Origin of the sequence: Embleya sp. AB8, from assembly GCF_049739465.1 — a bacterium.
GTDB lineage: Bacteria > Actinomycetota > Actinomycetes > Streptomycetales > Streptomycetaceae > Embleya.
Genome location: NZ_JBMHHY010000007.1, coordinates 114,113 through 170,546, shown reverse-complemented (window position 1 = coordinate 170,546; position 56,434 = coordinate 114,113). Strand labels below are relative to the sequence as shown.

Annotated in this window: 54 protein-coding genes (1 of these 54 only partly in view); 35 read left to right on the top strand and 19 right to left on the bottom strand. The window is 71.5% G+C overall.

Features of this window, described 5'->3' with window-relative positions:
* Positions 1 to 323 precede the first annotated feature (323 nt).
* The 4 genes from ABIA38_RS12285 (at position 324) to ABIA38_RS12270 (ending at position 2,889) form a co-directional block, all read left to right on the top strand.
* Positions 324 to 722, top strand: coding sequence for a peptidase inhibitor family I36 protein (locus ABIA38_RS12285; RefSeq protein WP_424638582.1), 399 nt, complete (start codon positions 324 to 326; stop codon positions 720 to 722).
* Between the two features lie 226 nt (positions 723 to 948).
* A complete protein-coding gene (locus ABIA38_RS12280) occupies positions 949 to 1,083 on the top strand; it encodes a hypothetical protein (RefSeq protein ID WP_424638581.1) in 135 nt (44 codons plus the stop codon).
* 68 nt (positions 1,084 to 1,151) lie between these two features.
* Complete coding sequence (locus ABIA38_RS12275; protein WP_424638580.1) at positions 1,152 to 2,297, top strand: lanthionine synthetase C family protein; 1,146 nt, start codon at positions 1,152 to 1,154, stop codon at positions 2,295 to 2,297.
* 52 nt (positions 2,298 to 2,349) lie between these two features.
* Complete coding sequence (locus tag ABIA38_RS12270) at positions 2,350 to 2,889, top strand: DinB family protein (RefSeq protein WP_424638579.1); 540 nt, start codon at positions 2,350 to 2,352, stop codon at positions 2,887 to 2,889.
* Here ABIA38_RS12270 and ABIA38_RS12265 read toward each other — a convergent pair.
* From ABIA38_RS12265 to ABIA38_RS12255, 3 genes are all read right to left on the bottom strand, one after another.
* Positions 2,886 to 3,236: an NIPSNAP family protein gene (locus ABIA38_RS12265; RefSeq protein ID WP_424638578.1), complete on the bottom strand. Its 351-nt coding sequence runs from the start codon at positions 3,234 to 3,236 to the stop codon at positions 2,886 to 2,888. The two genes, ABIA38_RS12270 and ABIA38_RS12265, sit on opposite strands and share 4 nt — an antisense overlap.
* A 19-nt stretch (positions 3,237 to 3,255) precedes the next feature.
* Positions 3,256 to 3,813 (bottom strand): GNAT family N-acetyltransferase, encoded by a 558-nt coding sequence (locus ABIA38_RS12260; protein ID WP_424638577.1) that lies wholly within the window; start codon positions 3,811 to 3,813, stop codon positions 3,256 to 3,258.
* A gap of 167 nt (positions 3,814 to 3,980) precedes the next feature.
* Positions 3,981 to 4,187 (bottom strand): hypothetical protein, encoded by a 207-nt coding sequence (locus ABIA38_RS12255; RefSeq protein WP_424638576.1) that lies wholly within the window; start codon positions 4,185 to 4,187, stop codon positions 3,981 to 3,983.
* Between the two features lie 215 nt (positions 4,188 to 4,402).
* Between ABIA38_RS12255 and ABIA38_RS12250 the strand changes: the two genes are divergently transcribed.
* A complete protein-coding gene (locus ABIA38_RS12250) occupies positions 4,403 to 5,479 on the top strand; it encodes a LuxR C-terminal-related transcriptional regulator (RefSeq protein ID WP_424638575.1) in 1,077 nt (358 codons plus the stop codon).
* Between the two features lie 245 nt (positions 5,480 to 5,724).
* Complete coding sequence (locus tag ABIA38_RS12245; protein ID WP_424638574.1) at positions 5,725 to 7,761, top strand: GTP-binding protein; 2,037 nt, start codon at positions 5,725 to 5,727, stop codon at positions 7,759 to 7,761.
* Positions 7,762 to 7,828: 67 nt separating this feature from the next.
* Here the strand turns inward: ABIA38_RS12245 and ABIA38_RS12240 are convergent, their stop codons facing one another.
* Positions 7,829 to 8,842 carry a LacI family DNA-binding transcriptional regulator gene (locus tag ABIA38_RS12240; RefSeq protein ID WP_424638573.1) on the bottom strand — a complete coding sequence of 338 codons (1,014 nt, stop codon included), beginning with the start codon at positions 8,840 to 8,842 and terminating at the stop codon, positions 7,829 to 7,831.
* A 271-nt stretch (positions 8,843 to 9,113) separates the two neighbouring features.
* Here ABIA38_RS12240 and ABIA38_RS12235 point away from each other — a divergent pair, with 271 nt between their 5' ends.
* The 7 genes from ABIA38_RS12235 to ABIA38_RS12205 all read left to right on the top strand — a co-directional run bounded on the left by ABIA38_RS12235 (position 9,114) and on the right by ABIA38_RS12205 (position 18,436).
* Positions 9,114 to 10,856: a glycoside hydrolase family 13 protein gene (locus tag ABIA38_RS12235; RefSeq protein WP_424638572.1), complete on the top strand. Its 1,743-nt coding sequence runs from the start codon at positions 9,114 to 9,116 to the stop codon at positions 10,854 to 10,856.
* Positions 10,857 to 10,912: 56 nt separating this feature from the next.
* Entirely contained in the window at positions 10,913 to 12,292 is a 1,380-nt protein-coding gene (locus ABIA38_RS12230) for an alpha/beta hydrolase (protein WP_424638571.1), read from the top strand.
* Entirely contained in the window at positions 12,289 to 13,566 is a 1,278-nt protein-coding gene (locus ABIA38_RS12225) for a sugar ABC transporter substrate-binding protein (RefSeq protein ID WP_424638570.1), read from the top strand. The genes ABIA38_RS12230 and ABIA38_RS12225 overlap by 4 nt, the downstream gene beginning before the upstream one ends.
* A 26-nt stretch (positions 13,567 to 13,592) precedes the next feature.
* Positions 13,593 to 15,206: an ABC transporter permease subunit gene (locus ABIA38_RS12220; protein WP_424638569.1), complete on the top strand. Its 1,614-nt coding sequence runs from the start codon at positions 13,593 to 13,595 to the stop codon at positions 15,204 to 15,206.
* Positions 15,206 to 16,057, top strand: a complete 852-nt coding sequence (locus ABIA38_RS12215; RefSeq protein ID WP_424638568.1) for a sugar ABC transporter permease — start codon at positions 15,206 to 15,208, stop codon at positions 16,055 to 16,057. The genes ABIA38_RS12220 and ABIA38_RS12215 overlap by 1 nt, the downstream gene beginning before the upstream one ends.
* Positions 16,058 to 16,118: 61 nt before the next feature.
* Complete coding sequence (locus ABIA38_RS12210; protein WP_424638567.1) at positions 16,119 to 17,726, top strand: glycoside hydrolase family 13 protein; 1,608 nt, start codon at positions 16,119 to 16,121, stop codon at positions 17,724 to 17,726.
* Between the two features lie 101 nt (positions 17,727 to 17,827).
* On the top strand, positions 17,828 to 18,436 hold the full coding sequence (locus ABIA38_RS12205; RefSeq protein WP_424638566.1) for a hypothetical protein: 609 nt from the start codon (positions 17,828 to 17,830) through the stop codon (positions 18,434 to 18,436).
* Positions 18,437 to 18,530: 94 nt separating this feature from the next.
* Here the strand turns inward: ABIA38_RS12205 and ABIA38_RS12200 are convergent, their stop codons facing one another.
* Positions 18,531 to 19,913, bottom strand: a complete 1,383-nt coding sequence (locus tag ABIA38_RS12200) for a cytochrome P450 (RefSeq protein WP_424638565.1) — start codon at positions 19,911 to 19,913, stop codon at positions 18,531 to 18,533.
* 255 nt (positions 19,914 to 20,168) lie between these two features.
* On the opposite strand from ABIA38_RS12200, the gene ABIA38_RS12195 reads away from it, so the two are divergent.
* Entirely contained in the window at positions 20,169 to 21,461 is a 1,293-nt protein-coding gene (locus ABIA38_RS12195) for an alpha/beta hydrolase family protein (RefSeq protein WP_424638564.1), read from the top strand.
* A 36-nt stretch (positions 21,462 to 21,497) separates the two neighbouring features.
* Here the strand turns inward: ABIA38_RS12195 and ABIA38_RS12190 are convergent, their stop codons facing one another.
* Positions 21,498 to 21,845 carry an SHOCT domain-containing protein gene (locus ABIA38_RS12190; protein ID WP_424638563.1) on the bottom strand — a complete coding sequence of 116 codons (348 nt, stop codon included), beginning with the start codon at positions 21,843 to 21,845 and terminating at the stop codon, positions 21,498 to 21,500.
* A gap of 146 nt (positions 21,846 to 21,991) precedes the next feature.
* The gene (locus ABIA38_RS12185) at positions 21,992 to 22,318 is read right to left on the bottom strand and encodes a nuclear transport factor 2 family protein (protein WP_424638562.1); all 327 of its coding nucleotides are present in this window, start codon (positions 22,316 to 22,318) and stop codon (positions 21,992 to 21,994) included.
* 320 nt (positions 22,319 to 22,638) lie between these two features.
* Here ABIA38_RS12185 and ABIA38_RS12180 point away from each other — a divergent pair, with 320 nt between their 5' ends.
* From ABIA38_RS12180 to ABIA38_RS12165, 4 genes are all read left to right on the top strand, one after another.
* Positions 22,639 to 24,759 (top strand): hypothetical protein, encoded by a 2,121-nt coding sequence (locus ABIA38_RS12180; protein ID WP_424638561.1) that lies wholly within the window; start codon positions 22,639 to 22,641, stop codon positions 24,757 to 24,759.
* A complete protein-coding gene (locus tag ABIA38_RS12175; RefSeq protein WP_424638560.1) occupies positions 24,756 to 25,004 on the top strand; it encodes a hypothetical protein in 249 nt (82 codons plus the stop codon). Before ABIA38_RS12180 ends, ABIA38_RS12175 begins: the two co-directional genes overlap by 4 nt.
* 222 nt (positions 25,005 to 25,226) lie before the next feature.
* Positions 25,227 to 25,436 (top strand): hypothetical protein, encoded by a 210-nt coding sequence (locus ABIA38_RS12170; RefSeq protein WP_424638559.1) that lies wholly within the window; start codon positions 25,227 to 25,229, stop codon positions 25,434 to 25,436.
* 167 nt (positions 25,437 to 25,603) lie between these two features.
* Entirely contained in the window at positions 25,604 to 26,521 is a 918-nt protein-coding gene (locus tag ABIA38_RS12165; RefSeq protein ID WP_424638558.1) for a DsbA family protein, read from the top strand.
* 9 nt (positions 26,522 to 26,530) lie between these two features.
* Here ABIA38_RS12165 and ABIA38_RS12160 read toward each other — a convergent pair whose 3' ends face one another.
* Complete coding sequence (locus ABIA38_RS12160) at positions 26,531 to 28,165, bottom strand: class I adenylate-forming enzyme family protein (RefSeq protein ID WP_424638557.1); 1,635 nt, start codon at positions 28,163 to 28,165, stop codon at positions 26,531 to 26,533.
* A gap of 141 nt (positions 28,166 to 28,306) precedes the next feature.
* On the opposite strand from ABIA38_RS12160, the gene ABIA38_RS12155 reads away from it, so the two are divergent.
* Positions 28,307 to 28,717: a BlaI/MecI/CopY family transcriptional regulator gene (locus tag ABIA38_RS12155; RefSeq protein ID WP_424638556.1), complete on the top strand. Its 411-nt coding sequence runs from the start codon at positions 28,307 to 28,309 to the stop codon at positions 28,715 to 28,717.
* A 3-nt stretch (positions 28,718 to 28,720) separates the two neighbouring features.
* Positions 28,721 to 29,650, top strand: coding sequence for a M56 family metallopeptidase (locus tag ABIA38_RS12150; protein ID WP_424638555.1), 930 nt, complete (start codon positions 28,721 to 28,723; stop codon positions 29,648 to 29,650).
* 64 nt (positions 29,651 to 29,714) lie between these two features.
* On the opposite strand, the gene ABIA38_RS12145 is transcribed toward ABIA38_RS12150, so the two are convergent.
* Positions 29,715 to 30,731 (bottom strand): TIGR04222 domain-containing membrane protein, encoded by a 1,017-nt coding sequence (locus ABIA38_RS12145; RefSeq protein ID WP_424638554.1) that lies wholly within the window; start codon positions 30,729 to 30,731, stop codon positions 29,715 to 29,717.
* Between the two features lie 320 nt (positions 30,732 to 31,051).
* Here ABIA38_RS12145 and ABIA38_RS12140 point away from each other — a divergent pair, with 320 nt between their 5' ends.
* Positions 31,052 to 31,492, top strand: a complete 441-nt coding sequence (locus ABIA38_RS12140) for a hypothetical protein (protein WP_424638553.1) — start codon at positions 31,052 to 31,054, stop codon at positions 31,490 to 31,492.
* Between the two features lie 513 nt (positions 31,493 to 32,005).
* On the opposite strand, the gene wecB is transcribed toward ABIA38_RS12140, so the two are convergent.
* Both wecB and ABIA38_RS12130 read right to left on the bottom strand, forming a co-directional pair.
* Complete coding sequence (wecB, locus tag ABIA38_RS12135) at positions 32,006 to 33,145, bottom strand: non-hydrolyzing UDP-N-acetylglucosamine 2-epimerase (RefSeq protein WP_424638552.1); 1,140 nt, start codon at positions 33,143 to 33,145, stop codon at positions 32,006 to 32,008.
* A 66-nt stretch (positions 33,146 to 33,211) separates the two neighbouring features.
* A complete protein-coding gene (locus ABIA38_RS12130) occupies positions 33,212 to 34,624 on the bottom strand; it encodes a glycosyltransferase family 2 protein (RefSeq protein WP_424638551.1) in 1,413 nt (470 codons plus the stop codon).
* A 248-nt stretch (positions 34,625 to 34,872) separates the two neighbouring features.
* Here ABIA38_RS12130 and ABIA38_RS12125 point away from each other — a divergent pair, with 248 nt between their 5' ends.
* Complete coding sequence (locus ABIA38_RS12125; protein WP_424638550.1) at positions 34,873 to 36,195, top strand: glycosyltransferase 87 family protein; 1,323 nt, start codon at positions 34,873 to 34,875, stop codon at positions 36,193 to 36,195.
* A gap of 13 nt (positions 36,196 to 36,208) precedes the next feature.
* Here the strand turns inward: ABIA38_RS12125 and ABIA38_RS12120 are convergent, their stop codons facing one another.
* The gene (locus ABIA38_RS12120; RefSeq protein ID WP_424638549.1) at positions 36,209 to 37,249 is read right to left on the bottom strand and encodes a hypothetical protein; all 1,041 of its coding nucleotides are present in this window, start codon (positions 37,247 to 37,249) and stop codon (positions 36,209 to 36,211) included.
* Positions 37,250 to 37,342: 93 nt separating this feature from the next.
* Positions 37,343 to 38,440, bottom strand: a complete 1,098-nt coding sequence (locus ABIA38_RS12115) for an alpha/beta hydrolase (protein WP_424638548.1) — start codon at positions 38,438 to 38,440, stop codon at positions 37,343 to 37,345.
* A 188-nt stretch (positions 38,441 to 38,628) separates the two neighbouring features.
* Between ABIA38_RS12115 and ABIA38_RS12110 the strand changes: the two genes are divergently transcribed.
* Entirely contained in the window at positions 38,629 to 39,066 is a 438-nt protein-coding gene (locus tag ABIA38_RS12110; RefSeq protein ID WP_424638547.1) for a hypothetical protein, read from the top strand.
* Between the two features lie 409 nt (positions 39,067 to 39,475).
* Positions 39,476 to 40,924, top strand: coding sequence for an alpha/beta hydrolase (locus tag ABIA38_RS12105; RefSeq protein WP_424638546.1), 1,449 nt, complete (start codon positions 39,476 to 39,478; stop codon positions 40,922 to 40,924).
* A 65-nt stretch (positions 40,925 to 40,989) separates the two neighbouring features.
* Here the strand turns inward: ABIA38_RS12105 and ABIA38_RS12100 are convergent, their stop codons facing one another.
* A complete protein-coding gene (locus ABIA38_RS12100) occupies positions 40,990 to 41,184 on the bottom strand; it encodes a ferredoxin (RefSeq protein WP_424638728.1) in 195 nt (64 codons plus the stop codon).
* Positions 41,185 to 41,204: 20 nt separating this feature from the next.
* Positions 41,205 to 42,434: a cytochrome P450 gene (locus tag ABIA38_RS12095; RefSeq protein WP_424638545.1), complete on the bottom strand. Its 1,230-nt coding sequence runs from the start codon at positions 42,432 to 42,434 to the stop codon at positions 41,205 to 41,207.
* Positions 42,435 to 42,544: 110 nt separating this feature from the next.
* Between ABIA38_RS12095 and ABIA38_RS12090 the strand changes: the two genes are divergently transcribed.
* The 5 genes from ABIA38_RS12090 (at position 42,545) to ABIA38_RS12070 (ending at position 45,612) form a co-directional block, all read left to right on the top strand.
* The gene (locus ABIA38_RS12090; RefSeq protein ID WP_424638727.1) at positions 42,545 to 43,192 is read left to right on the top strand and encodes a TetR/AcrR family transcriptional regulator; all 648 of its coding nucleotides are present in this window, start codon (positions 42,545 to 42,547) and stop codon (positions 43,190 to 43,192) included.
* Between the two features lie 82 nt (positions 43,193 to 43,274).
* Positions 43,275 to 43,685, top strand: coding sequence for an SgcJ/EcaC family oxidoreductase (locus ABIA38_RS12085; RefSeq protein ID WP_424638544.1), 411 nt, complete (start codon positions 43,275 to 43,277; stop codon positions 43,683 to 43,685).
* Positions 43,686 to 43,832: 147 nt separating this feature from the next.
* Positions 43,833 to 44,246 carry a nuclear transport factor 2 family protein gene (locus ABIA38_RS12080; protein WP_424638543.1) on the top strand — a complete coding sequence of 138 codons (414 nt, stop codon included), beginning with the start codon at positions 43,833 to 43,835 and terminating at the stop codon, positions 44,244 to 44,246.
* Between the two features lie 56 nt (positions 44,247 to 44,302).
* Positions 44,303 to 44,686, top strand: coding sequence for a MerR family transcriptional regulator (locus ABIA38_RS12075; RefSeq protein ID WP_424638542.1), 384 nt, complete (start codon positions 44,303 to 44,305; stop codon positions 44,684 to 44,686).
* Between the two features lie 230 nt (positions 44,687 to 44,916).
* Positions 44,917 to 45,612 (top strand): CmcI family methyltransferase, encoded by a 696-nt coding sequence (locus ABIA38_RS12070; protein ID WP_424638541.1) that lies wholly within the window; start codon positions 44,917 to 44,919, stop codon positions 45,610 to 45,612.
* On the opposite strand, the gene ABIA38_RS12065 is transcribed toward ABIA38_RS12070, so the two are convergent.
* Together ABIA38_RS12065 and ABIA38_RS12060 are read right to left on the bottom strand one after the other, a co-directional pair.
* A complete protein-coding gene (locus ABIA38_RS12065) occupies positions 45,609 to 46,661 on the bottom strand; it encodes a cytochrome c oxidase assembly protein (RefSeq protein ID WP_424638540.1) in 1,053 nt (350 codons plus the stop codon). The two genes, ABIA38_RS12070 and ABIA38_RS12065, sit on opposite strands and share 4 nt — an antisense overlap.
* A 283-nt stretch (positions 46,662 to 46,944) precedes the next feature.
* A complete protein-coding gene (locus ABIA38_RS12060; protein ID WP_424638539.1) occupies positions 46,945 to 47,169 on the bottom strand; it encodes a hypothetical protein in 225 nt (74 codons plus the stop codon).
* 235 nt (positions 47,170 to 47,404) lie between these two features.
* Between ABIA38_RS12060 and ABIA38_RS12055 the strand changes: the two genes are divergently transcribed.
* Entirely contained in the window at positions 47,405 to 48,217 is an 813-nt protein-coding gene (locus ABIA38_RS12055; protein ID WP_424638538.1) for a helix-turn-helix transcriptional regulator, read from the top strand.
* A gap of 234 nt (positions 48,218 to 48,451) precedes the next feature.
* Here the strand turns inward: ABIA38_RS12055 and ABIA38_RS12050 are convergent, their stop codons facing one another.
* The gene (locus ABIA38_RS12050) at positions 48,452 to 48,706 is read right to left on the bottom strand and encodes a hypothetical protein (protein ID WP_424638537.1); all 255 of its coding nucleotides are present in this window, start codon (positions 48,704 to 48,706) and stop codon (positions 48,452 to 48,454) included.
* Between the two features lie 244 nt (positions 48,707 to 48,950).
* Here ABIA38_RS12050 and ABIA38_RS12045 point away from each other — a divergent pair, with 244 nt between their 5' ends.
* The 4 genes from ABIA38_RS12045 (at position 48,951) to ABIA38_RS12030 (ending at position 54,676) form a co-directional block, all read left to right on the top strand.
* Positions 48,951 to 49,727 carry a tryptophan 2,3-dioxygenase gene (locus tag ABIA38_RS12045; RefSeq protein WP_424638536.1) on the top strand — a complete coding sequence of 259 codons (777 nt, stop codon included), beginning with the start codon at positions 48,951 to 48,953 and terminating at the stop codon, positions 49,725 to 49,727.
* Positions 49,728 to 49,860: 133 nt separating this feature from the next.
* Complete coding sequence (locus ABIA38_RS12040) at positions 49,861 to 51,069, top strand: cytochrome P450 (protein WP_424638535.1); 1,209 nt, start codon at positions 49,861 to 49,863, stop codon at positions 51,067 to 51,069.
* Positions 51,070 to 51,214: 145 nt separating this feature from the next.
* Entirely contained in the window at positions 51,215 to 54,088 is a 2,874-nt protein-coding gene (locus ABIA38_RS12035) for a DnaB-like helicase C-terminal domain-containing protein (protein WP_424638534.1), read from the top strand.
* 6 nt (positions 54,089 to 54,094) lie between these two features.
* On the top strand, positions 54,095 to 54,676 hold the full coding sequence (locus tag ABIA38_RS12030) for a transcriptional regulator (protein ID WP_424638533.1): 582 nt from the start codon (positions 54,095 to 54,097) through the stop codon (positions 54,674 to 54,676).
* A 69-nt stretch (positions 54,677 to 54,745) separates the two neighbouring features.
* Here the strand turns inward: ABIA38_RS12030 and ABIA38_RS12025 are convergent, their stop codons facing one another.
* Positions 54,746 to 55,855: an FAD-dependent oxidoreductase gene (locus tag ABIA38_RS12025; protein WP_424638532.1), complete on the bottom strand. Its 1,110-nt coding sequence runs from the start codon at positions 55,853 to 55,855 to the stop codon at positions 54,746 to 54,748.
* Between the two features lie 67 nt (positions 55,856 to 55,922).
* On the opposite strand from ABIA38_RS12025, the gene ABIA38_RS12020 reads away from it, so the two are divergent.
* Positions 55,923 to 56,434: the 5' portion of a TetR/AcrR family transcriptional regulator gene (locus ABIA38_RS12020; RefSeq protein WP_424638531.1), read on the top strand. Its footprint extends 169 nt past the window's final position; the window shows 512 of its 681 coding nt (coding positions 1-512); its start codon is at positions 55,923 to 55,925; its stop codon lies off the right edge, out of view.

The following is a 56,434-nucleotide window of genomic DNA, read 5'->3' as shown; positions in this document are numbered from 1 at the left end:
CTGGTGAAGGCAAGGCTTGCCTAATATCTTTTGCCTGATATGTACATCTATTCGGCGATGCGGGGATGGACTTTTCTTGGATGGGGGATCGGTGCGGCGATCGGTTTCGGCCAGGGAGTGCTGTCCGAGATCGATCGGGGACTTCCGGTGGCTTCGCGGCGATTCGGCCGCAGGCCGGGCGGCAGGGCTGTTGGCGGACGGTAACGAGGCCGAAACAGAGCGTGCCGCAACTGTCTGTAAATGGGGTTTCACACACCGCTGTCGATACGGAAATCTGGCCTGCGTTGGCAGCCGCCAACCAATCACACGGTTAGGACACTCGCATGATCCGCATATTCGGGACCATCGCCGCCGCCACCACCTTGGTGGGCGCGGTCGCCTTCGCCCCGACGGCCCGGGCCGACGCCGCTCCCACGACGTCGTGCCCCACCGGCAACCTCTGTGTCTACAGCGGGCACAACCTGACCGGGGCGCGCACCGTGATCCCCGCGCAGCTCATCGAGGACCGCAGCGATGCCGGGTACACGATCGACCGGCCGGTCCTGTCGGTGGCCAACCGCACCGGGTTCGACGTGCTGCACGGCGTGAGTCGCCCGGTGGTCTGTATCCGGTTCCCCTGCTACCAGTACACGGTGAACGGGCGGATCGACGCCGGGCGCGACATCGCGTCGGCGGACACGGCGGGCCAGGCGCTCGTGGTGGGCAAGGACTTCGGCAAGTAGGCCGACGGTAGGAACAACAGGAGAGATCGTCGCCCCCGGTGCTCGATGCACCGGGGGCGGCTTTTGTTTGTCGGTGGGCCTTTGTTGCGCCATGCGTCCCGGAACGGCCTGACATATCAGTGGATTTCTCTGGTCTCATCCGGTGTGCCGGTGGCAGGCTGCGTTCGTGGCTGGTCGACCGGCCCGTCACCAGGCAGTACGTCAAGTCCGGACAGGGAGATGCGGCGTGGAGAGTTCTGTTCTCGAACTTCAGGAACTGCCGGAGACCGATGAACACCAGGGCCTCGAGCCGATGATGTGTTGCGACACCGGACACCACAGCTTCGAGCCGACCGATGTGTGCGTGGCGGCGCTCGACTGATCCGCCGATGACGGCTCCGTGCGAGCGGTTCGGCCGTTCGTACGGAGCCTTTGGCGTCGGGATCGGGGATGGGGGATCGGGGCGAGATGGTGGTGGACGCGGTCCCGACCGGGTGGATGCCGGTGGTGTCGGGCTCCGTCGCGACCGCGGCGTTGGCGCGGGTCGCGGTGCTGGCCGGGGAGCCTCGGGCCACGCCGCGTCGGGTGCGGTACGACCTGGGCGGCGGGGGCGCGGGGCTGGCCGTGGTGTGTCGGCAGCTGCACCGGTGGCGGCCGGGGCAGGGCTGGGATGCGATGGCGGAGCGCTGGCTGGCCGCGGCGGAGGCGGGTGCGGGCGTTGGTGTTGGTGTCTTGCGGTCGGGGGGCGTTGCGTCGGGGTTGTGGGGTGGTTCGGGTGGGCTCGAGTTCGCGGGGTGGGTGCTTGGGCGCGACTTCGACCCGGTGCCCCGAACGGAGGTCGGGCGTGGGTGGGACCGGGCGTCCGGAAGTGCGGGCGTGGGGCGCGAGTTCGACCTTGTGTACGGGCTCACCGGGGTGTGCACCAACCTGCTGTGTCGGGTCGCGGAGCCGGGGAGTCGGGAGGCGTTGCGGGCGGGGCTGGCCGTGCTGGTTCGGTCCGTCGGTGTTGGGGAGTGGCCTCAACCGGGTTTGGCGCACGGGGTGTCCGGGCCGTTGGCGCTGATGTCGCTGGCGTATCGCGCCGGCGTTCGGGTGCCGGGGCAGGCCGCCGCGATCGAGCGGGCCGGTGCGCGGTTGGTGGAGTGTTGTGTGGCGGACGACTGGGGGCCCAACTGGCCTGCCATCAACGGTGATTCGCGGATTGCGCACGGCTCGTGGTGTGTCGGTGCGGCGGGGATCGCTCGGGCGTTGTGGCTGGCGGGTGAGGCGCTGGGCGATGCCGACCTGCGGACGTCGGCCACCGACGCGCTCGCTGCGGTATTGGCCCGGCCGGCCCGGGAACGGCTGGTGGACAAGGCGCCGGGGCTGTGCCACGGACTGGCCGGACTGTTGCAGATCACGCTGCGCTTCGCGGTGGATACGGGCGACCCGGGTCTGCGCGGCGCGGCGACCCGGCTGACCGAGGAACTCCTGGACCGCCACCCGACCACCGCCGGCCCCGGTCTGCTCGACGGCGCGGCCGGGGTGATCCTCGCCCTGCTCGCCGCGACCACGAGCACGCCGCCGAGCTGGGACCGGGCGTTGCTGCTCGCGTAGCGGGGGCGCGCCTGTCGGGCGATGTCGGACCGGTTGTGGAGACTTTGTTGCCATGACTACATACGACAACCGGTCTCGAGTGCCGATCGCGGTGCCGACCGACCCCGAGATTCGCGCGCTGTCGGCTGCTTTGGAGGCACAGCGGCGGCATGTCCTCGCCATCCTCGACGGACTGGACGAACCGGCCCTGCGGCGGCCGGTGTTGCCGTCCGGGTGGAGCTGCCTGGGTGTGGTCCGGCATCTGGCACTGGACGTCGAGCGATTCTGGTTCGGCGCCGTGGTCACCGGGGACGCGGGCGTGATCGCGGGACTCGCGGAGATCGACGACGCCTGGCAGGTGGACCCGGACCGGTCGGCCGCCGAGGTGCTGGACCGGTATCGCACCGAGGTGGCTCTGGCGAACACGGTGATCACCGGCACGGCGGCCGACGTGCCCCTGGCCTGGTGGCCGCACGACCTCTTCGGCGAGCCGCACCTGCACAGTCTGCGCGAGGTGGTGCTGCATGTGATCACCGAGACCGCGTGCCATGCCGGCCACCTGGACGCGGCCCGCGAACTGATCGACGGGCGGCAGTGGTTGGTGCTGGGCTAGGACGCGTTCTGCGACACGTCCTGGGACGCGTTCCGGGACACGCCGCCGTCGAGGGGGCGCAGGAAGCGGCGTTCGTAGCGTTTGATGCAGCCGGTGCGGCGGGCCAGTTCGACCGCGGCCAGGCAGTCCGGGTCGGTCGCCGCGTCCGTACGGTACTGCTCGTAGGAGGCGAAGCCGGGGAACGAGAAGAGGGCGTAGGCGATGTCGCTGTCGCCCTCGCTGGGCATGAAGTAGCCGTGGTGGGTGCCGCCGAACCGGTTGACCAGCTCGATCCAGCGACGGCCGTACTCCTCGAAGTCGGCCAGTTTGTCCGCGTCGATCTCGTACTTCAGATGAATGGTGATCATTCGTACATGATGCCGGCGACTATTGTTCGGCACTCCGCCGCAGTGCCAGCAATTGGCCCGGCCAGTCCGGGAGCTCGGGGCGCTCGACGGTGAAGGGGGTGACGGGGGTGAAGCCGAGCGCCTGGTACTGGCGGATCAGCGCGCCGTCGCCGCCGGCGTAGCAGTCGACCCGGATCAGGTCGATCTCGCGGCGGGCGGCCTCCTGGCGGACGTCCTCGATCAGCGCGGCGCCGACGCCCGCGCCGACGAACCGTCGGTCGGTGACCAGGAGGTTGACGAACCATTCGGGCTCGTCGACGGTCGGGATGTAGGTGGAGGGGGTTGCCGAGGCGACGCAGGTGCCGGCCGGCTCGCCGTCGATCTCGGCCAGGCGAGCGTGCCCTTGGCGAAGGTAGTTCTCCACCCGCTGCACGGCCTCGGGGCGGGTGGACCACGGCTCGGTGCCCCATTGGCCGGCGCGGCCGTCGGCGGCCAGCCAGGCCACCGCGCGGTCGAGCATGGCGACGACGATCGGTACGGCCTCCGGGCCCACCGTCCGGATGTGCACGGTGCGCCGCCCGTTGTCTTCCGAGCCCATCGAGGTCCCCTCCCGCTGCCGCCATGATCGTCGTCCATCGGGATCCTCGCACCATACGGGTGGTCGGCGCGAGGGGGGTCGGACGGCGAGGTGCCCTGCGGATCCCGGTTCGGGGTGGGGACCCACAGGGCGGCTCGGCGGATTCGGTCAACCGGTGACCGAGTCGGTTACCCGGCCATGCACCTGGCCCACTGGGCGCGGGCGAAGGCCGCTCCGACGGTCCAGTAGGTGTTGTCGTAGTCGATGGTGCACTGCTCGCGCTTGGTGTGCTGCCACGGCGGCCCCGCCTGCGCCGCGGAACCGGCGGTCATTACGAGTACGGGGGCCAGGACGGCCGCGCCGGCAATGGCGCCGGCGATTCGACGGATGCTCATGGGGGTGAACTCGCTTTCATGGTGCGGGAATCGGTGGGGGCGGCCGGCCCGCGATGGCACGCGGTTCGGAACTCGCTGTCGTATCCTCGCGATCACATCCGGAAGGCGAAATCCCATATTTCTGGGATGTTCCCGATTGCCGGCGCCAAGTGGGCCCGGATTCTTGACGGTTGCCCTACGGACAGGCTTGATGCCTGCGTGTTACGTTTCGCGCCATGGCACTACGCGGGGCGAGCGCGCAGCGGGCGATCGAGGGCTTACGCGAACTTGCCGGGATGGGTCTGACCGCTCCCGAGATCTTCCGCCGGTCCGACGAACTGCTGCGTGGCGTACTGGAGTTCGACGCCGTGTGCTGGCACACCGCCGATCCGGCCACCGGACTGGTCACCTCGGTGCTGAGTGACGATCTCAGCCTGGCGGGCTTTCGCGAGGCGGTTCGGCTCGAGGTGTGGCACGAGGACGCCGCCTCCTTCCCCAACATCCGGCGCAGCGGACTGCGGGCCGAGACGCTGAGCCGGGTGACCCGGGGGCGGCCGGAGCGCACGATCAGGTTCCGCGAGCAGATCGCGCCGGCCAGCTTCGGGGACGAACTGCGCGCCGTCTTCGATACGCAGGGCGGCATGTGGGGCTGCGCGGCGTTTCTGCGGGTCCCCGATCGTGGTCCCTACCTGGGCCGACACCGGGACTTGGCGGACATCGCCGCGCGGCACATCGGCAACGCGCTGCGCGCCTGCCACATCACGCCCGCCCGGTCCGCCGACGCCGAGGCCGAGCAGGCGCCCGCGATGGTCATCCTGGGCCCCTCGAACGGTCTGGTCGCCGCCGACGATCGGGCCCAGCGGCTGCTGGCCGAACTGGCCGACGACGCGATGGCCGCGCTCTCCGTACCCACCGCGTTTGCGATCGCCTCGGAGCGGGCCAGGCGGGCGGCGTGCGGGGAACTGCCGGCACAGGGCAAGATCCGGGTCCGCGCCGCCGACGGCCGCTGGTTCGTCCTGCACGCCTCCCTCGTCGAGGGCCTCGCGGACGGCTGCGTCGGAGTGGTGGCCTCCCCGGCGTCGCCGGCCGAGACCATGCCGATGTATCTGGCCGCCTACGGCCTGACCGGCCGCGAGCAGGAGGTGGCGCTGCACGCGCTGCGCGGCTGCGATACGAAGGAGATCGCCCGGGTGTTGGCGATGACCCCGTACACGGTCCAGGACCACCTGAAGGCGATCTTCACCAAGGCCGGGGTGACCAGCCGACGCGAACTGATCGCCCGGATCGTGCTGGGGGAACAACCGACGATCTGACCCGGCGGGGGCGGCACGGGGGGCGCGATCGGGCGCGGTCGTCCCGCCCGACCTGCGGTGTTGTGCCGGTATGGCGAGGCTGCGCCGCGGGCTCGGCGGGCTCGGCCGCAGCGGTGGGGCCGGTGCTAGGGTCGACTCGCACTGTGTGAATCGGATGAACCGGAAAGGGAACGTCATGCGCCAAGAGTCCAGCGGTCTCTGCGGAATTCATCCGATCTGCGCAGTTGCGGGAGCCACTGGCCGTCATGAACTTTCTGAATATCGGGATTCTTGCCCATGTTGACGCCGGCAAGACCAGTCTGACCGAGCGTCTGCTGTTCGACGCGGGCGTGATCGCCCGGGTCGGCAGTGTCGATGCCGGGAGCACCCAAACCGATTCGCTGGACCTCGAACGTCGACGCGGGATCACCATCCGCTCGGCGGTGGTGGCGTTTCGGGTGGACGATCTCCAGGTCAATGTGATCGACACGCCCGGCCACTCGGACTTCGTCGCCGAGGTCGAGCGGGCCTTGCGGGTGTTGGACGGCGCCGTACTCGTGGTGTCGGCGGTCGAGGGTGTGCAGGCGCGAACGCGCGTACTGATCCGCTCACTTGTGCGGCTGCGGATCCCGGTGCTGGTCTTCGTCAACAAGATCGATCGCCGGGGTGCGCGGTACGGCGAGGTGCTCGACGCGCTCACCCGGGAACTGGGGCCGGGCTGCGTCGCGATGGGGTCGGTGCGGGACATCGGCACCGCGGGCGCACGCTTCACGCCGTTCGAGGTCGGCGACGTGGACGCGGCTGCGGACGTGGACACCGGCGCGGCGTTCGCGGAGCGGCTCGCGGAGGCGTTCGCCGATCACGGCGAGTCGTTCGTGGACGCCTACCTGGACGAGCGGGTCACCGTCTCGGCGGCGGACTACGCACGGGAGTTGCGCCGGCAGGTCGGGCACGCCTGGACCTACCCGGTCTTCTTCGGCTCCGCGATGACCGGCGAAGGGGTCGACCCGTTGATCCGCGGGATCGTCGAACTGCTGCCCCGGGGCCGGGAATCGGCGGCTCGTGCGGCGGTGGATGGGGAGCCGTTGCGCGCGGTGGTGTTGAAGATCGAGCGGGGCCGCGCGGGGGAGAAGATCGCGTATGTGCGGATGCGCGGCGGGGTGCTGCGCGCCCGGGACGCGGTCACCTTCCACCGGCGGGATCCGCACGGCGGTGTACTCGAACTGCGCGGGCGTGTCTCGGCGGTGCAGGTGTTCGACCTGGGTACCGCGGTGCGCGACGCGGACGCGCCGGCCGGGGCGATCGCCAAGGTGCGCGGCCTGGCCGAGGTACGGGTCGGCGATCATCTCGGTTCGGCCGAAGACCTGCCCACCCAGGGCCTGTTCGCGCCGCCCACGCTCGAATCCGAGGTGACTTTGGCGAGTGCGAGCGAGCGTCCCGCGTTGTACGCGGCGCTGCAACGGATCGCGGAGGAGGACCCGATGATCGACGTGCGCGGCGACGAGGCGACCGGGGCGATCTCGGTGCGGTTGTACGGCGAGGTGCAGAAGGAGGTGATCGCCTCGACGCTGGCCGAGTCGTTCGGGCTCCGGGTCGCGTTCGAGCGGTCGCGCGCGCTCTACTTCGAACGGCCCGTCGGCGTCGGCGAGGCGCTGGAGGAGGTCGACGGGGACGGCGTCACCTTCTTCTGGGCGACGGTGGGGTTGCGTATCGAACCCGGGCCGGTGGGCAGCGGCATCGTGTTCGGCCTCGGGGTCGAACTGGGCGCCCTGCCACTGGCGTTCCACCGGGCGATCGAGGAGTCGGTACATCGCACGCTGCAACAGGGGCTGCACGGCTGGGAGGTGTTGGACTGCGCGGTGACGCTGACCCACACCGGATACTTCAGCCCGGTCAGCGCGGCCGGGGACTTCCGCAGCGTGACACCGCTGGTGGTCGGCGACGCGCTGCGCCGGGCCGGTACCCGGATCCTCGAGCCGACGCACCGGTTCGAGATCGAGACGCCGGCGGATTGTCTGGGCGCGGTGTTGTCGGCGCTGAGCGCGGCGCGGGCGATCCCGGAGGAGCAGACCGCGAGCGGCGACCGGTTCGTGGTGTGCGGCACGATCCCGGCCGACCTGGTGCACGGGCTCACCGCGCGGCTGCCCGAACTGACCCGCGGTGAGGGCGTCCTGGTCAGCGAGTTCGGCGGCTACCGTCCGTACACCGGCCAACCGATCCCGACCCGGGAGCATACCGGCGCGAATCCGTACGACCGCGAGCGGTACATGCTGCACTCGCTCGGGCGAGCGCGCGGGATGTGACGGGGTCGGCCGGCGGGGCGGCGGGGCGAGGGTCGCGACTCGGCCCCGCCCGGCCGTCCCCGCCCCTTCACCCCGCCGGCGGCGCCGCCGCGGTGGAGGCCCGGGCGACCAGGCGCGGGGCGAATCGGTGGTCCACGTGGGGGGTGTGGTAGCCCTGGAGTCGCTGCCACATCGCGGTCGCGATCGCGGTGGACATCTGCTCTATCGGCTGCTGCACGGTGGTCAGCGGCGGGTCGCTGTGCGCGGCGAGGTAGGAGTCGTCGTAGCCCACCACCGACACGTCGCGCGGCACGGAGCAGCCCGCCTCGCGCGCGGCGGAGATCACGCCGAGGGCCATCAGATCGCTCCCGGTGACGATCGCGGTCGCGCCCGCGTCGAGCAGTCGGCGGGCCGCGGCCTGGCCGCCGGTGAGCGAGTAGGTGGACTCCACGTAGAGCGCGTCGTCGCAACCGCCGAAGGTCGCGGTCATCGCGGCGCGGTAGCCGGCCAGTCGGTGACGTGAGGGGCGGTAGAACTCCTCGCCGCCGGCCAGCGCGATCCGGGTGTGCCCCAGGCTGTGCAGGTGGGCCACGGCCAGTGCGGTACCGGCGGCCTCGTCGGTGGTGACGGTGGACACCGGCAGACCCGATACGCCGCCGTTGACCAGGACCATCGCCACGTGCTTTTGGTGCAGATGCCAGTAGAAGCCGTGATCGGCCTCGGGGTTGGCGTGCCGCCCGGAGATCAGTACGAGTCCCTCGATGCCGCGCCGCAACAGTGTTTCGATGTAGTCCAGTTCGGTCGGCCCGTGTTTCGTCGAGCTGCCGATCAACGCGGTGACGCCGTACTGGCCCAGGCGTGCCTCCACCGCCCCGGCGAGCAGCGCGAAGGCCGGGTTCTCCAGTTCCGGCACGATGATGCCCACGAACGGCCGGCCGACCGGCGCGGGGGCGACCATGCCCTGCGCCCGGATGGCGTCCAGGACCTTGGTGCGGGTGTGCTCGGCGACTCCGGGCTTGTCGTTGAGGACGCGGCTGACAGTCGCCGCGCTGACTCCGATCCGGTCGGCGATCCTACGGACCGAAGGTCGCTCCGATGTCACGCGACGGTCACCCCATCCCCCTCGTTGAAACGGCTCACCCGGCGGAACTCCCCCGAGGAGTCCACGAGGTGCCCCACGCTACCGAAACGTGTTTCGCCGTTGCAACAAAATCTTTGAAACATGTTGCAGAATGTTGCAGTCGTTTGCCGATTGCTTTTACGCTCCTCGGCATTCGACCTGATGAACGGCATGTTTCGGAGTCGCAAACGCCATGCACCCACCGGAAACACTCGGTAACACAGCGGCGCATCACGACGGTTCGCCGGGCTACGTGAGCAACCCGTCGCCGCAACCCGGCGACCACGTCGAGCTGTTCGTGCGCACCCACACCGCCACCGGCACCAAGCGTGTCCATGTACGCACCAAGGTCGACGGCGAACCGGCGTTCACCGAGGCGAAGGTGGACCGCGTGGTCGGCGACGAGACCTGGTGGCGGGTCGGCGTCGAGGTCGGCAGCACCGAGTTCGGCTACCGATTCCTGCTCGACACCCCCGACGGGAACCGCTGGCTCACCGGCGCCGGCACCGCCGCCCGCGACGTGCCGGACACTGGTGACTTCACGCTCACCACCTACGCCGCGCCGCCCGCGTGGGCCGCCGACGCGGTGGTCTACCAGATCTTCCCGGACCGCTTCGCCCGCTCGGCCCGACAGACCGACACCCTGCCGGACTGGGCCCGCGCGGCGAACTGGGACGACCCGGTGCCGTGGGGCACACCCGGCGCACTGCAGCAGATCTACGGCGGCGACCTGTGGGGCGTGCTGGACCGGCTCGACCACATCCGGGCCCTGGGCGCCGACGTGCTCTACCTCACCCCGTTCTTCCCGGCCCGCTCCAATCACCGCTACGACGCGACCACCTTCGACCGGGTCGACCCACTGCTCGGCGGCGACGAGGCGCTGCGCGCGCTCACCGCCGAGGCGCACCGGCGCGGGATGCGGGTGATCGGCGACCTGACGCTCAACCACTCCGGGGACGGGCACGAGTGGTTCCGGCGCGGGCAGGCCGAACCGGGCTCCGCCGAGGCGGACTTCTACTACTTCGACGCCGAAGACCGGGGCCGCTACGCCTCGTTCTGCGGTGTGGACACCCTGCCCAAGTTCGACCACACCTGCGCCGAGCTGCGCTCGCGGCTGTACGCCGGGCCGGACTCGGTGGTCGCGCGCTATCCGCGCGACTTCGGCCTGGACGGCTGGCGGATCGACGTCGCGCAATCCGCCGGGCGCCACGGCACCGAGGACCGCAACGCCCAGGTGGCGCGCGACACTCGGGCCACGCTGAGCGCCGCCGCGCCGGACACCCTGCTCCTGGCCGAACACCAGCACGACGCGTCCGCGTCGCTGCGCGGCGACGGCTGGCAGGGCACGATGGCCTACTCCGGCTTCACCCGGCCGGTCTGGGGCTGGCTGGCCGATGCGCCGCTGACCGAGTTCTGGGGCGTGCCCGGTCCGATCCCCAGCTATGGCGGTACGGAACTGGCCACCGTGATGCGGGACTTCGCCGCCCTGCTGCCGTGGCGTTCGTACACGCACAACCTGACCCTGCTCGACTCGCACGACACCCAGCGGTTTCGCTCGATGGCCGGGCGTGAGCACCAACACCTGGGCGCCGCCCTGCTGTTCACCCTGCCAGGGCTCCCGATGGTGTTCGCCGGCGACGAGGTCGGCGTGGCGGGCGTGCATCTGGAGGACGGGCGCCGGCCCTTCCCGTGGGATCCGAACCGCTGGGACCACGACACATACGCCACCTACCGGGACCTGATCGCACTGCGCCGGACCCACCGCGCACTGCGCGAGGGCGGCCTGCGCTGGTTGCACTGCGCGGCCGACACGGTGGTCTACGAGCGTTGGTTGCCCGGCGAGACGCTCCTCGTCCAGGTCAACCGGGCGACCCACACCCCGATCGCCGCCCCGGTCGCCGCGCAGAGCCTGACCGGCGGCCCGGACCTGCGCCCGGGCGAGCCGATGCCGGGCGACGGCCCGGCGTACCACGTCTGGCGGGTGGAGGGCGCGTGATGGACCTCGAGCCGGCGTCGACCACCTCCATACCCATGATGGGAGAACCCCCGACCATGTCCGCGACCGCGGCTGCCGCCGGTGTGCTCGAGACGTTGCCCAACGTGCGCTCGGAGCACCTGGACAACACCCGTGACGTGCACGTCTACCTGCCGCCGGGCTACCACCCGGACGCCGGCCCCTACCCGGTGTTGTGGCTGCACGACGGGCAGCACGTGTTCGCCCGCACCGGTCTCGAGCCCAGTTGGCGGGTCGAGGAGACGCTGGATCGGCTGATCGGCGCGGGACTGGTACCACCGCTGGTGGCGGTCGCCGTGGACAACGGCCGGGACGCGCGCGGTGCGGAGTACAGCCACTATGTGCCCTACCCCCGCGACCCGCGCGCATTGGCCCGGGGCGAGCTGTACGAGCGGTTCCTGATCGAGGAGTTGCGCCCGCTGATCGCGGCCCGCTACGCGGTCACCGAGGACCCCGCGCAGACCGCCGTGCTCGGCTCCTCGATGGGTGGACTCGCCTCCTACCACCTCGCGTTCCGCCGCCCCGACGTGTTCGGCCTGGCCGGGGTGCTCTCGCCGTTCCTGGTCTTCGTCGACCCGATCACCCTCGACGAGACGGCGGTGCACCACCGACAGGACACGCGTGGACCGGCCCGGATCTGGGTGGACATCGGTGGCATGGAGGGCCTGATCACCGTGCGCCACGCCCGCGACCTGGTCGAGCACCTGATCACCGACGTCGGCTACGCGCCGGACCGCGAGGTGCGCTTCCACGAGGACCCGTCGGCGCCGCACCACGAGAGCGCCTGGGCCCGGCGGCTCTCCAGCGCTTTGCTCCACCTGTTCGGCGACGCCGAACTACCCCTGGCCGAACTGCGGTTGCCCGAGCGGCCGGTGCTGGCCACCGGGCAGCAGGACGCGAGCGTCGCGCCGGTCGGGGTACGCGCCGACGGTTGCGTGTACTCCGTCCTGGACGCCGAATTGACCTGGACCCCCGCCGACGCGCTGCGCCCGCTCGGCCTGGCCCGGGTGGCCCCGGCCCGGCCCGGCACCGTCGAGCTGACCGCGACCGCCGGCGGACACACCGCGCAGGGCAGCGTCGAGGTGGTCGAGGGCGGCGCCGACGCGCTTTTGGAGGTCACCGTGACCACCGCCGCCGACCTGCCCGCCGAGGAGACCGTGTACTTCTCCGGCCTGGTCACCACCCGCGTCGACGCCGGTACCTACCACGGCAGTTGGCGGCTCCCGCGCGGCGTCGGGCTGAACGGCGCGGTCGGTCGCGGCTGGCGCTGCGACGGCCTGGACGCGACCGGCGAGCCGATCCGCGACCCCTTCCACCACGACGGCGACCGGCACATCCGGCTGCACGTACCGGCCTGGAGCGACCTGAACGTGGTGACCCCCGCCGAGTCGTCCACCCCCACCGAGGAGACCCTGTGAGAACGCGTCTGCTGCTCCCGGCCGTGCTCGCCGCGACCGTGCTCGCCACCGCCGCGTGCGGCGGCTCAAGCGGCGGCACCGGTGACGGGGCCGGGAAACCCGCCGCGTCCGGCGCCGCTCCCGGCGCGCCGGCCGGCACCGGCTCGCTGACCGTCTGGGCCGACGACGCCCGCGCCAAGCCGCTCCAGGAGATCGCCGCCGCGTTCACCCGGGACAAGGGCGTCAAGGTCAAGGTCGTGCAGAAGGGCCTGGGCGAGATCCGCGACGACTTCGTCTCCCAGGCGCCCACCGGCCAGGGCCCCGACGTGGTGGTCGGTCCGCACGACTGGCTCGGCAAACTGGTGCACAACGGCGTCCTGGCTCCGCTCGAACTCGGCGACCGGGCCGCCGCGTTCTCCCCGGTCGCGCTCGACGCGATGCGCTACGAGGGCCGTACCTACGGGCTGCCCTACGCGGTGGACGGCATCGCGCTGCTCCGCAACACCGAACTGGCCCCGCAGGCCCCCGCCTCCTTCGACGAACTCCTGTCCACCGGCCGCCGGTTGGTCGCGGAGGGCAAGGCGAAACTGCCGGTCGCGGTGCCGGTGGACGCCAAGAGCGGCTCGCCGTACCACCTTTACCCGCTGCAGACCTCGTTCGGCTGTCAGGTCTTCGGCACCAAGCCCGACGGCGGTTACGACGCCAACAGGCTCGAACTGGACAGCCCGGCCTGCCAACGCTTCGCGCCCTGGCTGCGCGGGCTCGGCAGGGACGGCGTGCTCTCCACGTCGCTGACCGCCGAGATCGCCACCGACGCGTTCCTCAAGGGCCAGACCCCATACCTGCTCGCCGGCCCGTGGGACGCGGCCACCTTCCGCAACGCGCACGTCCCGTTCGCCGTCGACCCGGTGCCCAGCGCCGACGGCTCGCCGGCCCGCCCGTTCGTCGGCGTGCAGGGCTTCTTCGTCGGCGCCAAGTCGGCGAACCCGATCCTGGCCCAGGACTTCGTGCTCAACTACCTGTCCACCCCGCAGGCCCAACGTGCCCTCTACGACACCGGCGGCCGGGTCCCGGCCACCACCGCCGTCCTCGACCAGGTCAAGGACGATCCCGTGGTCGCCGGCTTCGCCCGCGCCGCGCAGGCCGGCGTGCCCACGCCGAACCTGCCCGCGATGGACAGCGTGTGGGCCGACTGGGGACTGACCCAACTGGCCATCGTCCAGGGGCGCGGTGAACCGGCCGAGCTGACCACCGCGATGGCGAGCCGGATCCGCGCCAAGATCGCCGCGGGCTGACGCGGAGCGGACGAGGAGAGACCGTCGTGACCCAGACCCTGCCCAACCGACCGGCGCCCCCCGCGCCGGACCCGCGGCCCACCGGCCGAGCCCGCCCGACCCCGGCCCTCCGCCGGGGCCCGGCCGGCCTCGCCGCCCGGATCGTCCTGCTGTCCACCGTCGACGCCCTCGCGGTCTACGGGCTGTTCGCGCTGGCCGCACGGCACTCGTGGGGGATGTTCGGCGCCCTGCTCGTGGGTACGGTCGCGGTGAACGTCGTCTACGCGAGCAAGCGCCACGTGCCCGCGAAATACCTCGCCCCCGGCGTCGCGTTGCTTCTGGTCTACCAGGTGTACGTGGTGCTCTACACCGGCGTCGCCGCCTTCACCAACTACGGCGACGGCCACAACAGCGACAAGCCCGACGCGGTCGCGGCGATCCTCGCGCACAGCGAGACGCGCGTCCCCGACTCGCCCGTATTCCCGGCCTCGGTGGTCGCGCGCGGCGACCGGGTCGGGCTGCTGCTGACCATGCCCGACCACAGTGTGCGACTGGGCCGGCCGGGACATCCGGCCGAGCCGGTGGCGCAGCCGGTGTACGACGCCGGCGGCCGGGCGGTCGCCGCACCCGGGTGGACCGCGCTGACGTACGCTCAGATCGCGGGCCGGCAACGCGAGATCAGCGAACTGCGGGTGCCCGCCGGGGAGGACCCGAACAGCGGCAGTCTGCGTACCGCCGACGGGATCAGCGCCGCCGCCTATCGTTCCACCCTGGTCTACGACCGCGCCGCCGACACGATCACCGACCGGGCCCGCGGCACGGTCTACCGACCCACCTCCGACGGCGTGTTCGCCGCGCCCGACGGCAGCCGGCTCAGCCCCGGCTGGAAGGTGTTCGTCGGGCTGGACAACTTCCAAAAGATCCTGACCGATCGGGACATCCGCGGCCCGTTCCTGAGCGTGCTGCTGTGGACGTTCGTCTTCGCGGGTGTCTCGGTCGCCGTGCCGTTCGCGATCGGGCTGGTGTTGGCCGCCGTCCTGAACGGGAGACACCTGCGCGGACACCGGTTCTACCGCTCGCTGATCATGCTGCCGTACGCCTTCCCGGCGTTCCTGGCCGCGCTGGTGTGGCAGGGCCTGCTCAACACCGACTACGGCTATGTCAACGTCTCGCTGCTCGACGGCGCGCACATCCCGTGGCTGACCGATCCGTGGCCGGCCCGACTGAGCGTGCTCGCGGTCAACGTGTGGATCAGTTTCCCGTACATGTTCCTGATCTGTACCGGCGCGCTCCAGGCGATCCCGGCCGAGGTCACCGAGGCGGCCCGGATCGACGGCGCGGGCCGGTGGCAGGTGCTGAAGCAGATCAGGTTGCCGCTGTTGCTGACGTCCGTCACCCCCATGCTGATCGCGACCTTCGCCTTCAACTTCAACAACTTCAACGTCATCTACATGCTCACCGGCGGCGGCCCCAAGGATCCCGACGCGCCGATCGAGGTCGGCTCGACCGATCTGCTGATCTCGCTGGTGTACAAACTCGCCTTCGGCGGCAGCACCCGGCAATACGGCCTGGCCTGCGCCGTCTCGATCCTGATCTTCGTGGTGGTCGCCGCGATCTCCGTCATCGGCCTGCGTCGCAGCCGCGCGTTCGAGGAGTCCTGATGATCCATTGGTTCGCGCGCACCGGCTGGCGGCACCTGATCGGGGTGCTCGCGGTGCTGGTGGCGATCTTCCCGCTGGTGTTCGTACTGTCCGCGTCGCTGAATCCGAGCGGCACACTCACCGGCTCCAACGAGCTGTTCTCGGACACCACGGGCGCGCACTACCGGGAGTTGTTCGACGACCCGATGCATCCGTTCGGCAAGTGGTTCGTCAACTCGATGGCGGTCGGCCTGGCCACCGCGATCGGGTCGGTGTTCCTGGGCGCGTGCGCGGGCTACGCCTTCTCCCGGTTCCGCTTCCGGGGCCGCAAGGCGGGGTTGACCACGCTGCTGCTGGTCCAGATGTTCCCGCAACTGCTCGCCTACGTCGCGCTGTTCCTGTTGCTGTCGGCGTTCGACGAGGTGTTCCCGGCGATCGGCCTGGGCAGTCGGCTGGGTCTGGTGATGATCTACCTCGGCGGCGCGCTCGGGGTGAACACCTATCTGATGAAGGGCTTCTTCGACACCGTGCCGCGCGATCTGGACGAGGCGGCGCGGATCGACGGCGCGTCGCACGCGCAGGTGTTCTTCCGGATCATGCTGCCGCTGGTGGCACCGGTGTTGGCGGTGGTGGCGCTGCTGTCCTTCGTCGCGACGCTCAACGACTTCGTGATCGCGAGCCTGGTGCTGGGCGACCCGGACAAGCAGACGTTGGCGGTCGGGCTCTACCACTTCATCTCCTATGGGGTGGGCCGCAACTGGGGCGTGTTCGCGGCGGGCGTGCTGATCGCCGCGCTCCCGGTGTTGGTGCTGTTCCAGTTCCTGCAACGGTTCATCGTCGGCGGGCTGACGGCGGGTGCGGTGAAGAGCTGAGGTCCCGCGTGCCGTTCCTGTTTCGCCTTTCCCGCCAGGTTCCACCGAAGGATGTTCTCGAATGACCCTCACGACCATGAACACCCGTACGACCACCGGTTGGTGGCGCGACTCGGTGATCTATCAGGTGTACGTGCGCAGCTTCGCGGACGGCAACGGCGACGGGGTCGGCGACCTGCCCGGTGTGCGCAGCCGGCTGCGCTACCTGAGCGCGCTGGGCGTGGACGCGGTGTGGCTCACCCCGTTCTATGCCTCGCCACAGGCCGATCACGGCTACGACGTCGCCGACTACCGGGCCGTGGACCCGCTGTTCGGCACGTTGGCGGACGCCGAGGCGTTGCTGCGCGACGCGCATGCGCACGGTCTGCGGGTGATCGTCGACGTGGTGCCCAATCACACCTCCGAGGCGCACGCGTGGTTCGTCGAGGCGCTGGCGGCCGGCCCCGGCTCGGCCGGGCGGCAGCGGTACCACTTCCGGCCCGGTCGCGGGGTCGACGGCGAACTGCCGCCCAACGACTGGGAGTCGGTGTTCGGCGGCCGGGCCTGGACCCGAGTGCCGGACGGCGACTGGTATCTGCACCTGTTCGCCCCGGAGCAGCCGGACCTGAACTGGGAACACCCGGAGGTCCGGGCCGAGTTCGAGGACATCCTGCGGTTCTGGCTGGACCTGGGCGTGGACGGGTTCCGGGTCGACGTCGCACACGGCCTGATCAAGGCGCCGGGGCTGCCGGACATCGGCACGGGCGCCGGGGTCGAACTGCTCGGCAGCGCCGAACTGCCGTTCTTCGACCAGGACGGCGTACACGAGATCTACCGCGCCTGGCGACGGATCCTGGACTCCTACCCGGGCGCGCGCATAGCCGTCGCGGAGGCCTGGACGCCCAGCCCCGAGCGGACCGCGCGCTACGTCCGGCCGGACGAGCTGCACCAGGCGTTCAACTTCCACTACCTGGGCACCGATTGGTCGGCGCCCGCGCTGCGCGAGGTGATCGACGCGTCGCTGGCCGGCGCGGCGGCGGTCGGCGCGCCCGCGACATGGGTGTTGTCCAACCACGATGTACACCGCCACGTGACCCGCTACGGCGACGGCGCGATCGGCCTGCGCCGAGCCCGGGCCGCGGCGCTGACCACGTTGGCCCTGCCCGGTTCGGTCTACGTCTACCAGGGCGAGGAACTGGGCCTGCCCGAGGTGCTCGACCTGCCCGACGAGGTACTCCAGGACCCGAGGTGGGAACGCTCCGGCCACACCGAGCGGGGCCGCGACGGCTGCCGCGTACCCCTGCCGTGGTCCGGCCGGCAGGCCCCCTACGGCTTCGCCACCCCGGGCAGCGCGGCCCCCTGGCTCCCGCAGCCGAGCGCCTGGCGGGACCTGACCGTCGAGGCCCAATGGGACGACCCGACCTCGACCCTGTCCCTGTACCGCACCGCGCTCGCCATCCGCCGGACCCACGAGTCCCTCGGCGACGCGACCGAGCTGCACTGGCTCGATTCGCCCGGGGACACCCTGGTCTTCGCGCGTGGCGAGGACCTGATCTGCGCGGTGAACCCGACCCCGGAGCCGGTCCGACTCCCCGAGTACGGAACGGTGCTCCTGGCGAGCGGCGACCTCCCCGGCGGCGGTGTGCTGCCGGCGGACACGGCGGTCTGGTACGCGGTGGCGGCGGGCTGAGCCCCGGGCGTCCGGCCGACGGTACCGATCTCACCCGGCACAGGGCCGCACGGTAGTGGGCGGGCCGCCTCCGGTCGGCCGCCGCCGCTACCGTCGTGCGCATGGACTCGAACCCCGCGCGGCACCCCGCGCCCCTGCCCGGACGGATCGGCCACGTGGCCGGCGTCGAATCGCTCGTCCTCGACGGGCGCCGGTACTACTTCGGCTTCGACTACCGGAGCGACATGATCGTCTCGCCGCTGATCGACGACCCGGCCGTGATGGCGGCGTTCGCGAGCGAACACCTGCGACAGACCGACGGCGAGCACGACCGGGCCTACTGGGCGGAGCTGGTCGAGGCGGCGGTGACACAATCGAATCTGGTCGCCGAGGACGCCGACCGGGAGTTCGACACGGCCCACCTGGGTGCCGAACTCCCGGCCCCCGACGGTCATCTGCTCTACCTGCTCGACGCGGTGGCCGGGTGGGACGAATCACTGTCCCTGCCCCCGGAGCTGCTCGCGGCCTACCGGCGGCTGGAGTTCGACGAGGACGACCCGGTCGGATGCCTCGATCATTGCCTGACCGTCGTCCGGGCCGGCGAGGCGGAGCCCGGGTCGGACGAGTGGACGGTGGTCCGCTTCCACCTCGGCTTCGCCCTGGGACGCCTGCCCGGAAATTGGACGTTGTTGTTCGGTGCGATCGGGGAAGGCATTGCCGACGACGCGTGACCAGCCGTAGCCGAGCGAGCCCGGGCCCGGTGGCGCCGACGCGACGGGCGCGGGCCGCCGGGCCGCGGCACGTCGGCGGCGGCAGGTCGGCGGGTCAGCGGCGGATCAGCCGCATCGGCAGGGTGCGCGGCGTCAGCAGGCTGCGCGGCGCGGCTCGGATCGGGGACCTGGACGCCGGGCGCAGTCGCCACCGGGAGGCGATCGAGGCCAGGGCGAGCGTCGCCTCGGTCACCGCGAAGTCGTCCCCGATGCACTTGGTGGGCCCGATACCGAACGGCACGAACGTACTGCGTGCCCAGGGCCCTTCCGTGCCCGCGTCGTCGGCGAAGTCGCGGTCGGGGCGGAAGCATTCCGGGTCGGGGTGGAAGTCGGGGTGCCGGTGCAGGATGTACGGGCTGAAGAGGAACGTGGTGCCCTCGGGCAGCCGGCGTCCGGCCACCTCGACGGCGCGCGTACCGGTCCGGGTGAGCGCCCAGGCCGGCGGGTACAGGCGGAGCGCCTCGTAGAGCACGCGGCGCGTCCGGTCCAGGTGTGGCAGGTCGGCCGGCTCGGCGACGCGTCCGCCGAGGACCGCGTCGACCTCGGCATGCAGGGCGGCCTCCGCCTCGGGGTGGGCGGCGAGCAGGTGCAGGCTCCAGGCCAATGCCGAGGAGGTGGTTTCGGCGCCGGCCAGGATCAACACGGCGACCTGGTCGCGCAGTTCGTCCTCGGTGAGCGGCTCGCCCGCCTCGTCCCGGGCAGCCAGCAGGCGGCCCAGCAGATCCCGTCCGTCGGTGTCGTCGGCGCCGGTCGCGCCGGCCGCGCGGCGTTCGGCGATGATGCGCGTCACGTGGGCCTGCCAGGCGGCCAGGCTCCGGCGGTAGCGCCGACTGCCCGGTGTGGGCAGCGAGTCCATCGCCGGCAGCAGGACGCGCAGGTAGACGCCCCTGAGGTAGACGTCCAGGTTGTCCCGCAGGTCGGCGAGGTCGTGTGCGCCGATACCGGACCCGAACAGGGTGTGCACGGCCGTCGTGGTGGTGAGGGCGAACATCTCGTCGACCATGTCCAGGACCGCGCCCGGCCGCCATCGCCGCACCATGGCGGTGATGTCCCGCCGCATCACGTCGGCGTAATCGCTCAGATGGTCGGTACGGAACGCCGGTTGCAACAGGATCCGCTGCCGGCGGTGCTCGGCGTGCAGGCAGGTGGCGAGCCCGTTGCCCATGGCGGCGCGCGAGCCGTCGTAGACCGGGCCGAGCCGGTCGAAGGTGTGCCCGTCGCTCATCACCTGCCGGGCGAGTTCGGGGTGGCACAACACGAACGTGGGGCGGCTGCCGATCCGGATCTCGACCAGGTCCCCGTACGCCGGCAGCGAGCCGAGGAAGCGCAACGGCGCGCGCATCAGGTGCGGGAGGTGGCCCGCGACGGGCCAGGCACCGGGCGCCCGGCCGATCCGCCCGGGGGGCATCGGGTGTCGCGGCGGGAGTTGGGCCGCCATGGGTCACATCCCTCGTCGTCGGGGCACGGTGCAACGTCGAGGGCACGGTGCGGTGGGGCTCCCATTCCAGCAGCGCAGAGTCGGCTTTGGCTGGAGATATCCGGAAATGGTGCGTGTCGAACCCGCATCGGCGACACGCACACCCGGGCTCTCGCGTCAAGACGGCGCGCCCCACGATCGCCCCCGGCCGGCCCGGAGTCCGGCCCCCCGGGTGACCGGCTGTCCGCGCTCGCGCGGGATTCCTACCGTCGAGACATGACCAAGCGCACGGCGCCCCACGCGGGCGCCCACACCCCCGGAGGCCGGCCCGCGGCCCGCCGAATCACCGTGACCCTCGCGCTCGCCGGCGTCCTCGCGATGCCCGTCACCGCGACCGCCGCCCGAGCCGACACCCCACCCCCGGGGCAGGCCGCAGCCGACGGCCGGCAGGAACGTGGCGCGCTCGTGCGGGCCACACTGCTGCGTACCGTGCCCGCCGACCGGATCCGCCGGGAACTCGCCGACAATCGTTGGGACATCGGCGCGGTACGCGACGCGGTCGCGGTGTACCGGCTCGTCTACCGCACCGTCGACGCCGGCGGCCGACCCACCACGGCCACCGGCCTGTTCGCCCTCCCCGAGACCGCCGAACGCCGCCTGCGCGTGGTGTCGTTCACGCACGGCACCGAGCTGTATCGCCGGGACGCGCCATCCACCGCCGTCGACCCCTGGGGCAGCGCACCGGCGCTGACCTACGCCTCGGCGGGCTTCGCGGCCACCATGCCCGACTATCTCGGGCAGGGTGAGGGGCCGGGCGCGCACCCGTGGATGGATGTCCCCTCGGAGACCACCGCATCCGTCGATCTGCTGCGCGCGGCCCGGCGGTTCGCCGACGCGCAGGGGCGGAGCATGCGGCGGGAGGTGTACGTGAGCGGGTTCTCCCAGGGCGCGTCGGCCGCGCTCGGCCTGGCCCGCGCGCTGCAATCCGGCGCGGATCCGTGGTTCCGGATCGGCGCGATCGCGCCGATCGGCGGGGCATACGATTTCGCCGGCGCCGAACTGCCGGCCCTGCTCGCGGGCGAGCTGGACACCAAGGCGAGCGTGATCTACACGAGCCTGCTCCTGGTCGCCTACAACCGCCTGCACCACCTCTACGACGCGCCGGCGGAGGTGTTCAAGGCCCCGTACGCGGACACCATCGAAGGCCTCCTGGACGGCTCGCACCGACCCCGGGAGATCCTGGCGGCGACCCCGGACTCCCTCGACGACCTGCTGACCGACCGCGGCCGGGCGCTGCTGACCCGGCCCACCGGCGCGTTCGCCGCAGCGCTTCGGGAAACCGATTCGGTGTGCGCGAACTGGCGTCCCCGGGTGCCGGTACGGCTCTTCGCGGCGGTGCACGACAAGGAGGCCGCGCCCGCGAACACCGCACACTGCCTGGCTTCGCTGCGGGCGCGCGGTACGGACGTACAGGTGACCCGGTTCGGCGCGGACGTCACGCACACCGACTCCAACCGGCTCGGCACGGCCGCCGCGGTCCGCTGGTTCCTCGAACTCGAAGCGTCCTGACGCCGGCCACCCGGTCGGCTCGGCCCTCGGGTCGGCTCAGCCCTCGGGTCGGTCCTTGCGGCCGAATCGGCCGCCGCCTCCGCCACCCCCGCCGCCTCCGCCGTCCGGCGTGGCGCGCAACACCGCGAGACGCTCGTGGTACTCGTCCGCCTCGATCTCACCGCGGGCGAACCGGCCGGCGAGAATCTGCTCGGCGCTCTCCACACCGCCCGCCGAGGGACGGCACGCGAGCGTGCGGGTCCGGACGAACCACACCACCGCGATCACCAGGAGGATCAGGAACAGGATCATCAGAGACCCCCACACCCAGTGCCGGCCGCCTTCGTCGTGCATGTGCCCGCCGCGTCGCGCGTAGTCCGCGGCCAGGGTCGTGATCATGCTCATCGTCGTCACCGTCCAGGCAGCCCACGCGGGCTGCCGCTCCTCCTACCATTCTGCGTCGGTTGCCGAGCGGGCGATTGGGGTGATTTGCACTATTTGCCATTCCGGGGGCAAGTCTCGCCCTCACCGAGGGCCGCCCGGGTCCCGGATTACGCCTGACCCGTCTCGAAGCGGCTGATCCGGTTGTCGGGGGAGACGGTGAAACGCCACGCGGTGCGCATCTCGCCCCACGTGTCGTTGCGGTAGTCGACCACCAGGGCCCGGCCGCCGTCTGACTCGGAATGCACGTCCATGTGACCGTTGGCGGAGAAGATCTCCCGATCGACCCAATCGTGCAGGTCACGCTCCGAACCGTCGTCGGCCATCGCCGCGTCCGGGGTCAACAGCGCGCCGAAGGCATCCCGGTCGTGCGCGTTGACGGCCGCGACGAACGCGCCGACGACGGGATCGGACAACTTGCCGGGAGCGATGGACACGAGGGCCTCCTGGACGGATGGCGGACAGCGGTACGTACCCCGTACGCACCGTGCGCCCGGATGTACCCGTCCAGGGAACAACACGGGCGGGCCGGTCTCGGCGACCGTCACCCGTTCGCCGCACGGCGGCGTGTCCGGGCGCTGCTCCGGACTCGCGCGGTGTCGAGGGCCCGGGCCCGGGGCGGTGCTCCCGGCTCGTACGGCCGTACAGCTCGTACGGCTCGTACGGCCTGTGCGTGGGGGTGCGGGGGTGCGCGGGTGCGGGAGTGCGGGGGTGTGGCAGGATCTAATCCCCCTCGCGCCAAAGGAGGTTCGGCCCGATGTTGGAACTGGCCGCCGCCCTGCGGCTGGCCCCGCCGGCGGTGGCCGACGCACTCGCCGAACGGTTTCGGCCGCACCTGGTACGGCTGTTCGGCACGAAGCTCGGGCTGGCCCACGCGGTCGCCGACGCGCTGATCGGGACCGACCGTGCCGCCGCGGCGATCACGGCGGAGGGCGGGTGGTCGAGCGAACTGCTCGTCCGCACCGCACGAATCGGCGACCCGACCGCCGCGTCCCGACTGCTCCGTACCTATTCGTGGTCCTGTCCCGGGCTTGCCGAAAGCATCTTCGCGAGCGTTGCGGATCCCGCCGACCCGTGCTGGCACGTGAAGTTCGGGCTCGCGGCGGAAACGTGGAACAGCGCGCGGCGGGATCCGCTGGTCGCGGCGCGCGGGCCGTTTCCGGAAGTCACCTTCGCCGTCGCGGAGGAGTACTGCGCCCGGCTGCCGTTCGCGGTGGCCGTGGACCTGTGCGTCGAGGTGGCCGAACGTTGCGGCGGCGCGGAGCTGGCCCGGCTGGCCGGGCGGGAACTCGGCCACGACGGGCTGCCGGACCTGCTGCGGACCGCCGCCGCGGGGCCCTCGCCGGGCCGGCGGTTGGCCGCCCACCGGCCGCGCGGGGAGTGGACCGATCCGGCGCAGATCCAGGTCCTGATGCGGCTGCGCCTGCGCGAGTCCAACCTGTGGCTGCAACACGCGCCGTCGCTCGACCCGGAGCTGCTTCGGCGCGAACATGGCCGCGCGCCGTTCGGCAACCGGGCGCTGGCCCACCTCGCGGGCGCGGCCGACTGTCCGCGCGAACTGGTCGAGGACGCGCTGCGGGTCGATTTCGACCGCACCGTCTCGCGCGCGCACGGCCTGCCGTTCGAGCTGATCCACGACAAACGACTCGACCATCGGCGACACGGGTTCGGCAGGTTCTTGCAACTGGGCATCGAGGACGGGACGTTCACCCCGGAGCGGGCGCTGACCGAGGCACGACCGGCCCGCGCGGTCCTGGAGGCCCTACCGGGCGACCGCCCGACGGTGACCCGGGCGGTGGCCGACCTGTGCGCCCCACTGGGCGCGGAGCCGGCGGCGTGGGCGGAGCTGTCCCGCCTGCTGGGCACGTTTGCCGGGTCGGCACGTGAACTGATCGCGGCCGCATCCGCCGCTGCCGCTGCCGCTGCCGCTGCCGCTGCCGCTGCTGCGGCTTCGGTCGGGTCGGAGCCGGCGTCGCCGCCGGATGTTACGCCCGCCTCCGCCGCCGCGCCTGTGCTTGCTCCCGCGCCCGGGTCCGTCGGCCCTGCGAGCCCGGTGGGGGTGGTGTCGTGGGTGGATGGTGGGCCGGCGGAGTTTCCGGTTGTGTATCCGCGTGGTGTTCGACTCGCGTTGCTGAACCTGTTGCGGTGTGCACCCGAGCCGGTCGTGGTGGCTCTCGCGCCCTTTCTTGATCAACGCACCGCGCAACATCTCCTGGTCTACACGCCGTGCTCGGCGCCGGTCCGCGCGGCACTGCTCGCCGCGCATGCCACGCCGGGGACGGTGGTCGACCGGTTGCGGTCCGTCCGGGAGGCCGCCGACCCGGTTGCGGCGCTGACCGAACTCGCGCGCCAATGCCTGGTGTTGCCGTGGGATGCGCTGACCGAGGCGGTGGCCGCCGAGGACTGGCCCGAGGCGACGATCCGTCCGCTGATTCAACACTGGGGGCGCACCCGCGAGTTCGGCCTGGCCGCGACCGCGCGTCTGAACCGCTGGCACGACGGCGAATGGCGCGAACTGCGGGTCTTCGACGCGGGCGACCTGATCCGGCACGCTCCGCGCCCGGCCAAACTGCTCGCCACCCTGATCCGCGACCCACGTGAACCCCGCCGCCGGCTGAACCCCGAGCCCTGCGCCGAGGTCCGCGCCGTCACCGACCCCGGCCTGGGCACGGATCCGGAGGCCTGGGCCGTCGCGGTCCACCTGTTCGCCGACTTTCCGGGCACCCTCACGGAGCTGTGCGCGGTGGCGCGCGCCACGGTGCATGGTCCGCCGACGGCGGGCAAGTGGCGGTCGGGCCACCGTGCACCGGTGCCGCGCCCGGCGACGTTTGCCCCGGCGCCGTTTCGGGCGAATCCGGCACTCGTTATCCGTCCATGACCGCACCGGCATCGCTGGACGAGGCATTGACCATCCTCACCGAGGCCATCGAGGACACCCTGGCCCGCCTGGATCCGCACTTCGTGCCGAACCAGGACCCCGCGCCCGACCACCATTGCGTACCGGCCATCGACCTCGGAGCCGGTGGCCATTGTGTTCCGTTCACCCACCTGGACCCGTCCGTCGACGCGGGCGCGCTCGAGCAGGCGCTGCGTCACGCACTGTATCGCTGCGGGGCCGGCTGAGTGGGCGTCGCGGGTCGCCGGTCCTGCGCCGCTCACCCGGTCGGGCGAACCCGGCCCCGCGCGTCTCGATCGGGCCCGGCGAGTCGGCTACCTCGGCACCTTCGCGTACGGCGGACGGCCGACCCGGTCGATCGTGGATGTCGGCCGTGTCGTTGAGATGCGCGCGGGCCCGTGCGCGGCTTGCATGGTGAGGCTGATTGAGCCCACCACGCGGGAGCGGAAATGCACGTGATGCGAGCGGTCGAAAGTCCGGAAAAAGTCGTGTGGCACGCGGTGGAGCGCGAGGACACGGCGTTGTGCGGGGAGACGTTGCCGAGCTTCCGGGAGGTGGACGGCACCCGTCGGCGGGAGTCGTTCTGCGTGGCGTGTATGTCCGAGATCGAACAGCTTGCTCAGCCGGGGGCCTCCACGCCCACGGCGCAGCAGCTCTGACGGGTGGGTCGTTCCGGGCCCGGTCGCCGAACCGCGAGGTCGGCGACCGGGCCCCGGCACGATCGGGGTTGGCGCCGCGATGTCCTCAAGCGCCGGACGGGCTGGATTTGCTGGGTCGCTCCGCAGCGGGCCTGCGGCCTGCTTGTCCTCAAGCGCCGGACGGGCTGATGTGGCTGGGTCGTCTCGCAGTGGGGTTGCGGCTCGTTTGTCCTCAAGCGCCGGACGGGCTGGATTGCCTGTCTCGCTGCGCAGTGGGCCTGCGGCCTGCTTGTCCTCAAGCGCCGGACGGGCTGGATTTGCTGGGTCGCTGGCCTGCGGCCTGCTTGTCCTTGAACGCCGGACGGGCTGGTGTGCCTGGGTCGCTCCGCAGTCGGGCTGCGGCCCGTTTGTCCTCAAACGTCGGCCGGGCTGGATGGCCTGGGTCGCCCCGCGGTTGGCTGGGTTGGGTCAGTTCGGCCGAACGGTGGGTGTTGCGCGTTGGGATCGGGATTCGCGGACACACGTGGGGCATGAGTTTTCGTACTGCCCTCGGTGTTCATGGGACCGCGCTTGTTTATGGGCCGGCCGAGTTGGCTCGTTGTCTGGATTTTTATGCCGATCCGCGTTGTCCCTATTGCCGCCGGATGGAGTTGGCGCTCGGGGTGACCTTTCGGGGGTTGGCGGATGATGGGCGGTTTGTGTTGCGGTATCACTTCGCGACGTTTCTCGATGGCCGGCTTGGTGGGGAAGGGTCGCATCGGGCGGTGAATGCGTTGCGGGCGGCGGCCGAGGTCGGGCAGGGGGCGTTCCTGGGTTATTTGGCCGTGTTGTACGCCCGGCAGCCCGACGAGGCGGTGGACGGGTTCGCCGATCCCGCGTTCCTGCTCGACGCGGCGACCGAGGTCCGTGGGCTGCGGGGTGCCGAATTCGACCGGGCCGTACGCGAGTTCACCCATCGTGACTGGGTTGCGCGGGCCCAGGCGGACTTCACCCACTCCGGAGTGACCGGCACGCCGACGGTGCTGCGGGACGGCACGCCGCTGACCGTCCTGGACGCCGCCGGCGAGGCCGTGCCGCCCGCGACCTTCCTGGCGCAGCTCCGCTGACGGCCGGGTTCACACCGCCGGGCGCGCGTCCGCCATCTCGCGCAGCGTCTTCTTCAGCACCTTGTCGAGCGTGCCGAGCGGGAACGCGTCGACGAAGTAGACCGCGCGCGGCACCTTGTAGTCGGACAGGCGTTCCCGGCACAACTCCAGGATGGACTTTTCCAGGGCCGCCTCGTCCGGTGCGTTCGCCGTGCGGATCACGAACGCCACCACGACCTCGTCCAGGAAGTCGTGCCGCTTGCCCACCACGGCGACCGATCCGACGCCGCCGACACCGGTGATCACGTCCTCCACCTCGCGGGCCGACACGTTCTCCCCGCCGACCTTGAGCAGGTCCTTGTCCCGCTCGCGGTAGAACACGTTGCCGCCCGCGCCGAGCATCACCATGTCGCCGGTACGGAACCACTCGCCCGCGAACGCGGCCTCCGTGGCCGCCGGGTCGCCGTAGTACTCCAGGAACAGCTGAACCCCCCGCGCACCACGCAGCCACAACTCGCCGACCTCGCCCTCGGCGCATTCCCGGCCCGTCTCCGGATCGATCACCGCGCAGGCGTAGCCCGGCGCGGGGCGGCCCATCGAACGGGCGGGCAGGTATTCGGCCGGCTTGCCGGTGATTGCGTGGGTGACCGTCTCGGTCATCCCGAAGGCGGCGTACACGCGCAGTCCGAGCATCTGGTCCAGCGCCGGTGCCACCTGCCCGAACACGCCCACCCGCAGGGCGGTTCGCGGCCGGTCCGGCGCGGCGAGCGTGCCGAAGCAGAACGGCATCAGCGAGATGTGGGTGATCTCGCGACGTGCGACCACGTCCCAGAACCGGCTGGTCGACCATTTCGGCATCAGCACGGCGGTGGCGCCTACCCCCAGCACCGAGAAGAACGACCAACTCTGTGCGTTGACATGGAAGAACGGGAGGTGGATCAGGTATCGGTCGTCGGGGCCCAGGTCGATGCTGCGCGGTCCCGAGCGGCTTGCCCAGATCGCGTTGGCGTGCGTGTGCACGACCGCCTTGGGGCGGCTGGTGGTGCCCGAGGTGAACATGATGCCGAAGGGGAGCATCGGCTCGGCGGGGCGCCCCGGCCAGGCCCGGGCGGCCGCGTACAGGTCGGCGAAGTCGAGGGTGGTCGGGTCGGCGGCTTCGTCGGCGGCCGGGTCGCCGATCACCGCGATCCAGTCGAGTGTTGCGCCCGACTCGGTCAGCGGTGTCCGGAAGCGGGGCTGGGTGATCGCCGCGACGCAGCCGGCGCGAGCCACGAAATAGGCGATCTCGGCGGCCGTGGCGCGGGTGTTCGTGGTCACCGCGACCGCGCCGACGGTGGCGCAGGCGAGCCAGGCGAGGACCATTTCGGGGCAGTTCTCGCTGTGGAGCAGGACCTTGGTGCCGGGTGTGATGCCGCGTTCGGTCAGGCCGGCGGCCAATCGGTCGGTGTCGGCGAGGAGTTGCGCGTAGGTCCAGGTGCGGGCGGTGCCGTCGGCCGGTTCCCAGATCAGCGCGGGATGCTCGGGTCGGTGTTCGGCCCAGTGGCGCAGCAGCCACGGGATGTCCTGCCCATGCACCTGGAACCCGTCGATCGTGCCCTCGCCGCTCACGCCGCCCGCCATGGTGATCCCCTCGTGCTCGTCGTCCCGCGCGACCCACGTCGGCACGGGAACGATAGGCAAGGGTTTTTGACTACGTCAAGGATATGGCGAAAACAGGTTGTCGTCGATGGCGGTCGGGTGGCTCTCGGGGCGGCGATACTCTACACATGTGTAGAACCTTGGCGCGGAACGAGCACCGGAGGCGACATGACGGTCCGTCAGAATCCCGGCAAGCCGTCGGCACGCGGTGTCCGGCGCGGTCCGGGCGAGCTGGAATCGGAAGTGCTGGCGCTGCTGTGGGTGGCGCGCGGCGCCAAGACCGCCGCCTGGGTACAAAGTGAACTGGCCGGCAACCTGGCCTACACCACGGTGGTGACCATCCTGTCCCGACTGCACGACAAGGGACTGCTGGCCCGGGCCCGAGTGGGCCGGGCGTACGCCTACACCCCGGTCACCGACGAGGCCGGCGTGGTGGCCCGGCGGATGCGCGAGTTGCTGGACCACGAGGCCGATCGGCAGGCCGTCCTGGCCAGCTTCGTGTCCGAACTCTCCGCCGCCGACGAGTCGACCCTGCGGGCTCTGTTGAGCTCGGACGCACCGGCCGAGAGCCGGGGCTGAGCAATGCTCGTGGTGCTGTATCTGCCGCTGTTGTTGCCGTTGACCGCGATTCCGGTGGCGCGCCTGGCCAGTGACCATCTGCATCCGCGTACGGCCACCCGGTTGTTGACCGTGGTCTCGGTGGTCCTGGCGGTGTGCAGCACCGTCTGCCTCGCGCTGCTTGTCGTGGTGGGCACCGCGCAACTGCCCGGCAACCCGCTGCCCGACGGCTGGTCGGACCCCGAGGTACGCGACGCGATCCCGCATGTCAGCCTGTTCGGGATCCTCGCGATACCCGCCTTCCTGACCATCCTGGTCAGTGTCGTGATCACCCACCTGCGCGGCCGGGCCGAACACCGCCTGGCCCTGAACGCCGTCGCGGGAGTGCCCGCGACCACCGAACTGACCGTGCTGCCGGACGCGACGCCCTACGCGTACGCGCTGCGCGGGCCGCCGGATCGCATCGTGGTGTCCACCGGGATGCTGATCCCGCTCAACGACGAGGAGCGCCGCGCGCTGATCGCCCACGAGCGGGCCCACCTGCGCGGACGCCACCACCTGGCGCTCGCCGCGACGCGCCTGGCGGCCTGTGCGCATCCGCTGCTGCAGCCGATCCACACGAGCGTCGCCTACACGGTCGAGCGCTGGGCGGACGAGGACGCCGCCGAGGCGCTCGGCGACCGGCGGACCATCGCGCGCGCGGTGGGCAAGGCCGCACTGGCCGCCAAGGGCCGCCCGCCGTTCGTCGCACCGGCCTTCGCCGCGCCGGGACCGGTACCGCGCCGAGTGGCCGCGCTGCTCGGCCCGGCACCGCTCGCCGCCTGGCCCAAACCCCGCTCCCGCGCGGGCGTCGCGGCACTGGTCGCGGCCACCGGGACGACGATGTCCGTACTGTCCGCGGTCAACGCCGGGATCGCCCTGGTCCTGCTCCTGATCGCGGCGACGCCGCTGTGAGGGGACGGCCCTTCGCCGCTCCCCCGACCGCCGCGACCCCTACCCGCCCGGGCGTCCGGACGGACTACTCCCGAGGGTCGTCGAAGGGCTGTGGTCCCGGCGGGGGTGCGTAGCCGCCGTTCGACCAATGTGCCGCCGCCCCGTTCGGGCTGCCGTACGTCGGCGGAGGCTGATCCGCCGGCGTCGGGTCGATCAGCCCGGGGCCGCCCAGTGGGGTACGGGCGTTGGCCGCCCGGTGCCACTGGTCCTCGGTCCAGCCCCGGCTGCGGATCCGGCCGGCACCGCCGCGCAGCGCCTCGAACAACACCGCCGCCAGCGCCGGATCGCCGACCCACTCGGGCCCGGCGAGCGCGAAGCGGGCCAATCCCGCGCCGCCGGGCTGCGCCGCGGCGACGTTGGCCAGACCCGCCTGGGGATAGAACGCCATCTGCTCCAGGTACATCCGGGCATGGTCGGGTAGTGGGCCCTCCAGCTTGTCGTAGCGCTCGAACAGCCACCACGCCATGCCCGCGCACCCGACGGCGCCGACCAGGAAGAGCACCAGGTTCACCACCCACCACACGGTGTGCTCGGTGGGCGAACCGGCGATCCCCGGTACGAACAGGCCGGCCAGGGTGAGTGCGGTCACCGCGGCGAGGATCACCCGGGCCAGGCGCGGCCTGGGCCCGCGCGCCCCCGGGTTGAGCAGCTTCAGCGCGAACAGGCGCTGCTCGACGGCCAGTACGGTCGGGCTCGGGGCCACCGCCACGCGCAGTTCGGTGAACGAGGCCGTACCGCCCTGGGCGCGCAGCGCGTCGAGCACGGAGGCCGCGATCGGGTCGGTAGGTGGGTGCGCCCCGAGGTCGGTGACCCGGCCGGCGCCGTCGATGTGCACGATCCCGCGCGCGTGCAGGGTGACCGTGGCCACGTCCACGGCCCGACCGAGGCCGCCGGCGAGCAGGGCCGTGTCGTACAGGTCCAGCGAGCCCAGTCGAGGCACCTGGCCGCGGGGCGACTTCCCTTCCTTGCGCACGCGGTACGTGTACACATATGCGGCGGCGAATCCCGCCGCGGCGAGCACGAAATACACCAGCGGACTCATGTCTCTCCCCCAACGATCACGACGGGTCCGGTCCCGGGTGTGCCTCGGCTCGGGGCGCACGCTTGCGCGCCGGTCGCTCCCGGGTTGCCGCGGACGCCCGATACATCCGTCGATTGTGGCCGTCCACCATGCGATGCTCGGACACCAGTACGCCGTCCGCCTCCATTCGGGCGATCGCCGCCCCTCCCCGAGCCACCCGATGGGTCGAACTTCTACACGTCTGTAAAACCTTACAACACGGCCGCGACGGCGGCGGATTCACAAGACACGCGGGGCGGGGATACCGGCGAGGGGTGTGGTGGGTGGCGCAGAATGCTGGGGTGCTTCCAGATGACGATTACCTGTTGAAGATCGGCCGGCTGACCTACTCCGTGACCCTGGTCGAGGGGCTGGTGCTGGCCGAGCTGTCCCGGCTGTCCGGCCTGCCGCCGGGCCTGCGACCGCGCAAGCTGGCGGGCCGGTCGGCCGGGGCGATCGGGAAGGCCCTCCAGGACCCGGGCAACGTCGGCCACGTCACCGACGCGGGGGTGCGCGAGTGGTTGCGTACGGCCGGGGAGGAACTCGCGGCGGTGGCCCGGATCAGCCACGCGCTGTTGCACTCGCGGCCGGCCGAGGCGGGGGAGGAACGGCGGTTGCATCGGTGGCCGGTGGAGGTGGGGGAGAGCTTCGACATCACCCACGTGTGGTTGGACTCGGCGCAGTCGACCATCGACGATGCGATCCGCCAGGTGGACAGGGCGAGGTTGGCGGGCCGCGCGTAGGGGTGTGCGGGTGTCGGTTGTCCTCAAACGCCGGACGGGCTGGATTGGCTGTGTCGTCTCGCAGTCGGCCTGCGGCCTGCTTGTCCTCAAGCGCCGGACGGGCTGATGTGGCTGGGTCGTTCCGCAGTCGGCCTGCGGCCCGCCTGTCCTCAAACGCCGGACGGGCTGGATTGGCTGTGCCGTTCCGGGCGGGTGTGGGAGGTGGCCGTGGTCGCCGCAGTCGGCCTGCGGCCTGCTTGTCCTCAAGCGCCGGACGGGCTGGATTGGCTGTGCCGATCCGGGCGGATGCAGGTGCTGACCGTGGTCGCCGTGGTCGGCCTGTGGCCCGCTTGTCCTCAAGCGTCGGACGGGCTGGATTGGCTGTGCCGTTCCGGGCGGGTGTGGGTGGTGCGGCCGTGGTCGGGCGGTGGTCGGCGTATGGCCGCGCCCGCCCTGCCTCTCTCGCGCCGCGCCCGCTCGCGCCGCGCTTCCCGCCGCGCCTGCTCGCGTCGCGCCAGCTCAGGCCGCGTCCGCTCAGGCCGCGATCGGTGTTGCCTCGGCGAGGTGGGTGGTCAGGTGGGCTATTCGGGTGGAGGCTGAGCCGTCGCCGTATGGGCTGGGGGTGTTGGCCAGGTGGGCCAGGCGGTCTTGGGAGTCGGACAGCCAGGTTCGGGCCGTTTCGCCCAGTTGTGGGCCGGGGCGGACCAGTGCGGCGAAGCCGGCTGCGACTGCCTCTGGGCGTTCGGTGGAGCGGCGGACCACGAGTAGCGGGCGGCCGAGTACCGTGCATTCCTCCTGGATGCCGCCGGAGTCGGAGACGAGCAGCGCGGCGTGCCGGGCCAGGGCCAGGAACTCGGCGTAGCCCACCGGCTCGATCGCGGTGATCCGGCGCAGCAGCCCGGTCAGCCCGAAGCGCGCCGCGGCGGCCCGGGTGCGCGGGTGCATCGGGAACAGCACCGGCGTGCCCGCCCCGGCGATCGTGTCCAGCTCGGTCAGCACGGCGCGCAGCGCTTCGGCGGTGTCGGTGTTCTCCGGGCGGTGCACGGTGGCCAGCACGTAGGTGTCGGGCCGCAGGCCGTGCGCGTCGAGCAGCGCGGCGCGGGTCGGCGCGTCGGGGAGTTGCCGGCGGACCACCTCGACCACGGTGTTCCCGGTGACCGCGATGCGCTCCTCGGCCACCGATTCGGCGCGCAGGTTGGCCGCGTTGGTCTCGGTGGCCGCGCACAGCAGGTCGGCGACGTGGTCGACCATCACCCGGTTGTGCTCCTCGGGCATCGCCCGGTCGAAGCTGCGCAGTCCGGCCTCGACGTGCACGAGCGGGATGTCGCGCGCGTTGGCGGCCAGCGCGCCGGCCAGGGTGGCGTTGGTGTCGCCCTGGACCACCACGGCGACCGGCCGCCGGTCGGCGAACGCGTCGTCCAACTGGTCCAGGGAGTGCGCGATCTGCCCGGCCCGGGGTCGGCCGCCGACGCCGGTGAGCAGTTCGGGGCGGGGCAGCGCCAGGTCGCGCAGGAAGCGGCCGGACATCGCCTCGTCCCAGTGCTGACCGGTGTGCAGGAGCCGGGCGGCGGGGCCGAGTTCGTGGATCAGCGGGGCGAGCTTGACCAGTTCGGGGCGGGTGCCCAGGACGATGGCGACACTGGCGGCGGGCAGGGGCAGGCGGGGGACGTTCACGAGTGGATCTCCGTGCTGGGGGACGAGCGGGGCGGCCCGGGAAGCGGGCCCGGAAGCGGGCCGGGGTCAGGCTTCGAGGGCGGTGGGCGCACCCGCCTGCTGCACCTCGGCGTTGCGGCGGGTCTTGGCCCAGCCGTTGCGGCCGAGCGCGATGCGCAGCGCGGCCCGGGTGGCGACCACGAACAGGTGGTAGGTGTACAGCCACATGAGCAGCCCCCAGCCCAGGCCGGTGAGCCAACGCCGGTCGGGGTGCAGGCGTTTGCGGTAGGTGAGCCCCCAGGCCACCATCGGCAGCGCGGCGAGCACGAAGGCGCCCACCATCACCGGTCCGAAGCGGAACTGGAAGGTGGCGGTCTCCTCGGGGAAGAGGATCAGGCCGACCGCGGTGATCGCCAGGGACAGCGGGGTGAGCAGCACCAGCAGCACGCAGACCAGCGGTTGCAGGAAGGTGTACATCACCTCGGCCTTGCCCGACCAGCGGTAGTTCGGCGAGGCCAGGACCCGTCGGGTGTAGCGCAGGCACTGCATGTTGCCCTGGGCCCAGCGGGTGCGCTGGGCCAGGAAGCGGCGGGTCGCGGGCAGGCCCTCCTGGGAGACCTCGGCCTCGGTGACGTGGGTGAGCCGCCAGCCGGCCAGGCGCAGTTCCAGGCCGGATTCGTAGTCCTCCAGCAGCGCGCGTTCGGGCCAGGGTCGGCCGTCCGGGCCGGCGAGCGAGTCGAGCGCGCTCAGTCGCACGAACTGGCCGTTGCCGCCCAGGCCCACGCTGCCGGTGCGCCGGCGCAGCAGTTGCATGCCGGTGTTGTTGGCGCGGAACTCGATGTCCTGCATGCGGACCAGGAAGCGGGCGTGGGCGTTGGCGAGTCGGCCACGTTCGGGCAGCGGCCGGCGGTCGTCGGCGTTGCGCATCCGGACGCCGATCTGGACGGCGCCGGTGTCCGCGCGGCCCAGCGCCTTGTCGGCGCAGACCTGGGCGAGCGTGCCCGGGTCGAGTCGGCCGTCGGCGTCGATCACGCCGAGCACCACCCGGGCGGGGTCGGTGTCGGCGGGCAGCCAGGCGCGGATCTCGCGGTAGGCCGCGTTGAGCGCGGCGCCCTTGCCGATCCGCGCGTCGGGACGCCGGCGCTGGACGAGGTGGATCCGCGCGTCCTGCTCGGCGGCGGCCAGGACCAGCTCGCGGGTGCGGTCGTCGCTGTCGTCGTCGACCACCCACAGGTGCGCGTGCGGCGCGGCGTGGCGCAGTCCGGCGAGGGTGCGGGCGACCACGGCCTCCTCGTCGCGGCACGGGACCACCAGGTGCCAGTCGAAGGCGTCGGGGTCGCCGGGGGTGGCCGGCCGGTTGTGCCGGAAGGCGTGCCGGGTGCCGGCCCAGTAGACGAGGAAGCGGCCGAAGACGAGCAGCATGTACACCAGCAGCGCGAAGGACAGCGCGCCGGCGATCCACACGATGGCGTTCTGATTGGCCAGGACGTACTCACGCACAGTGCCGAGGATGGAACTAACCTCCGGTTCGAATCAAAGGCACACGTGCGTTTGTAGCTGCAAGTGGGTGCACGACTGGCCTCACGCACCATTGAATCTAAGGTAAATTCGGACAAAATGGAACCCCTGGTCGAGTGGTTCCGCTCACCCCGCCCGCCCCGCGGCCGTGGCCGACGACACGCCGACACCACCCGAATGGCCCTATCGCAAGCACCGGGAGGGGCCGGTCGGCGGGTTAGCGTCGTGCCATGAGACGCCCCATCGGGTTCGGCAGCCGTCCGGGTGCCGAGGCAGCGGCCGGGTTCGATCGTCGTGTGGTCGCCGTGCTCCGGGAGCCCGGCATGGCGGCCTGGCTGCTCGCGTGCGCCGGTTCGATCGTGATGTACCTGTTCGTTCGACACCTCAGCCACCCGTCGATGGTCGACCTTGTCGTCTATCGCGCCGAGGGGCTCGCGGTGCGCGACGGGATCGATCTGTACGGACCGCTGAACACACCACACGGGCTCGGCGCCACCTATCCGCCGTTCGCCGCGATGTTGTTCGTACCGCTGACCTATCTGCCCAAGGGCGTGCTGCTCGGGCTGGGCGTGGCGACGAACCTGGCCCTGGTGGCGCTGGTGGTGTGGTTGTCGATGCGGCTCGTGGATCCCGCGCGGCGGCTGAGCCCGGTGCTGGTGCCCGCCGGGACCACCCTCGCCATCTGGTTCGAGCCGGTGTTCACCACGATGCGCTTCGGGCAGGTCAACCTGGCCGTGCTCGCGGTGGTGTTGTGGGACTTCACCCGCCCACCCGGTGCCCGATGGCGCGGCGCCGGCCTGGGCATCGTGGCCGGCATCAAGGTCACCCCGGCGGTGTTCATCGTCTATCTGCTGCTCACCGGGCGCCGCCGCGAGGCGGTCACCGCGATCGGCGCCGCGGCGGCCACCGTGGCGCTGTCCGCCGCGGTGTTGCCCGATGCCACCCGGCGGTTCTGGACCCGGCTGGTCTTCGACCCCAGCCGGGTCGGCCGACTGGAGAACGCGGCCAATCAATCGATGCGCGGGCTGCTCACCCGGCTCACCCGCACGCTGGACCCGGGCGTGGGCGGCACGCTGGTCGTGATCGTGGTCGCCGTGCTCGGCATGGCGTGCGCGGTGGTCGCCTACCGCCGGCAGGGCGACGCGTGGGGGCTGCCCGCGAGTGCCGTGGCCGGGCTGTTGATCAGCCCGATCTCGTGGACCCACCACTGGGTGTGGTGCGTACCGATCGCGCTGTTGCTCTGGACGACGGTGCGCGGTGCGCACAGCCGGGCCCAGACGCTGCTGTTCGCCGGTCTGCTGGTCTTCCCGAGCTTCGTGGTCTGGTCCGTGCCGCATCTGCCGGGGCAGGAGTGGCACATGACGCACTTCGAACAGCTGCGCTCCGCCTGTTATGTGGCCTTCGGCCTGGCGTTCCTGGCGGTGGCGGCGCGGCCCGGGCGGGTGCGGGCGGGTCCGGCCGACGTCCCGGACCCGGGCCGGGGGCCGCTCGGAGCGGGTCCGCTCGCCGCTCGGGGCAGCCGGTCCTACCGGCCGCCGGTGCCGCGGGCCTGACCGGGCGTCCGCGCTACGCGAGCGCGGGATCGTCCGGGTGGCCCGTGCGCAGTTGGCGGATCTTGACCCCGACGATCCAGTAGACGACCACGTTCGCGGCCAGGCTGTAGAGCCCGAAGAACTGGTACTCGGCGAACACGAACACCTGGGTGACCAGCATGCTCACCAGCAACGACCCGGCGAACAGCCGATAGGCGAGCAGCCGGTTCCAGCGGAACGCGGGCACCCCGGCCACGGTCAGCGACAACGAGACCACCGAGGACACGGCGGGCAGGATCGAGTCGACCGCGTCGTAGCCCAGCGCCGTGCGATCGATGCCGAGGGATTCCAGCACCAGCACCCCGGCCCCGGACTGGAGCGCCAGGGCGACCACGATGACCAGCCACAACCACGTGCGTGCCTCGATGCCCTCGCGCAGCCGCGCCGACCATTGCGTGGCCAGGTGGGATACGCCGGCGAATCGGGACACGTGTTGCGGGCAGGCGTCGAGCAGGTTCAGCACGGCGGCGTGCTCCACGGTGCCCGCCTGGTCCTGGACGAGTTCCTCGGCCAACTCGCGCTGGCGGGTGGTCAGGCCCCGGCGCAGATGGGTGGCCGCCGCGACGGCGACGTTGGCGAGTCGGTCGCCGGGGCCCATCCGCTCGACGGGCAGCAGCAACTGGGCCAGCACGAGCAGGGCGACGAAGGTCGCGTACATGATGGCCACGGCCGGCTTGTAGAAGTAGCCGCTGGTCTTGCCGACCAGTTTGCCGATCTCGTCGATGAACAGGCCGAACCCCACGCCGCCGACCACGGAGGTCACCTCGGCCAGCCGCGGCCCGATCAGGGCGAGTTGCAGGATCACCGCGAAGAGCATCAGCAGGCCGCCCCACAACGCGTGGGCGATGTGCAGGTGGCTGACGCCGACCTTCGGATAGCCGGACTCGGACAGCGCCAGGCGGGTCAGCAACACCGTCACCACGGCCGCCAGGACCACCGTCTGGACATGCCGGATGCCCGCCGCGGTCCGGCTCAGCCCCCATACGTCGGCGCGGGCTCGGACCATGGTGGTCATGCCCGCAGCGTAGGCGCGCGGGGCGCGCAACCCGCTTCGTGGGCGCGGTGTGTCGCGGGGAAATGGACCGATTTCAGCAGTTCGGCGCGGCGCTCACGGCGCCGGCGTCGGGCCCGCTCCCGGGGGCGGGGCGGGGAGTTTGCCGGCGAGCCAGTCGAACGCGGCGGGTACGGCCGTGGACCATACCCGGAAGTTGTGGCCGCCGGCCGGCAGCGTCACCGCGACCACGTCGGCGCGCGTGCCGATCGCCCGGCGCAGGTCCAGCATGTCGCGGTGGGCCGTGTGGTCGTCGCCGCCGGCCGCCAGGTAGAGCGCGGTGTCCACGGGCTGGTGGGTGACCAGCCACTGCGGGGAGTTCCAGCGCCGGACGTCCTGCCGGCCCCGGTAGAGGTCGCCGGTGTCCCCGTCGACCACGGCCCGGAAGTAGCCGGACAACGAGCCGGCCGCCGCGTAGCGCTCGGGGTGGTGCAGGGCCAGGTTGACCGCGCAGAACCCGCCGGTGGAGTAGCCCAGTCCGGCCCACGCGCGTGGTGCGTCGAGCACCCGGAAGTGCCCGGCGAGCGCGGCCGGTACGTCGACGGCCAGGTACGTCTCGTCCTGGACGCCGCGCACCGCGTCGACGCATTCCTGATCGTGCGCGCCGTTGTCGTCGGTGGTGGCGACGACGATCACCGGCTGCATCCGGCCGGCGGCGATCTCGGTGTCCAGGGCGTGCGCCAGGTGCAGTTGCCGGGCCCAGTTGTGCGGCCCGCCGGGGCGGCCGTGGAACAGTTCGACGACGGGGAAGTGGCGGTTGGGCTGCGCGGGGTCGAAGTAGGCGGCGGGCAGGTAGACGAGCGCGTTGCGGACCACCCGGGCCCGGGGACCGGGCAGTCGGTCGTGCACGAGTTGGCCGTGCTCCTGCGGACCGGTGGGCAGCGCGGGGGGTGCGGTCGGCAGCAGTTCGGCCGCGCTCGCCGGGGGCGGGGCGCGGCCGAGCAGGTCGTTGAACGACGTGTAGAAACCGAACTCGCGATTGACCAGGTCCGCGGCCAACAACACCCCGGAGAGCATCACCAGGAGCAGCGACAACAGGCGCAGCGGAAAGGCGGTCCAGCCCGGCCAGCGGTTCCACAGCGCCATCGTGGCAGCGATCACGGCGACCGCGAACACTGCCAGCAACACCAAAAGCGTCGTGCCGGTAAGGGTCATGGGGGCAGCCCCGCGCTGGGACGGGTCCTACCCTTCAGTATGACCGGGCGCGCGGACGCGTCGCGCGTATGACCGGGCGCGCGGACGCGTCGCGCGGGATTTGTGGTCATCTCCCGGCGGCCTCTGTCCCGCTTGGGGTCGTGCATGGTGTCATGAGCGTGCCATTACCGAACGAACGGGAGGCACGTATGTTACGCAAGTTGTCCTGGTTGCTCGCCCTGCCCGCGCTGATCCTGGCCTTCGCACTCGGTCCCTTCGCCGCGTCGGCGAGCGCTTCGGAACACGAATTCCTCACCGACTACGGGGTATTGGTGCCGCTCCCGGCGCCGGTCACCCCGCCCGAGAAGTGCACCCAGCGGCACCTGACGCTGGAAGTCGGCACGTACGCCTGGAGCCTGAACTCCCCGGGTGGCAACCCCGGCGCACTGGACGTGCAACTGCCGACCGACGGCTACACCTGGCGACTGTGCGTGTCGCCGCGGATCGGTGCCTACGACGTGACCACCACGCTGATCCCGGACACCCCCGGGCAGCCGCAGCGGTCCCGGAGCTATCTGTTCCAGATCAACTTCACGTACACCTACACCTGGGACTCCATGCTCTACCGATGGAAGCCCGGCCCGTAGGGCGGGTGCCGACGCCGCTCGCAGCCGCGCATCCTTCGAGTGTCCTGGACGCCCCAGCCGGATCAGGCCGCTCGGGCAGGTGACGGGCCGCACACCCCAGAGGCCGCGCATCGAGTTCGCTCGCTGCGCGGCCGACGTGTGTGCGGCCCTCGGGCGTCACCTTTCGCGGAGAGCCTGCGCAGGACCGCCGGGGCCGGCTTCGAGGTCTTGGCCGACCGTGCCCCACCCGAAGTACCGGGCGCCGTGATGGGTCTGCGGACCGACCCCGGGGGTACGCGGGACGGACGCTCCGACCGGCCCGGGCGATTAGCGTCCGGATATGCGAACTCAACGCCCCAGTAAGGGGTTTCCGGATACGAACCGGCTTGGGTCGAGCGCGCGCCGGTGGTTCCGACGCACGGCGCCTGCGGTGCTGCTCGCGCTGGCGAGCGTGGTCACGGCCGGCGTCGTCGTACCGACCCCGGCCGGCGCGGTGACCGAGGATGCGCCGCGGCGGGTCATCCACTGGCAGCCCTGCGCCCAGGACCCGACCGCCGACTGTGGCACGCTCACGCTGCCCGTCGACTGGGCCCGCCCGCACGGATCCACCTTCGAACTTGCCCTCGCCCGGCGCCGGGCCACCGACCCCGGGCACCGGATCGGCTCACTGGTACTGGACTTCGGCGGCCCCGGAAACGGCGTCGACGAGGTGATCGGCAGCAGGCATCGCAACTACTTCTCCGCAGAGATCGACGCCCGCTTCGACCGGGTCGCCTTCGATCCGCGCGGCTGGAACGCCAGTGCCGCGCCGAACTGCCCCGCCGGCGGCCCGCGTCCGGCCGCCGATCCGACCACGCCGGCCGGCTTCGCGGCGATCGTCGCGGACAACCGGCAACTGATCGACTCCTGCCGGCGCCGGAGCGGCCCGATGTACGACCACATGGACAGCCTGAGTGTGGCGCGCGACCTGGATGCCATCCGGGCCGCGCTGGGCGATCGTAAGTTGTCGTTCTGGGGTTCGTCCTACGGCACGTTGATGGGACAGCAGTACGCCGAGCTGTTCCCCGGCCGCTTCCGGGCGTTGGCCCTGGAAAGCAACATGGACCACAGCCGGGCCGTCGGCAGCTTTCTGGAGACGGCCACCGCGACGATCGAGGCATCGTTCGGCGAGTTCGCCAAGTGGTGTGCGGGCGACCCGAGTTGTGCGCTGTACGGGCGGGACGTGGGCAGCGTGTTCGACGAGCTGTACGCGCGGGCGGTGGCGGGTACGCTCTACGACCCGGACGATCCGAGCATCGGCATCACCACGATGGCCCTGCTGGACGAGACGCAGGCCGACTTCAAGAACCCGCTGTGGCGCGGGCGGGCCCGCCGGCTCGCCGCGCTCGCCGCCGAGTTGCCGCGCGCCACGCCGCCGGCTCCCACCTCGACCGAATCGCGGATCCGCAACGCCCAGGCGGTGTTCTGCGCCGACTGGCGCCTGGATTTCGCCGACGCGGACGAACTGGCGGCCCTGGACCGGCGGTTGGCGGTGATCGCGCCGCACATGCGCCGGTCCTTCAACTCGTGGTACGCGATGACGTTGTGCCTGGGTCGATCGGCCGGCGCGGTCAACCCGCAACGCCCCTACCGGGTGCACGGATCGACGCCGATCCTGCTCACGGGGAATGTGTACGACTCCAATACGCCGTATGTGTGGACCACGGCGGCGGCCGAGCGTATCCCCGGCGCCGTGGTGCTCACCTACGAGGGCGTCGGGCACGGCGCGTATGGGCGGAGCCCCTGTGCGGCGGCCGTGGCCGACCGCTACCTCGTCGACCTGCGCACGCCGCCGCCGGGCACCCGTTGCCCGGCGGTGCCGCCGAGGGCCGACGGGTGACCACGCCCGTCGCCGGGACCGGCCCCGGGGGAAGGGCCGGTCCCGGCGACGGGTTCGGGGGTCGGCTATTCGTCGGTTACCCGGATGGCGCGCGAGGGGCACAGGTTGGCGGCCTGGCGGGTGGCGCGTCGGCCCTTTTCGGTGGGGGTCGGGGTCAGGACGGTGACCAGGCCGTCGTCGTCCTGGTCGAAGACCTCGGGGGCGGTCAGGGCGCACAGGCCGGCGCCCACGCATACCGTGCGGTCCGCGCTCACGTGCAGCGCGGGTTCGCCTGCCGGGGTCACCAGGTGACCGGGAGTTCGTTGACGCCCTGGATCGTGGTACCCGGGCGGAGCGTCAACTGTTCGACCGGGACGGCCAGGCGCAGGGTCGGTACCCGTTCGAACAGCGCGGTCAGGATCACCTCCAGCTCCAGGCGGGCCAGGTTCTGGCCCAGGCACTGGTGCACGCCGTAGCCGAAGGCGAGGTGATGGCGGGCCGAGCGCCGCACATCGAAGGTGTCCGGGTCGGCGAAGACCGAACCGTCGCGGTTGGCCATGGAGTTGGCGACGATCACCCCCTCGCCGGCCCGGATCAGCTGCCCGTCGATCTCGATGTCGGCCGTGGCCACCCGCGCGCCCGCGAAGTCGGCGATGGACAGGTAGCGCAACAACTCCTCGACGGCGCCCGGGATCAGGTCGGGATCGGCGCGCAGTGCGGCGTGTTGGTCGGGGTGCTCCAACAGGGTGATCACACTGAGCGAGGTCATCGAGGCGGTGGTCTCGTGGCCGGCGACCAGCAACAGGATTGCCGTCGAGACCAGTTCCTCGCGATTGATCTCGCCGGCCGCCAGCTGGTCGGCGACCAGGTGGGACAGCAGGCCGGGGCCGGGCTTCGCCTGGAATTGGGTGATCAGTCCGTCCAGGTAGCCGTCGAGGTGATCGCGCGCGGCGATCGCGTCGGCGCCGTCGGTGGCCTGGAGCAGTCGGCGGCTCGCGTCCTGGAAGTACTCGTGGTCCGCGTACGGCACGCCGAGCAGCCCGCAGATCACCATCGACGGCACCGGCAGGGCGAAATGCTTGACCAGGTCGGCCGGCGGGCCGGCCGCGAGCAGGTCGTCGATCGCGCCGTGCACGATCCGTTCGATGTCGTCGCGCATGCCCTTGATGCGCTTGACGGTGAACTCGGAGATCGTCATCCGGCGCCGGGGGCCGTGCTCGGGCGGATCCAGGCTGATGAAGCCCGGGTGGCGGGTGCGCAGCGCCTCTAAGCGCACCGAGGTGAGCGGGAAGTCGACATTGTTCCGGTCCGAGGAGAGCCGGGGGTCGGCCAGCAGCGTGCGGGCCGCCTCGTGCTTGGTCACCACCCATGCCTGGCGGCCGTCGTACAGCGTCACCTGGTGGAGCGCGGTCGACGGGGTGCGCAGCCGGTCGTACTCCTCGGGAAGGGCGTACGGACAGGTGCGGTCGCTCGGGAAGGGGGGAGTGTCGGGGGTTTCGTCGGTGTGGAAGGGTGCAGCGGTCTCGGTCATCGATCCCCTCGCAGCCTTGGCGGTTCAGAGAACGGACAGTTCTCTGATTGGGAGGCTAAGCTGATCCGACAGAGAACGCAACGGCCTCTCACTGACTTTGGGGAGTCAATCTGTCACCGAACGTCGGCCCCGCGGTCGAGGAACCGATCGACCACCGCAAGGGCCCCCGTCGCCGCGGCACGGAGCTCGAGCAGGCCATCCTGGGCGCCACCATGGCCGAACTCGCCGAGGTCGGCTACGCCGGATTGACCATGGAGCGGGTCGCCGCACGGGCCCGAACCGGCAAGGCCACGCTCTACCGCCGCTGGTCCAGCCGCGCCGAACTGGCGGTGGAAGCCTGCAAGTTGCGCGGCGTCTCCGAGGTCGACCTGCCCGACACCGGCAGTCTGCGCGGCGATGTGATCGCATTGTTGCGGCAGATGTCCGTCAAGATGGCCAGTCCACTGGGCGGCATCATGCGCGGCCTGCTCGCCGAGACCACGCACGACCCCGAACTCGCCCGGCTGATCCGCGAGCGGGTGCACACCATGGGCCCCGAGACCATCCGCTTCATCCTCGAACGGGCCGTCGAACGCGGCGAGGTCGACCGCCGGATCCTCACCTCCAGACGCGCCGCGGTCGCCACCGACCTGCTGCGCAACGAGTTCCTGCTGTTCGGCGCGCCGATCGCGGACGAGATCATCGTCGACATCGTCGACGAGGTCTACCTGCCGCTGGTCCGCAAGCCCGGCCCGCCGAGCGATCGGGGGACCGGTTGACCTCAAGTTCTCTTCAGGTTCCATAGTTGCGTTCGGGGCGATCCGTCCCCGCCGACCGACGCGAACCAGGAGCACCTCACCCATGAGCACCGACGCGATCGCCAGGACCGAACTCGCCGCCATCCGTCGCGTCGTCGCGGACGCGGTGGAGTTCCAGAACGACCCGGACCGATTCGTCCCGCTGCACACCGAGGACACGACCGTCGTCAACTTCGTCGGGCGACGGGTGGCCGGCCGCGACACGCTGGCCGACGTGATGCGGCAGGCCCTGGCCTCGCCGCTGGCGGACGTGGTCAACACGGTCGAGATCGAGGACATCCGGCTGGTCCGCGAGGACGTGGCGATCGTCGCGAGCGTCAAGAAGGTCTTCGACCGACGGGACGACCCGGCGACGGCGCTGCACGCGAGCTCGGGCCGGCTCACCTACGTACTGGTCAAGGACGACGGGCAGTGGCGGATCACCTCCGCGCAGACCACCCCGATCCTGACCTGACCACCGGGGCCGGCCGATGTGGCGGCGGGTATCACCGGCAATTCCCTCGCGGGAATTGTCGGTCCCGCCGCCCGGCGGAAGGATTCCCACCACGGCCCGCCGAGACGCGCGGACCGCAACGAATCCCACTCCGCCGGAGGTTTTGCCATGTCCGAGTCCGCCGCCACCACCACTACCGCCACCACTGCCGACGTCATCGCCCGGTTCAACTACGCGTTCCTCATGCACGACCCCGAACTGCTCACCGACCTGGTCGCCGAGGACTGCGTGATGGTCAGCGTGCAACCCGCACCCGACGGCACCCGCTACGAGGGCCGCGACGCGTGCCTGACCTTCTGGCAGGAACTGGCCGCCGACGAGAACATCGACTTCGCACCCGAGGACGTCCACGTCTACGGGGACCGTGCGGTGATCAAGTGGCGCGTGTCCTTCGGGGCGGGCGAGGCCAACGAGGTGTTCGGCGACGCGCACGCCGAGTCCACCGGCGTGGCCGGCGTCAACCTCATGCACATCCGGGACGGGCGCATCGTCGAGGCGCTGGGCTACAGCAAGTCCCCGTGACCACCCGCCGGCCGGGCGCCGGGGTCGGGTCGGTTCCGGCACGGCAGAATGCGGTCATGACCACGCCCGCGACGCACTACCTGACCCCGGCCCAGGCGGCGGAACGATCCGGCTTCAGTCTGGACACGCTGCGCTACTACGAGCGGATCGGCCTGCTGTCCGACGTGGGCCGCGCGCCCAGCGGGCATCGCCGGTTCACCGAGGACGACCTGCAGTGGCTCGGCATCCTGCGCTGCCTGCGGGACACCGGGATGCCGATCGCGGACATGCGCCACTACGCCGAACTGTGCCGCTCCGGCGAGCGGGCGTCGCTGATCGAGCGAATGGCCCTGCTGGAGCGGCACGACATGGCGGTCGAGGAGCAGATCGCCCTGCTGCGGGCCCAACAGGAGCGGCTGCGGCGCAAGATCGACTACTACCGCTCGGTCCTGCCGGACTGAGCCGAGCGACCCGGCCGGGCCGGCTCGTCTCGGTCGGCGGGTGTCGCGTGCGCCCCCGGCGGGTGACGGTTCGGCGTTCGTCGATGGAACTCCTCGTGTCGGCGGCGGGTGCGCGGGCGGGAGCTCTCGCGGTCCGGGTATGGATGTAGGGCGCGGCCAGGGCCGGAGCCGCCGGCGAGACACCGGGACAGGAGAGGATCATCATCAGCGATCACTTCGACGGCGGGCAGTTGCCGCCGACCGTCACCGTCGAGCACGACGCGACGCTCCTGGAGTATCGGCGCGCCCGTGGGCGTCAGCACATCCGCGACTGGTACGCCGGGCTGCGGATCAAGAAGTATCCCGAGGACCTGCGCGTCCTCGAACACCTGCTGTGGGTCACCCGCACCCAGGTCGTGGTGGAACTGGGCACCCATCTGGGCGGCTCGGCCCTGTGGTTCCGGGACCGGCTGCGCACCCAGGCCGGATACGGACGGGTCCCGGCGGCGATCGGGGTGATCTCGGTGGACCTCGCCCAGGACCGCGCGGCGACCCTGCTCGGCGGCGCCGATCCGGACTACGCGCGCGACATCACGTTGGTGGAGGGCGACATCACCGACCCCGGCGTGGCCGAGCGGGTGAGCGAACTCGTCCCACCCGGGGCGCGTTGTCTGGTCGTCGAGGACACCCTGCACGTCTACGCCACCACCACCGCCGCACTGCGCAACTTCGCCCATCTGGTGCCCGAGGGCGGCTTCTTCGTCGTCGAGGACGGCATCGTGGACGACCCCGAGCTGCGTCCGCCGGGCATGCCGGGCGGCGTGTTGCCCGCGATCGCCGACTGGCTCGGCACCGAACCGGGCAGCGCCTTCACGACCCGCCGCGACCTGGAACTGTACGGCGTGACCGGCCATCCGCACGGCTGGCTGCAACGCGTCGAGCACTAACCTCCGGCGCGCCCGTAGCGGTTGGCGAAGCGGGGGTCGGTCTCCCACCACGGGCGCATCATCTCCGGCCCGTCGTCCGCGGCGGGTGCCGCGGCGGCATCGGCGTCCGGCGCGGCGTCGGCGCGGGCCGCCGCCGCGGTCGCGCGTTCCGCGGCGGCCCGGGCGTCGAGTTCGTGGTCGATGGCGGCGGCATTGCGGGCGTCCTCGCGGATCATCCGGATCAGCAGGATGGCCAGGAACGGCAACCCCGCCGCATCGCCGGTGAACCACAGGGCGCCGCCGCCGAGCACCTGGTCGCGCTCCAGGGACGGGCCCCATGTCCGGGCGATCGCGGTGTAGTGGTCGGCGGCGATCAGATGGTTCCCGAGCATGATGTACAGACCGAGCGCGCCGTCGAAGATCACCTCGACGAAGGTCAGCCACATCGACACCAGGTGCGGGTAGCGGCGCGGCACCGGGTCGGCCTGGACCCGGGTCCAGAAGTACACCGCGCCGATCGCCACCAGGAGCAGCCTGGTCAGGTGCGGGAGCGCGCCGCCGTGCAACGTCGCCGGATACCAGCCGCTCAGGTAGAGCACGAACGGGGCGAGCACGAACACCGCCGACGGGAACAGCGGGAAGGTCAGCGCCACCGCGACCCGACCCCGCCGGATCCGGCCCAGTCGGGCGACGGCGTCCGGGGCCAGGTTGTCGCGCAGCAGGGTCAGCGGCGCGCCCTCGGCCAGGAACAGCGGCACCACCATCAGCAGCAGCATGTTCTGCACCGCGCGCGGCCAGAACAGTACGTCCTGGTAGACGCCGAGGAACGACATCGTGGCCAGGACCCAGGTGCCCAGGCCGCCGACGAAGTAGCCGGTGTGCGACCGCCGCCAGGTGCCGCCCCGGGCGCGCAGTCGGCGAACGCCGAGCAGGTAGGTCGCGCCGAGCAGGAGCACGGCGACGGCGGTGAGCGGCTCGAAGGTCCACTCCGTGACGACGCGCGTCGCGTCGAAGGGGGCTACGTGCGACGCGTGCACGGCGAGCGACGCGGCGGCGGCGTGGGTGGACATGGCGGCTCCGGGGGTGGGGGCCGGGGCGGGATGGGACGGCCCATGGCGGCCGACTCTACGCCCGGGTCCGGCGCCTTCGGTGCGGCGACCCAGGGGGTCAATGATGAGCAAATATGAACAAATCGCCCGCATATTCCGTCGGCCGGCAGCCCGCCGGGGTGGCCATGTTCGTACTTTGGATTCCGCTTGGTGGTCCTTTGGGTTTCCCGTTGCCCGGGGTGCACTTTGCCCGGGTCCCGCTCTCCGGGGACTGCCGGAGAGCGGGCGGGTTCGGCGCGGAGGATCAGTGGGCGTAGAGGTAGATCAGCCCCCCGGGGCCGTCGGAACAGAAGAAGTTCGGGCCCCACAGGTCGTAGCCGGCCTTGCCGGCGGCGTTGCACTGCTCCTGTGTTTGGTAGACGCCCCGCACGCGGAACTCGCCCGCGGCGCTCGCATTGGTCGCCGCTGCGAGGGGAACCAGGGTCGCCGCCGTGGCGGCGGCGACGAGCAGTCCAATGCGCTTTTTCACGTGCCAACTCCTTTTAATGGGGACGACGTTCGACAATTCGTCGAATGTCGTCGGAGGTGGTGCGATGGCGCTCGAATGCTATCCGCGCACTATGCAAAGGTCTAGGCCAATCATCGAATAGGTCTACGCCAATCAACCGGCGCGGTGGCCTCGCGACACCTGCCGCGGCCAGCCCCGATGAACCCGAACTCGCTTGTACTTCCCGGGAATCCGTTCGATGTGGATACTGGCCCGAATGGATCCCAGCAGCGCGTTACGTGAATTTCTCGTGTCCCGGCGGGCCCGGTTGCGACCGGGTGATGTGGGGCTTTCCGCAGACGGTCCGCGCCGGGTCGTGGGGTTGCGCCGGGAGGAGGTGGCCGCCCTCGCCGCGGTCAGCGTCGACCACTACATCCGACTGGAACGCGGTCAGGCGTCGCGGGTGTCCGACGCGGTGCTCGACGCGGTCGCCGACGCGTTGCGGCTGACCCCGGGGGAACGCCGCTATCTCCGCAACCTGGCCCGGCCGCCGGCCCGGCCCGACGATCCCGAGGCGGCGGTTCGGCCGGGCCTGCGGACGCTGCTCGACGCGTGGGGTGCACCGGCCTACCTGGTCGGCCGCAACGGGGTGATCCAGGCCTGGAATCGGTCCGCGTGCCGGGTGTTCCTCGACTTCGACGAGGTCCCGCCCGAGCGCCGCTCGATCGGCGGCCTGATCTTCGCGGACCCGCGAACCAAGGAACTGTACGTGGACTGGGAGAGCAAGGCCCACGAGACGATCGCCTACCTGCGCACCGAGATCGGGAAACGCCCCAGCGATCCGGTGCTGACCGGGCACATCCGGGAACTGATCGCGGTCAGCCCGGACTTCGCCCGATTATGGTCCGCGCAGAAGATGTTCGACCTCGCCCACGGTACGGTCCGCATCCGGAATCCCGTCGTGGGCACCTTGGCACTGACCTACGAGTCGTTGTTCCCGACCGACGACCCCGACCAGGTGGTGATCGCGTACGCGGCGGCGAACCCGGCCACCGCGGCGGCGCTGCGGATCCTGGACGGCGAGGGGTGAGACCGGGACACCCCGCCCGGTAGCGCGGTGACCGCGAGCACGCGTGATATTCGTTTCATCGGCTGCGAGTTCCCTTCGTCGATGGCCGATCGGTCGGCGTGGGCGGTGAATTCCCACGACTGATCGGTGCCGACCGATCGAGCATCGGCCGTCGGGCCCGGGCGCGCCAGTGCACACCGTGCACTGGCCGGGCGGCGGGATCGGTGCGGCGGCGATGGGAGTCGCCTCGCTCGGTCACCACTCCCGGTGCGACCAGAGCTCGACCGTGATGCCGAGTTCCCCGAGCCAGGTGTACTCGCCCTTTCGCACGATGGCCGTGCGGTGTCGAGTCAGCAGCTCGAGTACGTCCGCGTCCGCGGCGCCGCCGAGGGCCCGCACGATCGTGGGAATGTCGGCGGCAGCGACGGTGATCACGTACTCGTACTCGGGCCCGTTCAGGTCGTGGCCGGTGAATCGCAGGTTGCCGGTGGGGGTGCGGTGGGCGTGCACGGACAGGTTGTTCGCCGAGTGGAGGCAGACCTCGCGCGTCTGGTCCCCGGCGATCTTCCGCTGTGATCGAAGGAGTTTACGAAGATGAAGCCAACTGCGCCCAATGGGTTGCATTCGTCACCTCGAACCGGCCTTCTGCCGTGTGTCGGCCATTCCCGAAAGTCCGTGACGGGCACAGGATAGTGCCCGTCGTCTCCGACCCCATCGGAACGCTCGAACGCCCGCATCAGGAGAGGAAGCGACGATGAGCGACGTACCGGTCCTCACGTACGGAAACTATCTGCGACTGGACACCCTGCTGTCCTGCCAGGAGCCCCGGACCGAGGCACACGACGAGATGTTGTTCGTGGTCATCCATCAGGTGTACGAGTTGTGGTTCAAACAGATCCTGCACGAAACCGCGCTGCTCCAGCGGCAGTTGACGGGCGGGAACGGCGCCGGCGCGCTGCATACGGGCCGCCGGATCGCCAAGATCCTGAAGACCGTGGTCGGCCAGCTGGACATCCTGGAGACCATGACGCCGCGCCAGTTCGCGTCCTTCCGGGACGCGCTCGGGACCTCCAGCGGATTCCAGTCGGCGCAGTTCCGCGAACTGGAAGCGGTGCTCGGGCGACGGGAGTTCGGCGGCTACGAGACCGGCACCGACGCCCGCCTCGAGGTGGCCGTACGGCGTCCGTCCGTGTTCGACTCGCTGCTGCGTCACCTCGACGGGCTGGGGTATGCGATCCCCGAGTATGTGCTCGAGCGTGACCCGAGCATCGCCTGGCAGCCCGACCCGGATGTGCAGAAGGCGCTGGAGGCGGTCTACCGCGACGAGACCGGCCACGCGGCGCAGGTGTGCGAGGCCCTCGTGGACATCGACGAGGGCCTCCAGGAATGGCGCTACCGGCACATGAAGATGGTCGAGCGCACCATCGGCGCCAAGCTCGGGACGGGCGGCTCGACCGGCGCCGCGTATCTGCGCGGGACGCTGTTCACCCCGGTCTTCCCCGACCTGTGGGAGGTCAGATCGCAGGCCTGAGCCGTGCCTGGGGCCGACAGGGGACCTGTGACTCAGGCGGTCGGGACGTCGGTGCGGCGACGCTGGCGGGTGTGCGGCGGGGTTCTCCGTTCGCCGATCCGCCGGCGGGCGACCCGCCCCTGGGAGGCACTCGATGAGTACCGACGAGAAGGTATGGGCGTGCCCGTTCCGGCACGACGAGGCCCTCGACGTCGATCCCGTGATGGCCCGGTTGCGCACCGAGGCGCCGATCGCGCGGGTCCGGATGCCGTACGGGGACGGCCGATGTTGGCTGGTCACCCGGTACGCGGACGTGAAGCTGGTGACCTCGGACCGCCGGTTCAGCCGGGCCGCGCTGATCGACACCGACTTCCCGCGGATCACCCCCGCGCCGATCGCCCAGTCCGAGTCGATCAACCTGATGGATCCGCCCACGCTCAACCGGGTGCGCGGGCTGATCGTCAAGGCGTTCAGCAACGCGCAGGTCGAGCGGCTGCGGCCGGGCACCCAGCGCGTGGTCGACGAACTGCTCGCCGGCATCGCCGAACACGGCGCACCGGCCGACGTGGTCGAACTGCTCGCGGGTCGGCTGCCGCTGCGTACGATCAGCGAGCTGCTCGGCGTGCCGGCGGCGGACCGGCCGCGGATCCGCGGCTGGGCCGTGGCGATGATGTCGATGAAACCCGCGGATCGGGAGCGGGCGGCCGACGGGAAGGCACGGTTGCGCGCCTACTTCGCCGACCTGTCGGCGGCACGGCGAGCCGACCCGGGCGACGATCTGATCAGCGCGCTGGCCACCGCGCGGGTGGACGACGAGCGGCTCGACGACGCGGAGTTGGCGGTGCTGACCATGCTGTTGATGGTCACCGGGCACGACACCACGACGTACGAGATCGCCAATATCGTCTACACGCTGCTGACCCACCCGGACCACCTCGCCGCACTGCGCGCGCACCCCGAACACCTGCCGACGGCCCTGGAAGAGCTGCTGCGCTTCATCCCCTTCCGGCAGGGGGTCGGCATTCCGCGGGTGGCCCTGGAGGACGTCGACTTCGACGGCGTCACGGTGCGGGCGGGCGACACGGTGCATGTGTCGTATCTGACCGCCAATCGGGACGACGCCGTGTACGACCGGGCCGACGAACTCGACTTCGATCGCGAGCGACCCGCCGCCCACATGACCTTCGGCTACGGCATGCATCACTGCCTCGGAGCACACCTGGCCAAGATGGAACTGGAAGTCTGCATCGGCTCGTTGCTGGCCCGCTTCCCCAACCTGCGACTGGCGGTGCCGGCGGCGGAGGTGGAGTGGAACACGGTGTCGATCTGGCGCTTCCCGCTCACGCTGCCGGTCGCGTGGTAGTGGTTCGCGAGAGACGGTTCCGGCTGCCGGCGGTGGCCGGAACTGCTCGATTTCCTTACGCCTCGCGGCAGGTCGAGCAGGTTTTCGGGGTGGATCGCGATAGAATTGGGGGTGTTGGGTTTCCCGGGGTTGGAGAGGTCGGCGGATGAGTGACGCGGCGCGGGCCTCCGATGCCGGCGGGCGAGCGGAGACGGGGCCGGCCGAGATCGGGCTCGGCGTCGAGGAGGCCCGGAAGCGGTGGGCGCGGGTGGTCGGGGACGCCGCGGGTGGTGCGCGGATCGTGCTGCACGCGCCGCATGGCGTACGGGCGGTGCTCGGCCCGCCGACGGAGGAAGTGCTGGCCGCGCAGGGCGAGTTGCCGACATTCACGATGACCGCGGCCCGGCAGGGGCTGGGCGACCTGGTGCGGGGGGCGGCGGCGGGCACTCCGCAGTTGTTGCTGCGCTATCGCACGGTCTACGCGCAGATCACGGACGGTGCGAGTGCGGCCGGGGAGGTGCCGGCCGCGCCGCCCGTGGTGGTGGAGCCGGTGTCGGTTCCGGACGTACCGGCGCGCGCGGGCGTCGAGGCTCGGGTGGCCTCGGTGGCTCCCGCGGTGCGTGCCGTGCCGGCCGGGGCCGGTCGGCGGGTGGCCGGATTTGCGGCGGCGTTGGACGAAGCGGACACCGCTCGGGCGCGGGCGGTGTCGTTCGGGGTGGCCGCCCTGGACGAGGCGCTGGGTGGCGGGGCGCTGCCCGGTCGGGTGTTGCTCGTGACCGGGGCACCCGGCGCCGGTGCGGGCCTGCTCGCGGCCGGCGCGGTGTTGTCGGCGGCGCTGGCCGATTTCGACACCGACACCGCCACCGCCGCTGATGGCGGCGCGGACGCCGGGGCGGTGTTGTTCTGTACGCCCGGTCGGCCGCGTGCGGACATCGCTGCCCGGCTGACCGCGGCGGCGGCGGGCGTGGACCACCAACGGCTGCGCGCGGGCACCCTCACCGACGCCGAGCGACGCCTGGCCGACCTGGTGTCCCGCCGCCTCGGCATGGGCGGGCTGCTGCTCGACGACGGGGACGATCTGACCCTGGAGATCCTGCGCGAGACCGCCGCCGACATCGCGGACCTGCGCCTGGTGGTCGTCGACGCGCTCAACCACACCCTGCGCGCGGGCCCCGCCGAGGCCGGTGCCGAACCCGCCGCGGTCCGTCGAGGGGTGGGCGCGCTTCGGCGATTGGCCGCCGACCTGGACATTGCCGTGGTGGCCGTATGGGAGCAGGGCGCGGGTCGGGACGCGGACGTCGGGGCCGCGTTGGACGAGGCGGACACCGTGGTCCGGTTGACCCGCGACGGGGAGCAGGCGTTCGCGATCGTGGCCGAGCGCGATCTGGGGCCGATCGCCCAGGCGGCGCTGCATGCCGACATGCCGCATGTACGGTTCACGGACGCGCGGCCGGCGACGGGGGAGCCGCGCGAGGATGCCGCCGGCGCAGAGCCGGAGCCGGTGCCCGCGACCCGGCCCGAGCCGGAGCCTGCGGCCGACGCGGTTGCCGATCCCGATGCTCCGCCCGCCGAGTCCGACGCCGCGCCCCGGCCCGCCCAAGCTCCGCGTGGCTCCCGGAAGTCGCCGCCGGTGATCACGCGCCGCCGCGCCGCCGCTGCCACCGAACCGGAGCCCCTGACCCGGCCGGCGCCCGACGCGGCCACCGATCCCGCCTCCCGGTCGGCCGAGCCCAAGACCCGGCGCACGCGTGTGCCACGTGGCTCCGGGAAGGCTGCGGGGCTCGGGGCGGACGTCGCCACGGAGTCCGTGGACGAGCCCGGCCCCGGCGCTTCGCCCGCCGGGCCCGAGGCCGTGCCCCGGCGCACGCGTGTGCCACGTGGCTCCGGGAAGGCTGCGGGGCTCGCGGTGGACGTCGCCACGGAGTCCGTGGACGAGCCCGGCCCCGGCGCTTCGCCCGCCGGGCCCGAGGCCGCGTCCAGGTCCAGCCGTCCGTCACGCGGTTCCGCGAAGACGTCGGCCGCGCCGAAGGCGAAGCCTCCCCGGGTGCCGGCCGACACCGACGAGGATCCGCTGCCCGGTGCGATCGAGGACGCCGTCGTGGCGGAACTCGCCGCGGCCGGAGGCGACTTGCAGGCCGCCGGTGAGGCGCTGGCCCGTCGGGCGATCCCGGATGTGATGGAGCTGCTCCGGCTCTCCCGGGCGGGCGCCCGCTACGACCACACCTACTACCCGCCGCAACCCGAGCTGTTCCGCAAACGGGCCAAGGACGAGGCGGACGCGGTCTGGGAGGCCCGGCCGAAGTGGCGCAACGCCCACCTGCCGGCGGGCGAGCACGAGGTGACCGCGCTGGACACGAACGCCGCCTACCTCTCCGCGCTCAAGGCATTCCTGCCGATCGGCCCCCTCGAACACCGCGAGGGCCCGGACCTGGACGACTTCGACGGACCGCGCGGACGCCGGCGCCGACACGCCGGCGTGTACCTCGTCGACCCCCCCAAGTGGGAGCACGAGGACCTGCCCAACCCACTCGGCGACCGAGACGAACCCGGCCCGCTGTGGATCACCGACCCCACCCTGCGCCTGCTGCTGCGCTGCGCGTCGAGCGGCTACGGCCGGTTGTGCGAGGAACCGCGCATCCTGGAGTCCTGGACCGCGGTGGCCACCGAAAACCTGCTGGAACGGCTGCGGATCGCACTGCGCGACGCCCGGGACCGCGCCATCGCCGAGGGCGACGACGTCACGCTGGACTACGTGAAGCAGATGTACGCGAAACTCGTGTCCACGATGGGGGGTTCCAACTACAACCGGGAGATCCACCGCCCGGACTGGATGCACATCATCCGCTCCCAGGCGTTCGCCAACCTGTGGGTCAAGGCACTGCGGGCGCACCAGGGCGGGCTGACCCTCGTGCGGATGATGGGCACCGACGAACTCCACCTCACCGGCGGCGACTGGCACACCGTGTTCACCGAGGGCCGCGGCGTCGGCGACGTCAAGATCAAGGACACCTACACCCTGCAAACCAAGGAAAGGACCTGACCAGGCATGCCGTTCCGAACCCTGGAACCCGGCAAGTACGGGATGCACGGCACCCGCTCCTCCGCCCTGGCGGCCGAGCGCCTGGACGAACTCGCCGACGGCATCAGCTCCCCGGTCGAGACCGAACGCGGCCTGGCGGCACGGCTGCGCTACCTGACCGCATCCGGAGCCGGCTACACCGCGATGGAGGCCGCCGGGATCACCGCCACGACCCGCACCCTGGCCGCGTGGTTGGCCGAGGAGCAGACCCCCAACCGGGCCAACCTGCGCCGGATCGACGCCGCGTACCGCGACCTGCGCCGGCGCAATGTGGCCCGCTCGCTGATCCGCCGGCTGAACAAGGACGGACGCGGCACCCGGGTCGAGATCCACCCGCACGACCAATCCGGCGTCCGCGAGCCGCACCGCCGGGTCGGCGTGGCCCGCCACCGCACCGTCAACGTCCGCCGCTGGGACGCGATCATCCGGGCTTGGGCGGCCGGCGACGAACGCACCCTGGACGACCTGTGGACCGACGAGGTCCTGGCCGACCTGGGCTCCGACTGGGGCGGCTACGAATACGCCACCGCAATCGGCTTCGCCGCCTGAGCGTCGAGGTACCGCGCGATGGCCGGCGGCGGTTGACGCCCGCCGGCGAGAAGTTCACCCGAGTCGCCTTCAGCCGGGTTGGAAGAAGGCGAGCATTTTCTGCGCGGCGTCCGGCGACGTCAACAAATCCTGCACGTCCGCGGACATCCGGGCGGCAGCGCTGGTGCGTTCGAACATCTCACGTTCGTATTCCTCGACGGCGGCGGGAAAGTCGTCCGGGTGCGCGGCCAGCGCGAGGCCGAGCAGGGCGCCGTCGAGGAGCGCCATGTTGGCGCCCTCTCCCACCGGCGGCATCAGGTGCGCGGCATCGCCGAGCAGCGTGACGCCCGGCGTCGACGGCCAGGTCAGGCCGACCGGGAGGGTGCTGATCGACCGCGGCACGACCGCGTCGTCACAGGCCGCGATCAGCGCGGTGAACCGTGCGTCCCAGCCGGGGAGCAGGTCGATCAGTCGCGCCCGGGCGGCGGCCGGGTCATCGAACGGGATCCCGCTGGTGGCGAACCAGTTCTCGGCGGTGTGGTAGAAGCTGAGGCCGATGCGCACGCGGCCGTCGCCGTTGCGCTGCGCCGCCAGGGACAGTCCGTTGCCGAGCACCCAGTAGCTGCCGCGCCCGACCATCGCCGCGAGGTCGGGGTGCGTGCGATCGATGTCGGGAATGCCGAGCTCGACGACGTTCTGGCCGATATGCGCCGGGCGGGCGTCGGTGAGCAGCGGGCGGACCCGGGACTGCGCGCCGTCCGCGCCGACCAGCAGGTCATACGTCGCAGTGCTGCCGTCGGTGAAGTGCAGCAGGCCGTGGTCGGCGGATTCGAACGCGCGCCCCCAGCGCACCGTGTCTTCGGGGAGGGAATCCAGCAGCAGGTTGCGCAGATCGGCGCGGTCGACCTCGGGTCGATCGAGTGGCGCGTCGTCGGGTGTGTCCTCCTGGAGCAGCAGGGTGCCGTCCGGCTGGAGAAGGCGCATGTCCTGGCCTTCACCACGGGCAATCGTGTGGAATTGGTCGATCAGACCGGCCTCGCGCAGCGCCCGCTGGCCGGAGTGGATGTCGAGCATGCCGCCCTGGCCACGCGCTTCGCGTGAGGATTCACGCTCGTACACGACGGCGTCGATGCCGTTCACGTGCAGCACCCGGGCAAGGGCCAAGCCACCCAAGCCGGCTCCGACAATGGCAATGGTCATAGCTGTCCCCCGATTCAGCGTATCCGTCAATACACTGTATCGCTACCGACGCTGTATTGTCGTCGGCATGTTGGTATGGGAGCGGCCGGAGCCGCCGGATCGACCGATGCCGGCCCCGCTGAGCCGGGAGCGGATCGTCCGGGCGGCGATCCGACTCGCCGATGCGGACGGCCTGGACGCGGTGTCGCTACGCAAGGTCGCCGCAGCGCTGGATGTCGGACCGATGCGGTTGTACGGCTACATCGCCACCAAGGAGGAACTGCTCGACCTGATGGTCGATACGGTCCACGCGGAGATCCGGCCGACCGGCAACGGTTGGCGAGAGGTGCTGGGTTCCCTTGCCGAAACCACCCGGCAGGCTGCCCACCGGCACGAATGGCTCGCCGACCTGATCGGTGGTCGGCCCCAGCTCGGGCCGAACACATTGGCCGGCGGAGAGGCCGTGCTGGCCGCCATGGGCGGCGTCGACCTGGACACCGTCGTACCGGCGGTCGCCGCGGTCAATGCGTACGTGATCGGCGCGGTACGCCGGGAGATCACCGAGCGGCGCGCGGAGCGCACCTCCGGGATGGACACGAA

Coding starts and splice junctions, on each gene's coding strand:
- ABIA38_RS12040 (WP_424638535.1), top strand. CDS start 49,861: ATGAGTACCGACGAGAAGGTATGGGCGTGCCCGTTCCGGCACGACGAG.
- ABIA38_RS12230 (WP_424638571.1), top strand. CDS start 10,913: ATGTCCGCGACCGCGGCTGCCGCCGGTGTGCTCGAGACGTTGCCCAAC.
- ABIA38_RS12055 (WP_424638538.1), top strand. CDS start 47,405: ATGGATCCCAGCAGCGCGTTACGTGAATTTCTCGTGTCCCGGCGGGCC.
- ABIA38_RS12045 (WP_424638536.1), top strand. CDS start 48,951: ATGAGCGACGTACCGGTCCTCACGTACGGAAACTATCTGCGACTGGAC.
- ABIA38_RS12265 (WP_424638578.1), bottom strand. CDS start 3,236: ATGATCACCATTCATCTGAAGTACGAGATCGACGCGGACAAACTGGCC.
- ABIA38_RS12205 (WP_424638566.1), top strand. CDS start 17,828: ATGGACTCGAACCCCGCGCGGCACCCCGCGCCCCTGCCCGGACGGATC.
- ABIA38_RS12025 (WP_424638532.1), bottom strand. CDS start 55,855: ATGACCATTGCCATTGTCGGAGCCGGCTTGGGTGGCTTGGCCCTTGCC.
- ABIA38_RS12145 (WP_424638554.1), bottom strand. CDS start 30,731: ATGAGTCCGCTGGTGTATTTCGTGCTCGCCGCGGCGGGATTCGCCGCC.
- ABIA38_RS12095 (WP_424638545.1), bottom strand. CDS start 42,434: ATGACCGAGACCGCTGCACCCTTCCACACCGACGAAACCCCCGACACT.
- ABIA38_RS12075 (WP_424638542.1), top strand. CDS start 44,303: ATGACCACGCCCGCGACGCACTACCTGACCCCGGCCCAGGCGGCGGAA.
- ABIA38_RS12255 (WP_424638576.1), bottom strand. CDS start 4,187: ATGAGCATCCGTCGAATCGCCGGCGCCATTGCCGGCGCGGCCGTCCTG.
- ABIA38_RS12120 (WP_424638549.1), bottom strand. CDS start 37,249: ATGACCACCATGGTCCGAGCCCGCGCCGACGTATGGGGGCTGAGCCGG.
- ABIA38_RS12175 (WP_424638560.1), top strand. CDS start 24,756: ATGACCGCACCGGCATCGCTGGACGAGGCATTGACCATCCTCACCGAG.
- ABIA38_RS12275 (WP_424638580.1), top strand. CDS start 1,152: ATGGGGGATCGGGGCGAGATGGTGGTGGACGCGGTCCCGACCGGGTGG.
- ABIA38_RS12260 (WP_424638577.1), bottom strand. CDS start 3,813: ATGGGCTCGGAAGACAACGGGCGGCGCACCGTGCACATCCGGACGGTG.
- ABIA38_RS12190 (WP_424638563.1), bottom strand. CDS start 21,845: ATGAGCATGATCACGACCCTGGCCGCGGACTACGCGCGACGCGGCGGG.
- ABIA38_RS12215 (WP_424638568.1), top strand. CDS start 15,206: ATGATCCATTGGTTCGCGCGCACCGGCTGGCGGCACCTGATCGGGGTG.
- ABIA38_RS12110 (WP_424638547.1), top strand. CDS start 38,629: ATGTTACGCAAGTTGTCCTGGTTGCTCGCCCTGCCCGCGCTGATCCTG.
- ABIA38_RS12085 (WP_424638544.1), top strand. CDS start 43,275: ATGAGCACCGACGCGATCGCCAGGACCGAACTCGCCGCCATCCGTCGC.
- ABIA38_RS12030 (WP_424638533.1), top strand. CDS start 54,095: ATGCCGTTCCGAACCCTGGAACCCGGCAAGTACGGGATGCACGGCACC.
- ABIA38_RS12125 (WP_424638550.1), top strand. CDS start 34,873: ATGAGACGCCCCATCGGGTTCGGCAGCCGTCCGGGTGCCGAGGCAGCG.
- ABIA38_RS12210 (WP_424638567.1), top strand. CDS start 16,119: ATGACCCTCACGACCATGAACACCCGTACGACCACCGGTTGGTGGCGC.
- ABIA38_RS12180 (WP_424638561.1), top strand. CDS start 22,639: ATGTTGGAACTGGCCGCCGCCCTGCGGCTGGCCCCGCCGGCGGTGGCC.
- ABIA38_RS12285 (WP_424638582.1), top strand. CDS start 324: ATGATCCGCATATTCGGGACCATCGCCGCCGCCACCACCTTGGTGGGC.
- ABIA38_RS12250 (WP_424638575.1), top strand. CDS start 4,403: ATGGCACTACGCGGGGCGAGCGCGCAGCGGGCGATCGAGGGCTTACGC.
- ABIA38_RS12245 (WP_424638574.1), top strand. CDS start 5,725: ATGAACTTTCTGAATATCGGGATTCTTGCCCATGTTGACGCCGGCAAG.
- ABIA38_RS12200 (WP_424638565.1), bottom strand. CDS start 19,913: ATGGCGGCCCAACTCCCGCCGCGACACCCGATGCCCCCCGGGCGGATC.
- ABIA38_RS12165 (WP_424638558.1), top strand. CDS start 25,604: ATGTGGCTGGGTCGTCTCGCAGTGGGGTTGCGGCTCGTTTGTCCTCAA.
- ABIA38_RS12035 (WP_424638534.1), top strand. CDS start 51,215: ATGAGTGACGCGGCGCGGGCCTCCGATGCCGGCGGGCGAGCGGAGACG.
- ABIA38_RS12080 (WP_424638543.1), top strand. CDS start 43,833: ATGTCCGAGTCCGCCGCCACCACCACTACCGCCACCACTGCCGACGTC.
- ABIA38_RS12270 (WP_424638579.1), top strand. CDS start 2,350: ATGACTACATACGACAACCGGTCTCGAGTGCCGATCGCGGTGCCGACC.
- ABIA38_RS12195 (WP_424638564.1), top strand. CDS start 20,169: ATGACCAAGCGCACGGCGCCCCACGCGGGCGCCCACACCCCCGGAGGC.
- ABIA38_RS12115 (WP_424638548.1), bottom strand. CDS start 38,440: ATGACCCTTACCGGCACGACGCTTTTGGTGTTGCTGGCAGTGTTCGCG.
- ABIA38_RS12150 (WP_424638555.1), top strand. CDS start 28,721: ATGCTCGTGGTGCTGTATCTGCCGCTGTTGTTGCCGTTGACCGCGATT.
- ABIA38_RS12155 (WP_424638556.1), top strand. CDS start 28,307: ATGACGGTCCGTCAGAATCCCGGCAAGCCGTCGGCACGCGGTGTCCGG.
- ABIA38_RS12065 (WP_424638540.1), bottom strand. CDS start 46,661: ATGTCCACCCACGCCGCCGCCGCGTCGCTCGCCGTGCACGCGTCGCAC.
- ABIA38_RS12170 (WP_424638559.1), top strand. CDS start 25,227: ATGCACGTGATGCGAGCGGTCGAAAGTCCGGAAAAAGTCGTGTGGCAC.